Raw genomic sequence first — 57671 nt, forward strand, 5'->3', positions numbered from 1 at the left:
CCACGCCCGTCGGCGAGCTGCTCGATCAGCTCGACCGGACCGTCCCGGGCGCCGACGTCCGCGCCCACGTGACCGTCCACCACCCCCTGCAGTCGTTCGACGTGCGGTCCTTCACGCCCGGCGCCCTGCTGCCCGGCACGGCGTTCAGCTTCGACGCCGCCGCCTACGCCGGTGCCCGCGCCACCACCCGCGAGCCAGAGCCGGCAGCGCTCTTCCTGCCCGACAGCCTGCCCGAGCAGCGCGCCGACGTGGTCACCCTCGACCAGCTGCGCGAGCTCGTGCGACACCCCGTCAAGGCCTTCGTCACCGGGAGGCTCGACGTCCGCCTGCCCTACGAGGACGACCCGGTCGACGACGCGATCCCGCTCGACGTCGGCCACCTCGAGCAGTGGGGCGTCAGCCGACGGGTGCTCGAGGCCGTGCTGGCCGGCGCCCCGGGCGAGGAGGCCGAGGCCGACGAGCTGCGTCGCGGTCTGCTCCCTCCCGGACCGCTCGCCGCCGCCACCCTGCAGAAGAGCCGCAGGCTCGTGGGCGACCTCTTCGCCTTCGCCGCACCGCTGCGCACCGAGGCCGCCCACAGCGTCGACGTCGACGTCGAGCTGGCCGACGGGCGTCGCGTGGTCGGCACCGTCGCCGACGTGCACCCCGCGCACGCGCTGAGGGTCACGCCCTCGACCGTGCAGGGACGCCAGCTGGTGGAGGCCTGGGTCGACGTGCTCGCGCTCGCCGCCGCAGGCCAGGGGCTGCCGATGCACCTGGTCGGTCGGGTGTCGGCCGGACGCGGCAAGGCACCCGGTGTCGCCACCATCGCCCCGCCCACCGACGACGAAGCGGGCGCGATCCTCGCCGAGGTCCTCGACCTCCACACCCTCGGGACGAAGCGCCCGCTGCCGCTCCCGGTCAAGACGTCGCAGGCCTACGCCTCTGGCATCCGGCGTGGGAAGCCGCAGATCGCCGAGGTCTTCGCCGAGCGCGAGTGGGTCGGCAGCCGCGACATCCCCGGTGAGGACGCCGACGCCTACCACCGGCTGGTCTACGGGCCCTCACTTCCGTTCTCCGCGCTCGTCACGCGCGGGCTCGACCAGCACGCCGTCACCCTCTGGACGCCGCTGCTCGACCGGCTGGACGGTGCCTGATGAGCGAGCGCCGCCCTGCCGTCGTCGACGTCGCCGAGTTCGACATCACCGACCCGCTGCCCACCGGCACCACGCTGCTCGAGGCCAGCGCCGGCACCGGCAAGACCTGGGCCATCGCCGCGCTCGTCACCCGACTGGTCGCCGAAGGTCACGCCGAGCTCGACGACCTCCTGGTCGTCACCTTCGGCCGAGCCGCGAGTGTCGAGCTGAAGGACCGCGTGCGCGAGCGCCTCGTGGAGGCCGACACCACCCTCACCACGGGGAGCGCACCTGAGTCCGACGCGCTCCTGACCCTCCTGCTCGACGCACCCGAGGCCGAGCGTGCCCAGCGCCGACGTCGGCTCCGGCGCGCCGTCGCACGCTTCGACGAGGCCACCATCACCACCACCCACGGCTTCTGCCACGCCGTGCTGCGCAGCCTCGGCACCACCGGCGACGTCGAGCCCGGGTCGGCGCTCATCGAGGACGACACCGAGATCGTCGACCAGGTCGTCGCCGACCTCTACCTGCGCGCCGTCGGCATGGGCGCCACGCCGCCGTTCGACCACGCCGAGGCCGGGCAGCTCGGTCGTCGCGCCGTGGAGGACCCGTCCGCCCACCTGCTGCCCACCGACGCACCGCAGGGCTCGCCGCCCGACCTGCGTCGGCGCTTCGCCGGTGCCGTCCGCGACGAGTCGGCACGACGTCGGCTCGCCGCCCGCACCCTGTCCTACGACGACCTGCTGCAGCGACTCGCCGAGGCCCTGGAGCCCGAGGCGTCACCCGCCCGCACCGTCATGCGCGACCGCTGGCGGTTCGTGCTCGTCGACGAGTTCCAGGACACCGATCCGGTGCAGTGGCAGATCCTGGAGCGGGCCTTCCTTGGCCACGCCACGATGGTGCTCGTCGGCGACCCCAAGCAGGCCATCTACGGCTTCCGCGGCGGCGACGTCGACACCTACCTGCGCGCCGCCGCCCAGGCCGACACCCGCCGCACCCTCGTCGAGAACCACCGCAGCGACGCACCGCTCGTGGCCGCCGTCGACACCGTGCTCCGCGGAGCAGCGCTGGGCGACCCCGAGATCCTCGTGCGCCCCGCCCGCGCCGCGCTCACCGGCTCACGCCTGCACGACCCCGAGCACGAGGCGCCGTTCCGGCTCCGTGCCCTGCTGCGCAGCGACGCCCAGCACGAGTCCGACGCGCCCCTCAAGATCGGCGACGTGCGCCCGCGGGTCGCCGCCGACGTGGCCGGCGACATCGCCGCCCTCCTGCGCAGCGGCGCCACCTACGACCACGGTGCGGGTTCGGTCCCGCTCACCGCGGGCGACGTCGCGATCCTCGTCGAGCGTCACCTCGAGGCCGACCTGCTGCACGAGGCGCTCGCCCGACTGGGTGTGCCCGCCGTGCGCAGCGGTGGCCCCGACGTGCTGCAGAGCGACGCCGGGCTGCAGTGGGTCACGCTGCTCACGGCGCTGGAGTCCCCGCACCGCAGCGGCTACGTGCGCGCCGCGGCCCTCGGACCGTTCCTCGGGCTCACCGCCGCCGACCTCGCCACCGGGGGAGCGGACCCCGACGGCGACGGCCTCACCGACCGCGTCTCCGCCCAGCTGCGCGACCTCGCCGACCTGCAGCGCGAGCGTGGCACCGCCGGCATGGTCGAGGCGCTCACCGGCGACCCGGCGGTCGTGGAGCGGCTGCTGCGCCACGAGGGCGGCCGACGTCAGCTCACCGACCTCGAGCACGTGGGCCACGTGCTCGCCGGCGCATCTCGTGAGCACGGCCTAGGCCTCTCGGGCCTGCTGCGCTGGCTGCTCGACCGACGCTCCGAGAGCGCGCCGTCGGCCGACCGCACCCGTCGGCTCGACACCGACGCCGACGCCGTGCAGATCGTCACCACCTTCGTGAGCAAGGGGCTGCAGTACCCCGTCGTCTACGTGCCGTTCCTGTTCGACCGCTACGTCCCGACGCCCACGATGGTGCGCCTGCACGACGCCGACGGCCGCCGCTGCCTCGACGTCGGCGGCGACGGACCCTCGTGGCGCACCCATGCCGCCCGCTCCGACGCCGAGCGGGCCGGCGAGGCCCTCCGCCTGCTCTACGTCGCCATGACCCGCGCGCAGTCCCGTCTGGTCATGCACTGGGCGCCCACGTTCAACGGCAAGCACGCCGCCCTGCACCGGGCCCTGTTCCGTCCCGACCCCGACGACCCGGTCGTGCCCGACACGCAACCGGTCCCGTCCGACCACGACGCCGTCGCGCGGCTGCGCGCCTGGCAGGACCGCGGAGGTCCGGTCGTGGAGCAGATGGTCACCCAGACGCTGCCGCTCGACCCCGCACCCGCCGACGGCACCGAGCTCGTGCTCCGCCGGCTCGGGCGCGAGGTCGACACCACCTGGACGCGCACCTCCTACACGTCGCTCGTGCGCCGCGACGACGGACGGTCGGTGGCCAGCGAGCCCGAGACCGTCGGCCCCGACGACGAGGTCGACGTGGTCGCCGACGTCGGGGTCGCGTCCACGCTCGGCCCGTCGCCCTGGGCCGACCTCGTGGGAGGCGCTGCGCTCGGCACCCTCGTGCACGGGGTGCTCGAGGACGTCGACGCCGACGTCATGGCCACCAGCACCGATGCCATGGAGCGCGAGGTGAGGCTCCGAGTCGAGGAGCAGCTGGCCCGCCGACCGATCGCGGTCGACGTCGAGGCACTCGTGCCCGCCCTCGTCGGCGCGCTGCGCACCCCGCTCGGCGCGCTCGCGGACGACCTGACCCTCGCCGAGGCGCTCGCCCGACGCCCGTTCCGCGAGATGGACTTCGAGCTGCCGCTCGCCGGCGGTGACCGTCGCGGTCGGGTGGATCGACCCGGCACCCTCGCCGACGTCGCCGACCTGATGGAGCAGCATCTCGCGGCGGCCGACCCGCTGCGACCCTTCGCGGCCGAGCTGCGCGACGCGTCCTTGCGCGGCCGCACCCTGCGCGGCTACCTCACCGGGTCCATCGACCTGCTGCTGCGACTCGACGGCGACCGCTCGCTCGTGGTCGACCACAAGACCAACCGGCTCGAGGGCCCCGACCTCACCGAGGCCGGGGGAGGACTCGAGGCCTACGCCCCCGACCGTCTCGCCGGCGCGATGCTGCACACCACCTACCCGCTGCAGGCCCTGCTCTACGCCGTCGCGCAGCACCGGTTCCTGCGGTGGCGGCTGCGCGGGTACGACCCCGACGAGCACCTGGCGGGCGTCCTGTACCTCTTCGTGCGCGGCATGACCGGTCCCGACGTCCCGCGTGGCACCGACGGGGCGCCCTACGGCGTGTTCGCGTGGCGCCCGCCCACGTCGCTCGTGCTCGGGCTCAGCGACCTGCTCGACGGGAGGCTCGCACGATGAGCGAACAGCCGATCGCCGTGGGCGACGACACGCTCGACCCGTTCGACCGCCAAGTCGTCCAGACGTCCGACGACGGCGTCCTGGCAGTGCTCAACCGCGCCGGGCTGCTCGCGGCGGCCGACCTGCACGTGGCCCGCACCGTCGGCCGTCTCGGCAGCGAGGACGACGAGGCGGTGCTGCTGGCCGTCGCCCTGGCCGTGCGCGGCGTGCGTCTGGGGTCGTCGTGCATCGAGCTCGCGCCGGTGGTGGCCGACCTGCGGGTCGAGGCCCCCGACCTACCGTGGCCGTCCTTCGCCGACGACGTCCCCGCCTGGTGGGCGCGCATCGTGGCCAGTCCGCTGGCGACCGGCCGCGACCGGGTGCTCGTCGCGGAGGAGCCGCTGCTGCACCTCGCCCGCTACCACGCCCTCGAGGTCTCCCTCTGCGACCGGCTCGCCACCCGCCTGGCCCTGCCGGCTCCCGCCACGGACGACGAGGCGCTCGGCAGCGACCTCGACCGGTTGTTCGGTGAGCCCGGCTTCGACGAGCAGCGAGCGGCGGCCGAGCGCGCCGCACGCTCCTGGACCAGCATCCTCACCGGTGGTCCGGGCACGGGCAAGACCACCACGATCGCCCGGCTGCTGGCCGCGCTCGCGGCCCAGCACGCGTCGGCCGGGCACGCCCGACCCTTGAACGTCGGCCTCGCCGCGCCCACCGGCAAGGCTGCGGCCCGCATGCGCGAGGCCATCGTCGGCGCCGCCTCCGGCACCGTGTTCACGGCCGACGAACGCACCTGGCTGGAGTCGTTGCGCGCCGTCACGCTGCACCGGCTCCTCGGCGCCCGACCCGACCACCGCACCGCCTTCCGCCACCACGCGGGCCAGAAGCTGCCCTACGACGTGGTCGTCGTCGACGAGACCTCCATGGTCTCGCTGCTCATGATGGAGCGGCTGGTCCAGGCCGTGCCCCCCACCTGCCGCCTGGTGCTCGTCGGCGACTCCGAGCAGCTCGCCTCCGTCGAGGCCGGCGCGGTGCTGCGCGACGTCGTCGACGGACTGGGGGGTCCTGGCCACTCGGCCGTCACCCACCTGATGCAGGGGCACCGCTTCGACGGGGGCATCGGCGACCTGGCTGCGGCCGTGGTCGAGGGCGACGCCGACGCCGCCCTCCACGTGCTCACCGGGGGAGTCGAGGGGCTGACCCTGCGCGCTCCCGAGGAGATCGACGCCGTGGTGGCCGAACGACCGGCCGACCAGGCCCGCGTCGTCGCCCGGGCCGCGCTCGAGGGCGACGTCGACGGTGCCATCGCGGCCCTGGCCGAGCACCGGCTGCTGTGCGCCCACCGCGACGGCCCGTTCGGGGTGAGCCACTGGAACGAACGACTCGAGCGCGAGGTCCGCACCTTCCCCGACCCGTCGCGACCGTGGTTCGCCGGCCGTCCCGTTCTCGTCACGCGCAACGACCCCTCGCTGCGGGTCAACAACGGCGACGTCGGGGTGGTCGTCGACGACGGCCACCGGCTCGTCGTCCACCTCGACACGCAGGTCGAGGTGTCGTCGTCGCGGCTGTCGTCGGTGCAGAGCGCCTACGCGAGCACCGTCCACCGCAGCCAGGGCAGCGAGTTCGAGCACGTCACCCTCGTGCTCCCCGACGAGGACTCCCTCGTGCTCACCCGCGAGCTGCTCTACACGGCGGTCACCCGCGCCCGCACCAGCCTCACCGTCGTGGCCACGCCCGAGGTCGTGCGCGCGGCCGTCGAGCGCCGCACCGCGCGCGCCAGCGGCGTCGCCCGCCGGCTGGCTGCGCTCAGGAATTCTGGGTAGTTCGTCCGTTTCCACCCGTCCGCGCCGACGTTCGGGCACCCTCGTGCTGGGAGCACGAGGACGAGGGAGCGTTCGATGGGGAAGAAGACGTCGTACCCGAGGAAGCAGTACCGCCAGCTGTTGCGGAGATGGCTCATGCGGAACAAGCGCGCGGTGGCCACGGTGGCGGCGATCTTCGCCGGGGTCGTGGCACTCGAGCTTGCGCTGCTGGGCTTGCTGCCGTCGCACGACGACACGACGACAGCCCTATGGGCGCTCCTGCCGGCGACCTTCGTCGTGTTCTGCTGGATCGTCCACACCGCCTTCTTGACCCACGAGGGCGGCGCCATCCACCAGCTTCGCGGTGCGTGGGGCGAGGACAACACGAGCACCGAGCTGCAGGCCGCGAAGCGTCAGGGACTCATCTGGCGCTCCGTCGACAGCATCGCGCTCGAGAACGGTGACATCGACCACCTCGTCGTCACCCGTCGCGGCGGCATCGTCGTGATCGACTCCAAGTGGTGCAGCGGTCTCGACGACGAGAAGCGTGCGATCTTTTCCTTCACAGCACGTCGGGCAGCGAAGCGAGGTCAGGCTCTGGTCAACACCGTCACCCAGCGCAGCCACGGTCGGCACAGCGCCCCTCGCAAGGCCCTGACGGTGACGCCGGTCGTGGTCGTGTGGGGTGCCGCGCAGTCGTCGGTGCGCGACGACGAGGTCGTCGACGGCGTGGCCATCGTCCGCGGATCGGGCTTCCGCACCTGGCTCGCCCGCCTCGAGGCCGAGACCATCTCGCAGAAGACCGCCACGGAGCTCGTGGCACGCATCGAGGGGTTCGACGAGAACCGACGCGCGGTGGTCCGCGAGCGGGAGCGCGAGCGTCAGAGCGTCGCGCCGGTGCGTACCTAGACCGTCCTCGAAGATGCAGGGTGAGGGTGTCCCTGACAGGCTGGCCGGACCGATCAACGACCCGGGAGGACACCCCCATGAAGAAGCTCATCTACGCGACGGCCTTCGGCATCGGCTACGTGCTCGGCACCCGGGCCGGCCGTGAGCGGTACGAGCAGATCCGCCAGGCCGCCGAGAAGGTCCAGACCGACCCGCGCGTGCAGGACGCGGTCCGCAAGGCCGAGGGCATGGCGCAGGACGCGGTGACGCTGGCCCAGGACGACGAGCGCCTCGCCGACCTCGCGCACAGCGTGAAGGACTCGGCGCAGAAGGTGCGCGAGCAGGCCGTCGGCGTCGTCTCGTCGGTGCGCCAGAGCGTGGAGGACGACGACGTCGTGGGGGACGTCGTCGACACCGCCAAGGGTGCCGCGAAGGACGTCGCCGACAGCGCGAAGGACGCGGCCGACGGCGGCGGAGTGAAGGACGTCGTCGACACGGCCAAGCACGCGGCGAAGGACGTCGGCGAGAGCGTCAAGGATGCAGCCGACGACGGTGCGATCGAGGACGCGGTCGGCTCGGCCAAGGACGCAGCCGGTGGCGCGAAGAAGGTCGCCGAGGAGTCGGCCTCGGAGGCGACGCGGAAGATCAAGGCGGCGGCCGACGAGGCACGCGGCGAGTCCGGTGGCGCGGACGCCGACGGCGAGACCTGGCCCCCGCACCCCGACGAGCACATCGCCGAGCCCGAGGACGAGGTCGTCTTCACCACGGGACCCGACGACAAGAGCTGACGGCCGGCGTCGGCCCGGGTCACACGGACCCGGTCCGGCCCCGAGCCCCCATCGGTGGATCCTCAACCGCAGCGCGTCTGCTGCGGTTGAGGATCCACCGATGAGGGGGTTGTTCGACCACTGATGTCGAGGATCCACCGATGTGGGGGAGAAGCGGTCAGGCGCCGAGGCGGGAGCGGACCTGCTCGAGCACGCGCGGGGGGAACTCGTGGGTGCGTCGGCAGCGCTCCACCAGGTAGAGGATCTTGTTGAGCCGGGGGCCGGGAAGCTCCACTCCGCGGGCCTCCAGGGCCGGACGGAGCACGTTGCGGTCGAAGGCCCCGTCGCTGCGCTCGGGCTCGTCACGCCATCGCGCGAACGCCTCCTTCAGCTGGGCGTGCGCGACGACTCCGTTGTCGGGCGAGATCGCCACGGCGATCGCCGCCACGAGCCAGGCGTCGTCGTGCTGCAGGGCATCGACGTCGAGCTGCACCGTGCCGGTGCCCGACGGACGGAGCGTCGGGGGATCGAAGTCGACCACCAGCTCCAGGGTCTGGTCGGGGAAGCGCAGCGAGATGCGCGTGCCGGGGGCGGTGAGTGACATCCGCTGGCCGGGCACCGGCGTCGACGCGTCGCCGTCGGGAGTGACGACCTCCATGACCACGCCGTTCGCGCGCTGGCCGCGGTGGAGCACCGGATGGCCGGGCCCGGACTGCACCACCACGGCAGGGTCGCTCAGGTAGGGGAGTCGGACGAGCACGTACGCCGACCCCCCGATCTCCTCGACGGCCACCGGCCGCTGCTCCGGCAGCGTCATGCGCCGGGCGAGGACCAGCTTGCCGCCTGGCTCCACGACCGTGCTGCCGCCGACGTCGGGGCCGACGGACCAGGCGATGCGCAGCACGGGACGTCCTTCGCTGGGTCGATGGGTCTGAGTGGGTGAGGGGAGCGGCCGAGGAGGTCGGTCGAGGACGATCATGCCAAACCCGGAGGAGGACCCGACACGACCAAAGCATTGTGCACGATGTAATCGTGTGCAATGATCGACGAGGCGCGAGACGGCGCCGCACCCACGACTTCAGGAGGACGCATGGACGCGATCTACACGGCAGAGGCACTCGCCACCGGCGGAGGGCGCGACGGCGGTCACGTCGTCACCTCGGACGGCCAGCTCGACGTGCGCACGGCGCTGCCGAAGGCCATGGGCGGCAACGGCGAGGGCACCAACCCCGAGCAGCTGTTCGCCTCCGGCTACGCCGCCTGCTTCCACGGCGCCTTCCAGCTGGTCGCCCGCCAGGCCAAGGCCGACGTCACCGACTCCACCGTCGGCGCGAAGGTCGACATCGGGTCGAACGGCCAGGGCGGCTTCGACCTCGCCGTGACCCTCGAGGTCACCGTCCCGACCCTGCCGCACGACGAGGCCCAGGCCCTCGCCGACAAGGCCCACCAGGTGTGCCCGTACTCCAACGCGACGCGCGGCAACATCGAGGTCACGATCGTCGTCACCGACGACTGAGAGCCCGCAGGCCGCGCTGTCGCTGGTGCGCCCTGCCTTGGGAGGAGCCGCGGTGGAACATGTTCCACCGCGGCTCGACTCTTTCGTGCCTCCGCGACGACGATGGCGAGCATGACCACCCTCGGCTCGCTCACCACCAACCTGTTGATCCTCGCCGCCTTCGTCGGCGTCGTCGTGGTCGCCCTGCGGGTCGCGCAGAGCATCTTCGGCACCGGCTCGAAGAAGGCCGCCGCCACCGAGGCGGCCGCCCGTCTGGTCGCCTACCCGACCGGTTCGGCCGCGGTGCTGCGCCGTCGCTTCGTGAAGGCGCTCACCAGCCAGCACGTGGTCATGCCGAGCGGTGACCGCGTGGCCTTCAGCGAGCTGGTCGTGCGGATCGCGCCCGAGGACCTCGAGCGCCTCGATCCCGACGGCGACACCGATCGGCTGGGTGACGACGCTGCCAAGCTCTACCGCACGCACGCCGAGCGCGAAGGATGGGCCGTTCCCGACCAGGTCGACGTCGAGGTCGAGGTCGACCCCGGTCTGCGGTCCGGCTGGGTCCCGCCGGCCCGCGGTAGCCGCTCTGGGTCCTCCCTGCGCCGACCGCTCGAGCAGGCGCCGAGCGCCGGCGGCTCCGACCGCGAGGAGCCCGACACCGGACTCGACTGGGACGTGCTGGTCGACCCGGCCCGTACGGCGTCCGACGGCCGCGCCGGGGGCTCGGGCTCGCGGCCCTCCCACCCCGCCGTCGCGAGCCAGGAGACCATGGCCTTCCCGGTCCTCGTGCCGCACGACCCCATGCCCACGGTCAACGTGGCCGGCGACCTGTTCCTGCACCGCGGTGGCGAGACGGTGCGGGTGCCCCGTGACGGCGTGACGACGCTCGGACGCCTCCCCGACTCCCCGCTGCGCCTCGACGAGCCCGAGATCTCCTACCGTCACGCCGCCATCCGGCTCGACGGTGCCATCTGGCAGGTGATGGACGTGGGCAGCACGAACGGCACCACGGTCGACGGCGAACGCATCGGTGACACCTGGTCGCCGCTGCGGGACGGCGTGGTCCTGGCCCTGGCAGGCGTGCGCGTCACGGTCGGCTCGGACTCGCACGGGACCGTGGCGCTCGGTGGCGTTTCGCGGGCCACGTGACAATGGTGCCCATGGCTGATCAGCGGAGCCGTCGCCGACGGTGGACGAGCTGGTTCGTGCCGTCCGCCGAGGGGCACGCGCACGGGCACGTCCCGGGGCACGACCGCCCGCACGGGTCCAGCCACGGCCGCACGGTCCCGCGGGACGACGCCGTCACCGCCGAGGTCCCCGTCGTGGCGCCGGTGGTGCCGGCGCCGAACGGTCCCGTGTCGTCGTCACCGTCGTCGGGCACGGACGGCCGCGACACGGTGGAGCCCCAGGTGGACGCCGGCCGCTTCACGCTCCAGGGACGCATCGGGGCGGGGAACCACGGGGTCGTCTTCCGCGCCGTCGACCGCCACCTCGGCCGCCAGGTCGCGATCAAGCGGTTCTCGCACTTCCTCGCCGACGACCCCCGCGCCATGCGGCGCATCACCCGCGAGGTCGAGACGCTGGCGCGGGTGTCGCACCCGAACGTGGTCACCGTGCACGACCTGGTGCGCATGCCCGACGGCGACGGCGAGGTGGTCCCGCACCTGGTGATGGAGCTCGTCGAGGGCACCTCGCTGCGCGACCTCCTGGCCCAGCGCGGGCCGAGCCCGAGGTCCGTGGTCGTGGTCCTGGGCGTGCTCGACGGGCTCGCGGCCTGCCACCGAGCCGGCATCCTGCACCTCGACATCAAGCCGGCCAACGTGCTGGTCACCCCCGCCGGCGGCATCAAGATCGTCGACTTCGGCATCGCCCGCGCGGCCTCCGACGCGACGGCCACCGTCGCCGGCACGCCGCACTACATGGCGCCGGAGCAGTACGACGGCCGTGCGGACGAGCGCAGCGACGTCTACTCCGTCGGCTGCCTGCTGTTCGAGTGCCTGACGGGCCGGGCGCCGTTCGAGGGCACGATGGCCACCCAGCTGATGGCGCACCGCACGCAGGCCCGGCCCGACCCGCGTGCGAGTGCCCCCTGGGTGGGTGCCTCGCTGGCGGCGGTCGTCCAGAAGGCCATGGCGATCGACCCGGCCGACCGGTACGACGGGGTCGGTTCCATGGCGGCCGCGTTGTCGGCCGCGGCCGCGGACGTCGACACCGACGCAGCGGCTCGCTCCCTCGCCCAACCCGTGGCCCAGCCCGCCGCGGTGCTGCCCACCGGCCCGGCACCGCGACCCGCCGCGGACCCTGTGGCCGAGCCGATGATCCGACCGTTGTCGCGTCCGGGTGAGCTGGGAGACCGGCGGCGTCCTCCGGAGCAGGACGCCGCGCAGGAGGCGCTCGGGCACGCCGGACCGTCGGTCACGCGCTGGACCCGTCTCGTGTCGCTGCTGCTCGGTCTCGGCGCCAGTGCTGCGGTGCTGGCCGTGGTGCCGATGGTCGCGTGGGCGAGCCTCGACCTCGCCCCGTCGTCCACCCGGCCCCGCGCGATGGACGACCTCTCGGCCGACGCGTGGTGGATGATCTCGGTCGGCATCGCCCTCGTGCTCCTGGTCCTGAGGCGCAAGCGGTTCTTCCCCCGGCTGGCGGGCCCTCAGGTCGGAGCGCCGCTGCCCGACGGTCCACTCGCGCCGAGCGCTCGAGGTGGCATCGCGATGGCGTTCGGCGCGGCAGTGAAGGGCAGCCTCCCGCTGCTGCTTCCCTGGTACGTCCTCGGGCTGCTCGCCCTGCTGACCGCGAGCGGCTTCGGTGCCCCCGACGACCCCTACGCGGACGTCTGGACGACGCTGTGGGTGCTCGCGCCGCTCGTCGCGGTCGTGCTCGGGGTGCGCAGCGTCACGGGCATGCGGATGCGTCTGGGGGCCATCACGGTGTCGTTCCTGTGCCTGATGATCGCGGCCGGCGCGGCGGTCTACTTCGTGCTCGCCGCCACCTTCGTGGTCTGAGGGCTCGGACCTCAGCGTGCGAGCAGCCGGAGCGCGCCGGTGGCCCACCACCGGCCCGCGGTCGGGCCACCCTGGCACGTGCCGTCGGACTCGCCCGGCCGCTTCACCCACAGGTACGCGTCGAGTCCGGACCGGTTGACGACGGCCGGAGCCCGCCCGATCCGAGCAGCCCGGGGATTGCAGAAGTCCCATGCGTCAGGAGGCGTCGTGGCACCGTTGCGGGACGTGTCGAGGACGTAGCGCTTCCCGGTCACGCCGCGCTTGCGCAGCGCGGTCAGCACCTGGGAGGCGTACGCGGTCTCGTCCTTCGTCGGTCGGAAGTTCGACACGTTGACGGCGAGCCCGCGCGCGGTCCGGACACCGGAGGAGACGAGGCGGTCGGCCATCACGTCGGGGGACTGCCAGCTGCTGTGCCCGGCGTCGAGGTACACCCACGCGCCGGCCGACGTCAGTCTCGAGACGGCGTGGCGCAGGAGCGCGGCTCGGTCGCCCTGACCACCGCACGCGCCCATGAGCGCGACGGCGTCGGGCTCGAGCACGACCATGGCCTGGCGGCCCTTCAGGCCCGCCGCCACCTGCGTGACCCAGGCCTTGTAGCGCGCGGGGCTCAGGCCACCTGCCGAGTGCTGGCCGCAGTCGCGGCCGGGGATCGCGTAGACGGCCACGAGCGGGGTGCGGCGGGCCTTGACCGCGCGCTTCGCGTAGGCCTCGACCTTCGACCGCACGGTCGACGCGGAGTACCCGTCGGTGATCCAGAACGCCTGGGCCCGTGAGCCGATCTTCGCGAAGCGCCTGTCCTTCGCCGCCGCCTTCGCGGCCGCGCCCGTCGGGTCCACGTAGACCGGGCGGGTGAGGCGTGGGTCGGCCTTGGTCGCGGACGCCGGAGTCGCGGCGACGAGCGCGGCCAGGACGGCGCACAGCAGCACCGCGAGCAGCCCGGACCGGGCGGTCGCGGGCAGCCTGAGACGTCGCGTGGCTCCCTCCACGGGCGAGATCCTACGGGCGGGTGACGGTCGGCGTGGTCGCTTTCGTGCACGATCCGCCGTGAAAGGCTCGCTGGGCGAAGGCACCCGCGCCGGTCAGGTCGTCGTGACGTCGGCGACCTGGGCGTCGAGGGCGGTCACGAGCGCGTCGGCGTCGACCCAGACGCTCCACCCGTGCTCACCGGCGCCGAGGGCGATGCGCCGTCCGAGCACCGAGGCGTCGGCCACGACCGGCAGAGCGGAGGTGGTGCCGAGCGGCGTGATGGTCCCGCGTTCGTACCCGGTGGCGGCGAACGCGGCGTCGGCGTCGGGCATCCGCGCCCGGTTCACGCCGAGGGCGGTGCGCAGGAGCGGCCAGGAGATCTGTCGGTCGCCGGGCACGAGGACGAGCACGAACGCGTCGCCGTGCTGCACCACGAGCGTCTTGACGATGTCGCCGGGCGGCACACCGAGCAGGGCGGCGGCCTCCTCGAGGCTCCCGGCCGCAGGGCGCTCGACGAGCTCGACCTCCAGCCCACGGCGCTCCGCGTCGGCCAGCACCCGCTCTCGCCCCATGGGTTCATCGTGCCAGGGGCTTGCTAGCGTCGCGGCCGTGACCGAGCACGCCTATCCGGACCACGAGCGGGCGACCGTGCACCGGGTGATCGCCGAACGTCGCGACATGCGCCACTTCGCCGGAGGTGAGGTTCCTTCGGACGTGCTGGCCCGGCTGCTCGAGGCCGCGCACCGCGCTCCCAGCGTCGGCCTGATGCAGCCGTGGCGGTTCGTCCGGGTCACGGACCGCTCGTTGAGGCTGCGGCTGCACGCCCACGTCGAGACCGAGCGACGCCTCACCGCCGAGGCGATGGGGGAGCGCTCCGAGGAGTTCATGCGGCTCAAGGTCGAGGGCGTGCTCGACTGCGCGGAGCTGCTGGTGGTGGCCCTGACCGACGACCGTGACCGACACGTGTTCGGTCGACGCACGATGCCGCACATGGACCTCGCCTCCGCCTCCTGCGCGATCCAGAACCTCTGGCTGGCCGCGCGGGCCGAGGGCTACGGCATGGGCTGGGTCTCGCTGTTCGACCCGGAGGTCGTTGCCGCCGAGATCGGGATGCCCGTCGGTGCGGAGCCCATCGCGATCCTCTGCCTGGGCCCGGTCCAGGCCTTCTACGAGCGTCCGATGCTCGAGCAGGAGCACTGGACGTCGCCGCGGCCGCTCGCCGCGTTGCTCGGCGAGAACCGCTGGCCCACCGACGAGGCATCGACGCCCGTCAACCCTTGACCTGTCGTTGACCTTCGGTTCTGATGGAGGGACGCTCGGGCACCTCACCGCCCGGGCGATGGGAGAACGACCTTCTCTCGGGATGGACGACGGGGCCGGATCACTTCCCCTGGGCCGGCTCCGTCGTTCCCGTCCCGGCTACAGCGTGGTGCCGTCCTCGAGCCGCAGGAACTCCAGGTGTCCCTCGTAGGCGTCGAGCACGTCGTCGATCAGCTGACCGTGCGTGTACCCCATGACGTCGTATCCCTGGCCGCCGTGGCGCAGGTGCACCTCGAGCCGGGCGTAGTAGTCGTCGCCCTTCGGCACGAGCGAGGAGCTGTACACCGGGATGGGCACGTCGCGCCGGGTGACGCGGTAGCAGAACGGTGTCGTGCCGTCGGCCACCTCCGCGAGCAGCTCGACGCCGGGCCTGCCGTCCTCGTCGACGCAGCGTCGCGTGGAGGCGTTCGCCCCGGACGTCGTGAGCTCGCTCGCGACCTCCTCGAGCGCCGGGGCCACGACTCGGTCGAGGAACTCGTCTGCCTTCGTCGCGCTGGGGAACGACATCACCCGGCGCAGGCGCGCCTTCCAGTGACCGCCCTGCGACCGGTCCGAGCTGCCGCTGCGCCCGGAGAGCACCCCGTGGAGGGCGCCGTCGCGGGAGTCGACGATCCAGGCCTCGGCCTGCAGTGCTCGGTGCAGACCGACCATCACCGCCACCATGACGAGCGCGAACGGGATGCCCATGATGATCGTCGCCGACTGCAGGGTGGCGATGCCGCCGACCGCCAGCAGGGCGATGGTGAGCGCTCCTGTGGCCACGGCCCAGAAGATGCGCAGCGGCGCGCCGGCGTCGGCGTGGACGTCGCGCATCCGCGACGACAGGTTGGCCATGATGAGTGCGCCCGAGTCGGCCGACGTCACGTAGAACAGCAGGCCGGTGAACGTCGCGATCGAGGCGAGGAACGTGAAGCCGGGGTACTCGGCGAGCATCGTGTAGAAGCCCTGCTCCGGCGTGTTCATGGTCAGCTCGCCGAACGTCTGGTTCCCCTGCCGCACCAGGTCGATCGATGCGTTCCCGAAGATCGAGATCCACATGAGGATGTAGAGAAACGGGATGATGAGCGTGCCGAGCACGAACTGACGGATGGTGCGCCCACGCGAGATGCGCGCCAGGAATAGCCCCACGAACGACGCCCACGCGATCCACCACGCCCAGAAGAACAGCGTCCAGTCGGCCATCCACGACCCGGTGTCCTCGTGCGCGAAGGTCTGAAGGGTCATGTCGGGGAACAGGCGCACGAAGTCGCCCACGTTCAGCACGAGTGCGTTGAGGAGGTAGGCCGTGCGGCCGGTCACCAGGATCCACACGGCCAGGCCGACGGCGAGCAGGACGTTCGCCTGCGAGAGCCACTTGATGCCCTTGTCGACGCCCGAGACAGCCGACAGCGTCGCCATCGAGATCCCGACCACGATCAAGGTGATCTGCGCCGTGAGACCCATCGGCACGTCGAAGAGCATGTTCAGGCCGAAGTTCAGCTGCACGACCGCGATCCCGAGCGTGGTGGCGACGCCGAAGATCGTGCCGAGCACGGCGGCGAGGTCGACCGTGTCCCCCATCCAGCCCTCGGTGCGACGACCGATGAGCGGCTGCAGCGCCGAACGAACCGCGAGGGGCAGGTTCATCCGGTACGCGAAGTACCCGAGGGCCACGCCCATGAGGGCGTACATGCCCCAGCCGCTGATCCCGTAGTGGAAGAGCGTCCACACGGTGGCCTCGCGGGCGGCGTCGACGGTCTCGGGCTCGCCCGAGGGCGGCGCCAGGTACTGGGTGACCGGCTCGGCCACCGCGAAGAACATGAGGTCGGTCCCGATGCCGGCCGCGAACAGCATGGAGGCCCAGGCGAACGTGCTGAACTCCGGCTGCGCGTGCTCCGGTCCCAGCTTCGTGCGGCCGAACCGCGAGGTCGCGATGTAGACGACGAACACGAGGATGGCGGTGGCGAGCAGCACGTAGAACCAGCCGAACCAGTCAGTGGCCCACCCGACCAGGGTTGCGAGGCTTGCGTCAGCACTCGAGGGCGAGACGAGCGCCCATGCGGTGATGCCGACGATCACGACGGAGGCCCCGAGGAACACGGGCAGGTTGACGCGCGAGGCCGGCTCCTCTGTCGCACCGTCCGAGCCCGCGGTGCCGCGGTCCACGACGCTCATGCTGTCGCTCCGGCGTTGCGCCGCACCGTGCCGGGGGCGGCGTCGTTGCGCGGGTCGCCCTCGGGCCACAGGGGCATTCCGGTCCCGTGGCGGTAGAACGGCACGTCCTCGGGCGCCAGGGGCGTGTTACCCGTGATGAGGTCGGCGGCCTTCTCGGCCACCATCATCACCGGCGCGTAGATGTTGCCGTTCGTGACGTACGGGAAGACCGACGCGTCGACGACCCGCAGCCCCTCGGTGCCGTGCACCCGCATGGTGGCGGGATCGACGACGCTGAGGTCGTCGGTGCCCATCTTGGCCGTGCACGAGGGGTGCAGGGCGGTCTCGGCGTCCTTCGCGACCCAGTCGAGGATCTCCTGGTCGGTCTCCACGGACGGGCCCGGGGAGATCTCGCCGGCGCTGAAGGCCGAGAACGCGGGCTGCTCGAGGATGTCGCGCGCGGCGCGGATCATCTCGATCCACTCACGTCGGTCGTTCTCGGTCGACAGGTAGTTGAACCGCAGGGCGGGGTGCTCACGGGGATCTCGGCTCTTGATCTTGAGCGAGCCGCGCACGTCGGAGTACATGGGTCCGATGTGCACCTGGTACCCGTGCCCGCCGTGCTCCTCGCCGCCCGCGGGCTTGGACCCGTCGTACCGGATGGCGATGGGCAGGAAGTGGAACATCAGGTTCGGGTACTCGACCTGGTCGTTGCTGCGGACGAAGCCCCCCGCCTCGAAGTGGTTGGAGGCGCCGACGCCGCGGCGCAGGAACATCCACTCGGCGCCGATGCGCGGCTTGTGGCGGTGCTTGAGCCACGGCGCGATCGACACGGGCTGCTTGGAGGCGTGCTGGATGTAGACCTCGAGGTGGTCCTGCATGTTCTCGCCGACGCCGGGCAGGTCGACGACCGGGTCGATGCCCAGGGCGCGGAGCTCCTCGGCGTTGCCGATGCCGGCCAGCTGCAGCAGCTGGGGGGAGTTGAAGGCGCCGCCGCACAGGACGACCTCGCCGGCCTGCACCGAGCGCTCCAGCCGTCCGCCGCGCACGTAGTCGACACCCGTCACGCGGTTCCCCTGCATCCTCAGGCCCGTGACGAACGAGAGGGTGTGCACGGTCAGGTTCTTGCGGTGCTTGACCGGTGCCAGGTAGGCCTGGCTGGCGCTGAGTCGTCGTCCGCGGTGCACATTGCGGTCGAACTTGGCGAAGCCCTCCTGGCGGTAGCCGTTCACGTCGTCGGTGAGGGGGTGGCCCGCCTGCTGGACGGCCTCGAAGAACGCCCCGAAGAGCGGGGACGTGGCGGGACCGCGCTCCAGGACGAGGGGACCGGAACCGCCGCGCCACGCATCGGCACCGGCCAGGCAGGTCTCCATGCGCTTGAAGTACGGCAGGCAGTGGGCGTAGTCCCAGTGCTCGAGGCCTGGTTCACCGGCCCACCGCTCGTAGTCGAGCGGGTTGCCGCGCTGGAAGATCATGCCGTTGATGCTCGACGAGCCGCCGAGGACCTTGCCGCGGGCGTGGAAGACGCGGCGGCCACCCATGTGGGGCTCGGGCTCGGACTCGTAGCGCCAGTCGTAGAGCGGGTTCCCGATCGGGTACGGCAGGGCCGCAGGCATGTGGATGAACGGGTCCAGCTTGGTGTCGGGGCGCCCGGCCTCGAGCACCAGCACGCTCGTGGAGGGGTCGGCGCTCAGCCGGTTGGCCAGGGCAGAGCCCGCGGACCCGCCGCCGACGATGACGTAGTCGTAGCTCTTCACGCGTGCTCCTCGGTGCTGGGCTGGTCGGCGCTGGGCTGGTCGGTGCTGGGCTGGTCGCTGCTGGTCCCGTCGGACGGGGCGCCGAACCAGCCGGTCGGCGCAGGACGGGTGTTGTGCCAGACGTGCTTGGACTCTCGGTACTCGTCGAGCCCGGCGAGCCCCAGCTCGCGGCCGATGCCGCTCTGCTTGAAGCCGCCCCACTCGGCCTGGGGCACGTAGGGGTGGTAGTCGTTGATCCAGATGGTGCCGTGCCGCAGACGCGAGGCGACGCGCTCGGCGCGACCGGCGTCCTGGGTCCACACGGCCCCGGCCAGGCCGTAGATCGTGTCGTTCGCGATCGAGACCGCGGCCTCCTCGAGGCCGTCGGTGTCGGCGCCGGTGAACCGTTCCACCGTGAGGACGGGCCCGAAGCTCTCGTCCTGCACGCAGGACATGTCGGCCGAGCACTCGTCGAGGATGGTGGGGAGGTAGTAGAAGCCGTCGGCGAGCGCGGCGTCGTCGGGTCGGGCTCCGCCGACGCGCAGCACCGCACCCTCCTCGATGCCGGCGGCCACGTAGGCCTCGACCTTCTCGCGGTGCGCGGCGCTGATGAGCGGACCGGTCTCGGCCTGCTCGTCGTCGGGCCCACCGAGCCGGATGCGGGCCGCACGCTCGACGAGCTCGTCGACGAACGCGTCGTGGATCGAGTCCTCGACGACGAGCCGGGTACCGGCGGAGCAGACCTGCCCGGAGTCCAGGAACACCGCGGTGAGGGCGTTGTCGATCGCCGCGTCCCAGTCGGCGTCGGCGAAGACGATGTTGGGGTTCTTGCCCCCGAGCTCGAGGGCGATCTTCTTCACGGTCGGGGCGGCGGACGCCATGATGCGACGGCCGGTGGCCAGCCCCCCGGTGAACGAGACGAGGTCGACCGCACGCGGCTCGGTGAGGGCCGGGCCGACGCGGTCGCCCGCGCCGAGCACCAGGTTCGCGACACCGTCGGGCAGGCCGAGGTCGGCCAAGGTGCGCACCAGCCAGATCGCGGTCGAGGGGGTGAGCTCGCTCGGCTTGAGCACGAACGTGCACCCGGCGGCCAGTGCAGGGGCGACCTTCCACGACGTCTGCAGCAGCGGGAAGTTCCACGGCGTGATGAGGGAGCACACGCCCACCGGCTCGTGGACGATCCGGCTCCTCACGGCCGGCATGCCGGCATCGACGACGCGGCCGGCGTCGGCCTGGGCCAGCCCGGCGAAGTGACGGAAGACGCCGATCACGTCGTCCATGTCGATGCGGGCCTCGACCATGCGCTTGCCGGTGTCGAGGGCCTCCAGGCGCGCGACGGTCTCCTTCTCGGCCTCGAGCCGGTCGGCGAGGCGGTGCAGGAGCGCGGCGCGCTCGGGGGAGGGCGTGCGGGGCCAGGGGCCGTCGTCGAACGCGGTGCGAGCAGCGGCGACGGCGTCGCGGGCGTCGTCGGCGGTCGCCTCGGCGACCGTGGTGACGTGGTGGCCGTCGGCGGGGCAGCGGATCTGGCGGGTCTCGCCGTCGCTCGCGTCGCGCCACCGGCCGTCGATGAACAGGGTGGTCACTCGGTTCCTCCTCGGTCGGGCAGTCCTTCGACCCAACCGGACCACGTAGAGCACGTCAAACCACGGGTGCCGCCGCGGCGTCATCGGCCGGCGGCACCCGCGGTCCGTTCCGTCAGGCCGTGTGGTGGACCTCCTGCAGCCCGTGGACGGGGGTCGGGATGCCCTCGTAGCGGGCCTTCAGCTGCAGCGCCAGGTACAGCGAGTAGTGGCGCGACTGGTGCAGGTTGCCGCCGTGCATCCACAGGTTCTCGACCTGGGTGGGCTTCCACATGTTGCGCTGCTCGCCCTCCCACGGACCGGGGTCCTTGGTCGTCTCCGATCCGAGGCCCCAGCACTTGCCGACGCGGGCCGCGGTGTCCTGGTCGACGATGTCGGCCACCCAGCCGTTCATCGAGCCGTAGCCCGTGGCGTAGACCACGAGGTCGGCCTCGAGCTCGGTGCCGTCGGCCAGGACCACGGACGTCTCGGTCAGGTGGTCCACCTGGCCGTGCGCGAGCTTCACCCGCCCGTCCGCGACGAGCTCGGCCGCGCCGACGTCGATGTAGTAGCCCGACCCGCGGCGCAGGTACTTCATGAACAGGCCGGAGCCGTCGTCGCCCCAGTCGTGGTCGAAGCCCGCGGACTCCAGCCGCTGGTAGAAGTCCGCGTCCCGCTCGGCCATCTGCTCGTACAGCGGGATCTGGAACTCGTGCATGATCCGGTAGGGCAGCGAGGCGAAGATCATGTCGGCCTTCTCCGTGGTGACGCCTGCCTCGACGGCCCGCTCGGAGTAGAGATCGCCCAGGCCGATGTCCATGAGGGAGGCCGACTTCACGATGTGCGTGGAGGAGCGCTGCACCATCGTGACGTCCGCGTCGTTCTCCCACAGCGCCCCGCAGATGTCGAAGGCGGAGTTGTTCGAGCCGATCACCACGACCTTCTTGCCTGAGTAGGCCTCCGGGCCGGGGTGCTGGCTGGAGTGCTGCTGCTCGCCGGCGAAGACGTCCTGGCCCGGGAGCTCCGGGACGTTGGCCTTGCCCGACATGCCGGTCGCGAACACCAGCTGGGTGGGCCGCAGCTCGATGGACTCGCCGTCCCGCTCGACCGTCACGCTCCAGGTGCCGGCGGCCTCGTCGAACGTCGCCGACCTCACCGTGGAGCGCGACCAGTACGGCACCTCCATGACCCGGGTGTACATCTCGAGCCAGTCGCCCACCTTGTCCTTGGGTGCGAACACCGGCCAGTTCTTCGGGAACGGCAGGTAGGGCAGGTGGTCGTACCAGACCGGGTCGTGCAGGCAGAGGCTCTTGTAGCGCGAGCGCCACTGGTCGCCCGGCCGGTCGTGGCGGTCCACCACGAGGGCCGGGACACCGAGCTGGCGGAGCCGGGCGCCGAGTGCGATGCCGCCCTGTCCGCCGCCGATGACCAGCGCGTACGGCTGCGTGCCGTGCCCGAGGTCGGCCTCCTCGGCGTCCCGCTCCTCCTTCCAGGACGGCCTGCCCTTGGAGAGCTCGTGGCTGACGCCCTGGGGTCGGGTCTCGCCCTGGTTCTCCTCGTGGCCCTTCAGCTCGCGCAGCGACGTGAGCAGCGTCCACGCCCCCTCGTCGGTGAGGCGCAGGTGGCCCTTGCCGCGGCCGACGCCGGTCTCGAACGCGATCCAGGCCTCCACGACGCCGTCGGCCTCGGTGGCCGGCTCGGTGAGCGTGAAGGCGCTCGGGTCGACGCGGTCGAGCACGTCGTCAAGCAGCGTCTTGACGCCCGCCGGGTCCTCGACGGTGGTGATGTTCCAGGTGAAGGAGACGAGGTCGCGCCAGAAGCTGGTCGGCGCGAAGAGGGACGCCGCCCGCCCGGTGTCGCGTGCTGTCAGGGCGTCCTCGAAGTCGCGCAGCCAGGACTCGACGCGGGTCGAGGGGTCGGCGGGGTCGGTTGCGGTGGGCGGGTCCAGCAGCTCGGTCATGGTCTCTCCTCGGGTGTCCGTGGACCTGCAGGACACCGCCCCGCCGGGTGTCCCGGGAACCGTTGCACGATGTTGCAACGTGGCCGGGGTCACACTCGGGTCGGAGGTGGCGCCATGGCAGGCTTCGCGGCGGTCGGACCGGGGACCGACCTGGGTCGGCACGCGCAGGAGCTCGCCCGGGTCCGTGACGCCGTCCTCTCCGGGACGCGGTCGACGTCGCCCCTGCGTCCCGTGGTCGCACGGTCGTGGGCCCGCACCCTGAGCGCCGGCGTGCGGCCCGACGTCGCCAACGCCCGCGACCCGCTGAAGGTCGGCGAGGTGGAGCGCCGACGTCGGGACTCCCGCCTGCGTCTCGTCGTGGAGGAGCTGGCCTCGGTCGTCGAGCCCGTCGCGGAGGCCTCGCACTTCCTGCTCGTGCTCACGGACGCCGACGGCGTGATCCTGTGGCGGCGCGGTGCTGCTGCGGTGCGTCGCCAGGCCGACGCGCTCGGCTTCGAGGAGGGAGCGCTCTGGACGGAGGAGGTGGTCGGCACCAACGCGATCGGCACCGCGCTGGCGGAGCAGGCGCCGGTGCAGCTGTTCTCGGCAGAGCACTTCGAGCAGCACCAGCACCCGTGGTACTGCACCGCCTCGCCGATCCACGACCCGGTCACGGGAGATCTCCTCGGCGTGGTCGACGTGAGCGGTCCGGCGATGACCCTCCACCCGGCGGTCGTCGCGCTGGTCGGGACGGCAGTGCGCCTGGCCCAGCTGGAGCTGCGTCGTCAGCACGAGTCGAGCCTCGCCAGGCTCAGGGACGCGACCGAGCCGCTGCTCACGGCCGCGGCGGGACCCCACCTCCTGGTCGACGAGCACGGGTGGGTGGCGCGCGCCGTCGGTGTCCGGGCCCCCGAACGGGTGGCCGCTCCGTGCGCCGGTCTGTCGCAGCGTGTGCTGGGCCTGGGTCTCTGCGTGCCCGAACGGCTGGGTGACGGGTGGGTCCTGAGGGCCCGGCCCGACGACGCCGTGGTGCGAGCCCGGCTGGTCGGCGGGGACCGTCCACTGCTGACGCTCGACCACGCGGGAGAGCCCTGGAGCGTGGGGCTCTCGGCCCGGCACGCGGAGGTGCTCCGGATCGTGGCGGCCGCCGGTCCCGCCGGCATCACCGCGGCGGGACTCGGCCGCGCTCTCTTCGGCGACGACGGCCACGAGGTCACCGCTCGCGCGGAGGTCTCGCGCCTTCGCCGTGTCGTCGGTGCGCTCGTGGAGTCCTCGCCCTACCGGCTGAGCGACGGGGTGGAGCTGCTGCACGGGTGAGGGGCGAGCGCGAGCGGGACCCCGCGCTCGTGTCGAGAATCGTTCCCGTTACTGTTCATGGGAATCGTTCTCGACTAGGGGAGTACCCATGCACCTGTTCCACCGATCCCGGCTGCGCGCGGCCGCCGTCGTGTCCGCCCTCGCCCTGGGTGCCGCCGCATGTGGCGGCGGGGGAGGTGGCGACGACACCGCCGCCTCCGACGTCGGCCAGCAGCTCTCCGGCCCGCGCCTCGTCCTCACCACCGACGAGGGTCTGCTCGTGCTGGACCGCGACTCACTCGAGCCCGTGGCCACGCTCCCGTCCGAGGGCTTCGTGCGGGTGAACCCGGCAGGCGACGACCGGCACGTGTTCGTGTCCACCACCGAGGGCTTCCAGCTGCTCGACACCGGGGTCGAGGTCGAGGCGCACGGCGACCACTCGCACTACGCCGTGGCCGGCAAGCCGCGGCTCGGGGAGACCTTCGAGGCGCCCGAGCCCGGTCACGTGACGGTCCACGACGGCACCACTCTGCTCTTCAGCGACGGCGCCGGCACCATCCAGGAGCTCGACACCGACGACCCGACCACCGTCGTGGACACCGTGGAGCTGTCGTCTCCGCACCACGGTGTCGCCGTGAACCTGGACGGCGACCTCCTGCACACCGAAGGCACGGCCGACGAGCGCTCGACCGTGGTGCTCCGTGGGGCCGACGGCACCGAGAAGGCCCGCACCGACGACTGCACGGGCGTGCACGGCGAGGCCACGGCAGCGGACGGCGTCGCCGTCGTCGGCTGCGAGGACGGCGTCGTGGTCGTGCGCGACGGCGAGATGACGAAGATCGACAGCCCGGACGCCTACGGCCGCATCGGCAACCAGGCCGGCAGCAGCAGCTCGCGCGTCGTGCTCGGCGACTACAAGGTCGACGCGGACGCCGAGCTCGAGCGCCCCGAGCGCATCAGCCTCGTCGACACCGAGTCCGACGAGATCCGCCTCGTCGACCTCGGGACCAGCTACTCGTTCCGGTCCCTCGGGCGCGGGGCGGCGGGCGAGGCACTCGTCCTCGGGACCGACGGGGCGCTGCACGTGCTCGACGCCGAGTCCGGTGACAGGCTCGACACGATCGACGTGCTCGAGCCGTGGCGCGAGCCGCTCGACTGGCAGAAGCCCCGTCCGACGCTGCACGTCGACGGTGACACCGCCTGGGTGACCGACCCGAGCACCAGGACGCTGCACGAGATCGACGTCGCGTCGGGTGCTGTCGTCGACTCGGTGACGCTGCCCGCCGTGCCGAACGAGATCGTCTCGGCCGGCTGAGGTCGGCGCAGACGTGGGGAGCGGTGGACGTCCGTACGACGCCCACCGCTCCCGGCGGACCCACCCTTGACGCGTGACGCGCGTCACTGTCACGCTCACCCTGCGCGACCGAGGGTGTCGCGCGATGGGGGAGTCGCCGATGTCCACGTCCATGCCCACGTCCTCGCCCGAGACCCGCACCGGATCGCCGCGTCCGCGCCGGTCACGGCGGCTCAGGACACGCCTGGCCCTCGCCGCCGCCGCGGCCCTCGCGGGTGGGCTGGTCGCCGCGCCGCCGGCGTCCGCAGCCGACTTCTACACCCCGCCGGCCTCGGTGTCGGGCGCACCCGGCACGGTCGTGCGCAGCGAGCCGTCGCAGTTCTACCTCGACCCGTTGAAGCTGCTGAAGGCCCCGGCCGACGTCACCCGCGTCATGTACGTGAGCGGCAACGCCGACGGACCCACGGTGGTCACCGGCACGGTCCTGCAGCCGCGCACCCGCTGGATCGGACGAGGCGAGCGGCCGGTCGTGGCCTATGCCGTGGGCACCCAGGGCATGGCCGACCGCTGCGCGCCGTCCCGGCAGCTGGCAGCCGGCACCGAGTACGAGGGTGCCTTCATCAAGGGCCTGCTCGCGCGTGGCTACACGGTCGCGGTCACCGACTACGAGGGTCTCGGCACGCCCGGTGTCCACCCCTACGTCGACCCGCGGTCCTTGGGGCGCAACGTCCTCGACTCGGTCCGCGCCGCGCAGAGGCTCGGCATCGTCACCTCCACCGCACCGGTGCTGGTCTCCGGCTACTCCGAGGGCGGCAACGCGGCCGCGGGCGCGCTGGAGCTCGCGGCCGGGTACGCGCCGGAGCTGAGGCTCAAGGGCGGCTACGCCGGGGCGGTCCCCGCCGACCTCGCCCGGGTGGCTCCGAAGCTCGACGGCTCGCCGTACGCGGCGTTCCTCGGCTACGCCGTCGCGGCGCTCGACGACGCCGAGCCGCAGCTGGGCATCCGCGACCTGCTCAACGCGCGCGGCCAGGACTTCCTCGACCGCGTGCAGGACAGCTGCACCATCGACGGGGTCGCCTCGTTCGCCTTCACCCGCACGAGCGACCTCACGGTCGACGGTCGACCGATTTCGGCGTTCCTGAGCCGTCCGGACATCGCCGCGGCCCTGGCCGAGCGACGTCTCGGCTCGGCGCGGCCCACGGTGCCGAGCCTCGTCGCGCACTCGGGCCTCGACGACGTCGTCGACTACGCGCAGGGCCGCGACATGGCGCGCTCCTGGTGCTCCAAGGGCGCGAAGGTGCGGTTCCAGACGCTCGTGACGCCGACGCACGTCGGGGGAGCGGTCGCCGGGTTCCCGAACGCCTTCGCGTTCCTCGAGGGTCGGGTGGCGGGGACGCCGTTCCTGTCCACGTGCGGCCTCTTCTAGCGAAGACCTCGCACGGCCTCGACGCCCCGGTCGACCACCAGGTCGAGCGGGGCGTCGACGTCGATGGCCACGCCCGGCTCGTCGGGCTCCAGCGGCTCGAGCGTGTCGAGCTGGCTGCGCAGGAGGGTCGCCGGCATGAAGTGCTCCCGACGGCGCATCCGGGCGTCGAGCACGTCCACGTCGGCCACGAGGTGCAGGAACGCCACGGAGCCGGGCGGCTGGTCACCACGCAGCAGGTCGCGGTAGGTCCGCCGCAGCGCCGAGCAGCCGAGCACCGTGGGGATCCCTCGTGCGGCGTGGTCGGCGAGGATGCCCGCCAGCTCCTCGAGCCACGGCCGCCGGTCGTCGTCCGTGAGGGGCGTGCCCGCCGACATCTTCGCGATGTTGGCGGCCGGGTGGTGGGCGTCGCCCTCGACGTAGGTCATGGAGAGCCGGTCGGCGACGCGGCTGCCCACCTCGCTCTTGCCGGTGCCGGAGACCCCCATCACGACCACCTGCAGTGCGCCGGTCATCGAGCTCCCTCCCACGCTCTAGAGTCAGCGCCATGGTGACGGCACACTCCGAGGTCCTGGCCGACCTGGGTCCGCGCGTCGTCGACGGCCGCCTGGCGCCCGGTGAGTCCCTGACCCTCGACTCGATCAGTGCCGACTACGCGGTCTCGCGCACCGTGGCCCGCGAGGTCGTGCAGGTGCTGGCGTCGATGGGCCTGGTGGAGAGCCGGCGTCGGACCGGGGTGACCGTGCTCCCGGAGGACCGCTGGGACCACTACGCGCCCGCGGTGCTCCGCTGGCGGCTGGCCGGACCGGGACGTGCCCACCTCCTGCGACAGCTGTCGCAGCTGCGCGCGGCCGTGGAGCCGCCGAGCGCCGAGCTCGCCGCGCACCACGCTTCCGACGAGGTGCGGTCGCAGCTGCTCGACCTGGCCGACGACCTCGAGCGCACCGGCGCCGGTGGCGATCTCCGGTCGTTCCTCGAGCTCGACGTGACGTTCCACCGGCTGCTGCTCCAGGCGTCCGGCAACGTGATGTTCCAGGCCCTCGGGGGCGTGGTCGAGGAGGTGCTCCGCGGGCGGACCGACCACCACCTCATGCCGTCCGAGCCCAAGCCCGAGGCGCGTCGCCTGCACGCGGCCGTCGCGCGTGCCGTCGCCGAGCGTGACGGCGAGGCGGCCCGATCGGCCATGCACGCGATCTGCGCCGAGGTCGTCGCCCAGATGCGCGACGACTGACCGCAGGTCGCTGTCGGACGTGGTCATCCGACAAGGGGGTAGAGGGCCGCGGCGACCGCGAAGGCCGACACGCCCAGCGTCGTCTCCATCACCGTCCACGTGCGCAGCGTCGTCTTCTCGTCCATGCCGAAGAACCGGCTGACCAGCCAGAAGCCCGAGTCGTTGACGTGCGAGAGCACGGTCGCGCCGGCTGCCACCGCGGTGACCAGGAGCGCCACCTGCACGTCGGACAGGTCCGTGGTCTGCGAGGCGATGAGTCCGGACGCCGTGGTCAGCGCGACCGTGGCCGAGCCCTGGGCGACGCGCAGCGCCGTCGCTAGCAGGAACGCCTGCAGCAGGAGCGGGATGCCGAGGTCGCCGAGCGAGTCGGTGAGCGCGTCGCCGATGCCGCTCGTGCGCAGCACGCCGCCGAGCATGCCGCCCGCACCCGTGATGAGGATGACCGAGCAGACCGGCCCGAGCGAGGCGTCCAGCAGGCCCTGGGTCTCGGACAGCGTGCGACCGCGTCGGCCGATGGTCGCGATCGCGAGCATCAGCGTCAGGAGCAGGGCGACGGGCGTGTTGCCCAGCAGCACGAGGGTCTCGACCAAGGCGTTGCCCTCGGCCACCGTGCCGTTCGTGACGAGCGTCGTGAGCACCGTGTTGAGCCCGATGAGCACGAGCGGTACGAGCAGGATCGACAGCACGAGCGAGAACGGGGGCGGTGGGGCGGTGGATCCGGATCCGTCGTTCTGCTCGCCCATGAGGATGGTCGAGACCTCGACGTGGACGCGCTTGCCGACGTACCGGGAGAAGAGGTAGACGCCCACGTACCAGGCGACGATCGCGATCGGCAGGTTCACCAGCAGCACGACGCCGAGGTCGCCGCCCATGACCGTGCCGGCGGCGACGGGTCCCGGGTGCGGCGGCAGCAGGGCGTGCGTAGCGGCGAACGCGCCTGCAGCAGGGAGGGCGTACAGCAGGACGGAGCCACCGAAGCGACGCGCGACGGTCAGGATGATCGGGAGGAACACGACCAGGCCGGCGTCGAAGAAGATCGGCAGGCCGAAGAGGAACGCGGCGACGCCGAGCGCGAACGGGGCGCGCGCCTCGCCGAAGCGGGTGACCAGCGTGTCCGCGAGCACCTGGGCGCCTCCGGACGCCTCGAGCAGTCGGCCGATCATCACGCCGAAGCCGACGAGCAGAGCCACCGAGGCGAGCGTGGAGCCGAAGCCCGAGGTGAGCGCGAGAGGTACGTCGGCCAGCGGGATGCCGGCGGCCACGGCCGTCAGGAGGCTGACGAGCACCAGTGCGATGAACGCGTGCAGGCGCACGACGATGATGAGCACGAGGAGCACGGCGACCGCGACGGCCGCGATGAGCAGCAGGACGCCGGTGCTGTGCACGGGGGTGATGGGATCCATGAGGGTCTCCGAGGTCGGGAGCGGGGCGACCGGCGTGAGCCAGGTCACCCGAGTGTGCCGCAATGGTAGTACCAATGCAACGTCTCAGCCTCCACGCGCTCCGTCGCAGGCCCGTCCACGGGGACGAGGCAGGTGCTGTCGCCCTCAGCGGCGCAGGCGCACCAGGTCCCCGAGCTCGGCGTCCGTCAGCTCCGTGAGCGCGCCCTCGCCGGCGTTCACCACAGCGTCGGCCAGGGCCCGCTTGGAGGCGATGAGCTCGGCCACCGACTCCTCGATGGTTCCCTCGGCGATGATCCGGTGCACCTGGACCGGCTTGGTCTGACCGATGCGGTGCGCGCGGTCCGTGGCCTGGTCCTCGACGGCCGGGTTCCACCAGCGGTCGTAGTGGATCACGTGGTCGGCCCGTGTGAGGTTGAGCCCGGTGCCGCCGGCCTTGAGCGACAGCACGAAAACCGGCACCTCGCCCGCCTGGAAGCGGGTGACCATCTGCTCGCGGACCGGGACCGGGGTGCCGCCGTGCAGGAACTGGGCGTCGATGCGACGTTCGGCGAGGTGTCGGGTGAGCAGGTGGCCCATCTGGGCGTACTGCGTGAACACCAGGACCGCGCCGTCCTCGGCGATGATCTCGTCGACCAGCTCGTCGAGCATCTCCAGCTTTCCGGAGCGGCCCGAGAGCGTGCTCCTCGGCTCGCGCAGCAGCTGGGCCGGGTGGTTGCACACCTGCTTGAGCTGGGTCAGCAGCCGCACGACCAGCCCGCGGCGCTGCATGCCGTCGCTCGCCTCGATCTGCGCCATCGCCTCGCGGACGATCGCCTCGTAGAGCCCGACCTGCTCGCGGGTCAGGTGCACCCGGTAGTCCGTCTCGGTCTTCGGCGGGAGCTCGGGAGCGATGCCGGGATCGCTCTTGCGGCGCCGCAGCACGAAGGGACGCACGAGCCTGGACAGCTCGCCCGCGCGGTCGCGGTCCTGCCCTCGCTCGATGGGCCGCGACCAGCGACGACGGAACTCCTCGAGCCCGCCCAGCAGCCCGGGCGTGGTCCAGTCGAGGATCGACCAGAGCTCGGTCAGCCCGTTCTCGACCGGGGTGCCCGTGAGAGCCAGGCGCACGGGTGAGGGGATCGCTCGCAGCGCCTTCGCGCCGGCCGAGCGCTGGTTCTTGACGTACTGGGCCTCGTCGGCGACCACGACGCCCCAGCCGCGCTCGAACGTGGCCAGCAGGCGGGCGTCGCGTCGCAGGGTGGCGTAGGTGGTGACCACGAAGCCGTTCTCCACGCCGTCGAGGCTGCGTCCGGCGCCGTGGTGCCGGCGGACCTCGACGCCGGGGGCGAAGCGTCGGATCTCGCGCTCCCAGTTGCCCACGACGGACGCCGGGCAGATGACGAGGGTGGGGGCGGGCTCGTCGCCGGCCTCGCGGGCGAGGTCCTCCAGGTGCAGGTGCAGCGCGATGAGCATGACCGTCTTGCCCAGGCCCATGTCGTCGGCGAGGATGCCGCCGAGCCCGAGGTCGACCAGCTGGGCCATCCACCGCAGCCCGTCGCGCTGGTACTCACGCAGGGTCCCTGCGAGCCGGGGCGACGGCTCGACCGGGTCGCGCGACCCCTGGTGCGCGAGGCGCTGACGTACGTCGTCCAGCCAGCCCTCGGTGTCGACCTGGGTGCGGACGTCGTCGACCTCGACCTCGCCCGTGACCGCGGCCCGCAGCGCCTCCAGTGCCGTGATCTCCTGGCTGCGGTGCTCGAGCATCGCCCGGGTGCGGGCAGGGTCGACGAGGACCCAGCGGTCGCGGAGCTGGACGAGCCCGTGCTGGGACTCGGCCAGCAGGTCGAGCTCGGCGGAGGTCAGCGTCTCGTCCCCGAGGGCGAGGTTCCAGTCGAAGCGGAAGACCTGCGCCCGGGCGAACGCCCGCGGGCGGTCGTGAGGCATCGCCTCGCCGACGCGGCGCACGGTGGGGCGGGCGTCGAGCTCGCGCACGAGGCCGTCGGGCCAGAGCACCTCCATGCGGTAGGCGCGCAGCAGGCTCGAGACACGGGTGCGTCCGAGCTCGCCGATCTCGGCCGCGGTCACGGGGACGGAGCCGGTGTCCAGACGGCCGAGCAGGCGCGTGAGGACCGGCCACGCCGCGGCCGCCGTGGTGATCAGGGTGCGCACGCCGGGCCGGGACCCCGGTCCGAAGTGGTGGTCCTCCTTGCGCCAGATCTCCGCCACGTCGACCGCGGCCCAGGCGGCGTCGAGCGGCTTGACGCGCAGTCGCACGTCCGCGACGGGTCGATCGGGATCGTCGGAGTCCTCGGCCGCACGGAAGGTCACGACGAGCTGGCCGCTGAAGTGGCGCGGCCGCACGGGCGCGCGCTCCACCAGGGGCGGAGGCGCGACGCCGTCGCGCGAGGTCGCCGAGGCGGAGCTCCCGGGGCGTCCGGGAGTGCCGGCACCGAGATCCTGCGGCTGGGTCGCGACGGCGGGCGCATCGACCGCCAGGGCGGACAGGAAGCCCCGCACCTTGGCCTGCGCCGAGGCCGGGTCGGGGCCGATCGCGCGGGCTGCGTCCTGCAGCTGGGAGGCCGCGGTCGAGTCGGGAGCGGCCAGCCGGCCGGAGGCCATGAGACGCAGGGCGAGGATGGCCGGCGTGGCCCAGGCGCGCACCGAGGCGTCCGCGTTCATGGTCCGGATGCCCTGACTGAGCGCGCCGATGGCCTCGGTCGCCGTGGCCCGCTGCTCGCCGTCCGGAGCCCGGAACACGAAGCGCGAGTCGGCCGGGTCCTCGGCGACCTCGAAGTCGACCGGATGCCTCAGCAGCAGCCTGAGGTCGGTGGTCGTGGGCATCCGACCATTGTCCCTCACGGCCCCAGCGCGTCGTGCAGGGCGTCCATGGTGACCGTCGGGTCAGTCGATCTGCAGCTCGCCCATCGGTCCCCATCCGTCGACCGGGACCTGGTGGCTGATGATCTGGGGCGTCGAGACCAGCAGGGGGCGCATGGCCTCCAGGCCGGCCGCGAAGTGGTCGCTCGACACGTGCGCCTCGGCGGCGTCGTCCTCGAACCCCTCGACCAGCACGTAGGTGTGCTCGTCCTCGAGGCTGCGGGACCACTCGAAGAAGAGGTTCCCCGACTCGGCGCGTGTGGCCTCGGTGAACGGTCCGACCGCCTCGGGGAACGTCTCGGCGTGCTCGGGTCGCACGGCGAACTTCACGACGATGAGGATCATGGGGGTCCTTTCGGAGGAGGTGGGTCCGGATCGACCCTAGGTCGCGTCGGCGAGGTCCGCAGCCTGCGCGCTCCCGGGGTGCGGTGAGACAGTGGTCGAGTGCGCGCTGCCCTCGTCCTGCTCTCGTTGCTCGCGCTCGCGGGTGCCTGCACGACCGCGCCCGGCGACGACGACCGCCCGAGCGGGGGTACCTTGGGTGGCTCGCTGCCCACCCTCGCGCCGCCTCCCGAGGTCTGGCCCGCGGGGGAGTGGGACCGCGACGAGGCCGGCCGGTGGGACGAGCTCGACGACGCCGCGGCATCGACCGGCAGCACCTGTGTCGCCGTGGTCGAGGACGGCACGCTCGTCCACCGGTGGACGGCGCCTGGCGCGACGGCGCGCACCGCTGGTCCGGTCTACTCGGTCACCAAGTCCGTCACGGCCCTGCTCGTCGGCATCGCCGTCGACGACGGGCTCCTCTCGCTCGACGACCGAGTGGCCGAGCACGTGCCGCAGTGGGAGGACGGGCCCTCTGCCGACGTGACGGTCGAGCAGCTGCTGTCCATGACGTCGGGGCGGCGATGGAGCTACGACGTCGACTACGGGCGGATGATCCGTCGCGAGCCCGACAAGACGGCGTTCTCGCTCGGTGTCGGTCAGGAGTACCCGCCGGGTGAGCACTGGGAGTACGACAACATGGCCGTCCAGGTGCTGGCGGCGGTCCTGTCCTCGGCCAAGGGCGGCGACGTCGAGGGCTTCGCGCGGGAGCGACTGCTCGACCCGCTCGGGCTGCGCGACACGACGTGGGACCGCGACCCGTCGGGCGCCACCACCACGTACTCCGGCATCCGCTCGTCCTGCGACGACCTGGCGCGGATCGGCCTGCTCGTGGCCCGTGACGGCCGCTGGGACGGCGGACGGATCGTCTCGGCCGACCTGGTGCAGCGGCTGACGGGCACGTCCTCCAGCGACCTCAACGCCGCGTACGGCGGCCTGTGGTGGATCAACGCCGAGGGCCGGGTGCAGACGATCGAGCGGGCCGCCGGCTTCGGCGCCGACCGGCCGCCCACCACGGGCCGCCTGGCGCCGGACGTGCCGGCCGATGCCCGGTGGGCGATCGGCTACGGCAACCAGATCCTCGCCGTGGTGCCCTCGCGCGACGTCGTCGCGGTGCGCATCGGCGCCCGCCCGTCCTCGCCGGACGACCTCGGTGCAGCCGACCTCACGTCGCGGGTGCTGGCAGGTCTGGCGTGACCAGCCGGACGGGACTCAGTCCCGCAGCTCCTCGGGGACCTCGGGCTCCGCGGCCTGCGCCTCGGCGACCTGACGGTGCACGTCGTCCATGTCGAGGTCGCGCACGGCCTGGATCACCTGGTCCAGCGCGGGCGCCGGCAGGGCACCGGGCTGGCTGAAGACGAGGACGCCGTCGCGGAACGCCATGAGGGTGGGGATCGACGTGATGCCGGCGGCACCGGCGAGCTCCTGCTCGGCCTCGGTGTCGATCTTGCCGAACGTGACGTCCGGGTGCTGGTCGCTGGCGGCGTCGTAGACGGGAGCGAACTGGCGGCACGGGCCACACCAGGAGGCCCACCAGTCCACGAGGGTGATGCCGTCGGTCGTGACGGTCTCCTCGAAGCTCTTGGCGGTGAGGTCGACGGTCGTCATGGTGATCCTCTCGAAGGGTGCGGTACGTCGGTGTCAACAGCCGTGCCCGGGACGACATTCCCTGTGATCCTCGTCCTGTTGCGTCATGAACCTCCCGAAGGGTGCTCTCCCCACCTGTCGCCGCCAGCGGCGGACCAGAGAGGACCGTGGGGGACCAGTGAAGTACGACCGGCCGGTGTGGCAGCTCATGTACGAGTGCGCTGCCGCCATGCCCGATCCCTTCCGCTACGAGGACGTCCATCGCTGGTTCGCTCGTACCTACCCCGAGATCGGGCAGGCGACGATCCGCGCGCACCTGGTCGGCCTGTGCGAGGGGGGACGGCCCAAGCAGGCGCAGTTCGCGAGCCGGGCGCCGATCTTCCGCCGCGTGTCCCGGGGCATGTACGAGGTGATCCCGGAGGGTGAGCGCAAGATCGACCCCGACCTGCCGGCCGACGGCGATCCGACGGGCGTGGCCCCGGGGCCGTCGGACGACACGTCGAGCGGGACGGACGATCCCGTGCACGACCGGTTCGTCGCCTCGGCCTTCGACGACGCGACCGTCGTGCGCGCCCCCCGCCCCGGGTCCGACGCGGAGCCTCCGGCCGACCGAGACACCGAGCCGGTCGGCCGAGCCGTCGGCTCGACCTTCGAGGACCTCATCGAGCGCTCAGGCCTGGCCGGTGAGCTGCAGGTGGTGCCCGACCCCACCGCCGAGTCGGCCGACGTGCTCCTGATCGCGAGCGACGGCGAGCGTGTCCTGGTGCCGGCGCCGTCACGCGAGATCTTCCGTTCCGAGGACTTCCAGTCCGCGCGTCTGCGGGCCCAGGCTCGCGGAGCGAGGTGGTACGTGCTGTCGGCCGAGCACGGGCTCCTGGACCCCGCGGAGTGGGTGTCGCCGGACTCACGGGCCCTCGGGGACCTGAGCCCGCAGTTCCGTCAGGTGTGGGCGGAGTGGGTGCTCGTCCGCCTCGAGTCGCTGGAGGGGGCGGTGGACGGACGACGGGTGCACGTCATCGCTCCGCACGCCTACGTCGGGCCCCTCGCGGCCGTGCTGCAGGACGCGGGCGCGGAGGTCAGCGTCGGTGGCCCGGAGCGCTCGGACGACCTGACCGCCGTCCGCGACCGTCCCCGCCCGCCGCTGGCGTCCCAGCCCGATCCGGTGCCGCAGCGAGCACGCGGCGGCTCCGACGCGATGCGTGTCCCCTCGACGACGGACGAGCCGGTTCGCGCGGAGCCGGTGCCGCTCGTGTCGGCAGCCGTCCCCGCCGACCAGGACGACCCACTGTTCGACGACGACGAGGTCTCCGTCGTCGTGCGGCACCTGGGCGACGGCGCCGGCGCCGTGGCGCCCGACCGCCTCGACGCCATCCAGGAGGTGCCGGGTCTCTTCGCCTGGCACGTCGACGCGGACGGGGCGCGGATGTTGAACCGCAGCCTCATGCTCCCGGTCGGTGCCGGCGTCCTGCACGTGGGACACGCGGGCGCGCTCGGGCGCTGGCCCGACGCGGTCCACAGCCTGCGGCACCTGGTCCAGGACGTCCAGCTGCAGGGGCGGTCGCGGAGCTCGATGTTCCGCGCCGGTCTGGCGATCGTCCTGAGCGAGCCCCTGGCGATGAGCTCGCTCGACGACCCGGCCCTCACCGACTGGATGCGTCGGCACCTGCGTGTGGTCACGTGGCCCACGGCCGAGCGCGACAGCATCCACGCCCTCGCGCACCGGGTGGTCGCCGCGCTCGAGCCGCCGCTCAACGTCGACCACCTGCGAGCGGGTGAGATGAGGCGCCGCCTCGCCGAGCTGCGCCGCCGGCACGGCTGAGTCAGTCGCGCGGGGTCCACGTCCGACCGTCGTCGAGCCGCCGAACACTACCTCTCGGTAGGGGTGCTGCTCGCGCAAACATGAGGATACCCTCATGAGATGGACGACACGATCTTCGACTACGAGACCACGGACGTCGCGGCCGGTCGCGCCCGCTTCCCGCGCCGACCCCTGCGCGCCACCACGGCCCACGACCGTCTCGACCTCGGCACGCGGGTGCGCCGCGACGCGACGGACTTCGCCTGCCACGCCTGGGACGAGTCCGGCCGACTCTGAGCACCGCCCCCGTCGAGGGGCCCCGGACGTGACACGGCCCCGCCGAGCCTTCGCTCGACGGGGCCGTGATGCGCCGTGATCAGTCCAGCGGGCGGATGTTGGCCGCCTGCAGACCCTTCTGGCCCTGCTCGACGTCGAACTCGACCTTCTGGTTCTCGTTGAGCGAGCGGTAGCCGCTCGTCTGGATCGCGCTGAAGTGTGCGAACACGTCCTCGCTGCCGTCGTCGGGGGCGATGAAGCCGAAGCCCTTGTCGGCGTTGAACCACTTGACCGTTCCTGTTGCCATTCTTCAACTACTCCTTCGGGTGCGTCCGCGACCGTCGCGGGCGCGTCGTCCGTCGTCTCACCCGCTGGGAGCAGCCCAGGGCACGAGGACCCCGAGGTGCCGGCACGGCCGGATCCAACGACAACGCATCCAGCCTAGGTCACGGAGCAGGGCGCGGCGAGGGTCCGTGTCGGCGCGTCGGTCAGCGGGGATTGCCGTACAGCGCGACGGCGTAGTAGCGATCGTCGGCGTCCCGATAGGCGCCGATGCCGACGTAGCGGTGCCCTGACCCGATCTGGTTGCGCTGGTGGCCGGAGGAGCGGACCCAGGCGTTGACGGTGGCGGTGCCGGTCGGGTAGTTGCGCGCCAGGTTCTCGCCGATGCCGTCGAGGTTGCAGCGCTTCATGATCGTCGTGAGCTGCGACGAGGGCCGGTGTTGGAGGCTCTTCTTCTGGGTGGCCAGGTACTTCGCCCACGAGTTGGCGTAGGTGTCGAGGCAGGTCTGGAGCTTCAGGGCGACCCGGCCGTTGTCGGCGCGCACGGCGTTGGTGCGGTCGAGGACCTGCTTCTGGTAGGTCGGTGACCCGATGTACGCGTGGGCCGCGACGGTGGTGACGGCGAGCAGGACGGCCGTGAGGCCGCCCACGAGCAACGTGCGCATGCAAGGTTCCTGTCGGTCATGCCCCTGGAGACGGCGCGTCCGGCCGCACCCGCGCCACTCTGCCAGGTCCTTCGGACGCGTGTGCCCCTGTCTCACGGAGTGGCCCGAAAGAACTAGTTCGTTAGTACTAGGCGTCTCGAAAGTCAAGACTGCCGTTGCTCTCAGCAACCGCTTAGGTTGGTCGGCATCGTGCCTCGCCCGACCCATCCGGTCGGCGGGGCCTGTGGGCGGTCGATCGACTGCCCTCACCACACCATGTCCTAGGGGGGACCACGTGAAGCGTGTCACGTCAGGCATTCTGGGCCTCGGACTCGCGGCATCGCTCGGACTCACGTTCGCGGCGCCGACGAATGCGGCCCAAGCACCACCGACGGGGGGAGCGGACCGGATCCAGAAGGATCACGACCTGCCCAACCCCATCGAGGACAAGCGCCGCGAGCTGCGTGAGCAGGCCGTCAAGGCCGTGATCAACGGCGACGCCGAGCCCGTGGAGAAGAACGGCAGCACGGTCGTCAAGGTCGGCAAGGCCGCCAGCCCGGCCGACGCGGCCGCCATGAGGAACAAGAAGGCCTCGGCCAGGACCAAGGCGAAGGCGGCGAAGGGCAAGCAGAAGGACCAGTACGTCGAGCTCTCCCAGGAGCGCGCCGACAAGGTCTTCGTCATCCTCGCCGAGTTCGGCGACGAGCGTCACCCCGACTACCCCGACGGCGACACGGACCCGGACACCGCTGGTCCGGAGAAGTTCGACGGCCCCCTGCACAACCAGATCGAGGAGCCGGACCGCACGAAGGACAACTCGTCGGTCTGGCAGGAGGACTACGACCGCAAGCACTACCAGGACCTCTACTTCAAGACCGGGAAGAACGTCGAGTCGGTCAAGACGTACTACGAGAAGCAGTCCTCGGGTCGCTACACGGTCGACGGGACCGTCTCGGACTGGGTGAAGGTGAAGTACAACACCGCTCGCTACGGTCGCGACGACGCCTCGACGTGGAACCTCATCCAGGACGCGACGACCCAGTGGGTCGCCGACCAGAAGAAGGCCGGCAAGACCTCCGCGCAGATCAAGAAGCAGCTGGCGCAGTACGACGTCTACGACCGCTACGACTTCGACGGCGACGGCGACTTCAACGAGCCCGACGGCTACATCGACCACTTCCAGATCGTGCACGCGGGTGCAGGCGAGGAGGACGGCGACTCCACGCACGGCGAGGACGCGATCTGGTCGCACCGTTGGTACGCGTTCCTCACCGACCAGGGCGTCACCGGCCCGTCGCAGAACCAGCTCGGTGGAACCCAGATCGCCGACACCGGCCTCTGGATCGGTGACTACACCGTCCAGCCCGAGAACGGCGGGCTCTCGGTCTTCGTCCACGAGTACGGCCACGACCTGGGCCTGCCGGACGCCTACAGCACGGCCGGCGGCGACAACAGCAACGAGTTCTGGACGCTCATGGCTCAGTCCCGGCTCAACGCCAAGGGTGAGGCCCTCGGCGAGCGTGCCGGTGACCTCGGTGCGTGGGAGAAGCTGCAGCTCGGCTGGCTCGACCACGAGGTGATCGCCACCAAGGAGAAGCGCACGCTGGAGCTCGGGCCGCAGGAGTACAACTCGGCGAAGCCTCAGGGTGCCGTGGTGGTCCTGCCCAAGAAGGAGGTCACGCGCGAGCTCGGCGCACCGGCCTCGGGCTCGAAGCAGTTCTACTCCGGTTCCGGCGACGACCTGGCGAACGCGATGAGCACGGAGGTCTCCATCCCCGCCGGCAGCAGCAGTGCCGCGCTGAAGGCGAAGGTGCGCTACGAGATCGAGGAGGGCTACGACTACGCCTACGTGCAGGCCTCCACCGACGGTGGCTCCACCTGGACGGCTCTCGACGGCACCATCGGCGGGGCCCCGATCGGGGACGACACCTCCGGACGTCCCGGGATCGACGGGAAGCAGGAGAGCTGGGCCGACCTCGTCGTCCCGCTCGACGCCTACGTCGGCAAGACCGTGCAGCTGCGCGTGTTCTACAAGACGGACGGCGGCCTGGCGCTGCCCGGCCTGTTCGTCGACGACGTGTCGGTCACGGCCGGTGGCACCGAGCTGCTGAGCGACGACGCCGAGGACGGCGGCGAGGCCTGGACGTTCGACGGCTTCTCGATCGTGGGCGCCTCCACGACCGACGAGTACGACAACTACTACGTCATGGGCCACCGATCGTACGTCTCGTACGACCGGTACCTCAAGACGGGGCCGTACAACTTCGGCTTCGCCACGACGAAGCCCGACTGGGTGGAGCACTACGCCTACCAGACGGGTCTGCTGATCTCGTACTGGGACACGTCGCAGGCCGACAACAACACCATCACCCACCCGGGTGAGGGGCGGAACCTGCCGATCGACGCGCGACCGCGCCCGATCACCGACATGTCCACCGGCAAGCCGTGGCGCGCCCGCGTCCAGGTCTACGACGCGCCGTTCTCGACGCGCAAGGCCGACTCCATGACCCTGCACACGAACGGCAAGCCCAGCTACATCCGTGGCCAGGCGGCGGCACCGCTGTTCGACGACACCAAGAAGTACTTCTACGAGGAGGCTCCGCAGCACGGCGTCAAGCTGCCGGCTGCTGGTGTCAAGGTGCGGGTGCTGTCCGAGAAGGGCACGTCCATGAAGGTCCGGTTCAACTGACGCGGCGCGTCAGCTGAGAGGTCGGAGCTTCCCCTGATCGGAAGGGGCGCGTACCAGGGGGGTGCGCGCCCCTTCCTCATGTCCGCAGGCGGTTGGGTCCTGCCTCCCGGGGATCACCTGGACCGCAGGACATCGTCCACGGCGCCGGGCGCTCCGCCGAACTCGTCGGCGACCTCTCCGGCGACCTCCTCGGGGTCGCCGGCCGGGTGGCCGTCCTCGTCGAGTCCGGCGTCGGCGTCGCGCAGGGCACGATGCGCGGTGGAGAGGACCAGGGCCGCGGCGAGCACGGCCACGGCGGCCACTGCGAACGGCACGTGCACCGAGGTGGCCGCGACGAGTCGGCCTGCGGCGAAGGGAGCGAGACCGCCGCCGATGAAGCGGACGAAGCCGTAGGCGGCGGAGGCCACCGGCCGCTCGACCGGCGAGATCGTCATGACGGCCTGCGTCATCAGGGTGTTGTTGATGCCGATGAAGATGCCCGCCGCCACCACGCAGCCGACCATGAGTCTCTGGTCGGTGGGGTCGACCGCCATCAGGGCCAGGTCGACCGCGAACAGCGTGAACGCCACGTAGAGCGAGACGGACGTGCCGAGGTGACGCTGCAGCCACGGCGCCCCGACCACCGAGAAGAAGGCCACCAGCACGCCCCAGGCGAAGAACACCCATCCGAGCTGGGTGATCGAGAGTGCCATCGGGAAGGGGGCGTACCCGAGCATCGTGAAGAAGCCCCAGTTGTAGAGCAGGGCCGCGACGCTCATCGTGGCCAGCCCGCGGTGACGCAACGCCCTCAGCGGGGCCGATAGAGGTGTCGTGTGGTCGGGCCTGGGGGTGGAGGGCAGGAGCACGACGGTCGCGACGAGGGCGATCGACATGAGGACGGCCACGCCGTAGAACGGACCGCGCCAGCTGATGTTGCCGAGCGTCCCGCCGACGAGGGGGCCCGCGGCGATGCCGAGACCGAGCGCCGCCTCGTACAGGATGATCGCGCCGGCGAACCCACCCCGGGCACTCGAGACGATCGCGGCGAGCGACGTCGCGATGAAGAGCGCGTTGCCCAGGCCCCAACCGGCGCGGAAGGCGACGATGCCCTCGATGCTGCCGCTGGACCCCGCGAGGGCGGCGAACACGACGATGATGGCCAGGCCGACGACGAGCGTCCGCTTGGCGCCGAAGCGGCTCGACACGGCGTTCGTGACGAGCATGGCGACGGCGGTCACGACGAGGTAGCTGGTGAACAGGAGCGTCACCTGGCTCTCCGTGGCGTCGAGCTGCTCCTTGAGCGCGGGCAGGATGGGGTCCACCAGGCCGATCCCCATGAAGGAGATCACGCAGGCGAAGGCGACGGCGTACACCGCCTTCGGCTGGCCGAGCAGGCTCGATCGGGCTCCGTCGTGTCCGCTGGTGTCGGTGGTGCGGTCAGTGGGGCTGTTCATGGTCCTCCTGGGTGAGCTCGACGATCGCGTCGACGGCGGCATCGAGCGCCGCGAGCTGGTCGGGTGGGAGACGGGCGACCCGGGCGGCGACGATCGCGTCCTGCTGTCGACGGCGCTCCGCCAGGGCGTCACGCCCGGCGTCGGTGACCGCCACGAGCGTCGCTCGGCGGTCGCTGGGGTCGGACGTGCGGCTGACGAGGCCCGAGGCCTCGAGACGCTGGACGAGCCCGGTCATCGCCGGCTGGCCGACGGCCTCGAGCCGGGTCAGGTCCGAGATGCGGGACGGTCCGCGCCGTTCGAGCGCGGAGAGCGTCCCGGCGGCCGTGCGGCTGAGGCGGTGGGAGGCGGTCTCGCGGGAGACCACCGAGACCAGCTCGCGCAGGGCCTGGGCCAGTCGCGGGACATCCGGTTGCATCATGCAACCAAATGTATCAGGACCTGATATTCATCGCTGGTGGGAGGTCATCGCCGCGTCACGCGTCCGGCGAGCAGGCCGACGAGCACCACAGCGAGGGTCCACAGGACCCCGGCGAGCGGCAGGGCCAGCACCAGCAGCAGGCACCCTGCGGCCCCGAGCCGCGCCAGCATCCGCAGGGCTGCGCGGCGTCGACGGCCGGGCGCTCCGGCCGGGAGCCCGTGACCGTCCAGGGTGAGGGCCGAGGCGTTGGTGAGCGCGTAGTAGACGAGCACGCACCCGCTCGAGGCGGCGACGGCCTCGACCGCACCGACGAACGGCAGCGCCGCCACGACGACGAGGCTCACCGCGACCTGGGCCGAGGCAGGGACGCCACGGGAGGACTCGCGCGCCAGACGCGCCGGTAGGTGGCGGTCGCGGGACATCGCGAGCACGGTCCGACTGACCCCGCCCAGCAGGGAGAGCAGGGCCCCGCCCGCGGCCACCACGGCGGTCGCGGCCACGACGGTGGAGAGCGCAGGATGGCCGAGCGTGTCGACGGCGTCGGCGAGGGCACGGTCGCTCGCGGAGGCGACGTCGGCGGGCAGCGTGCGCGAGACGGCCAGGGCGACGAGCAGGTAGAGCGCCGTGACCAGGACGAACGAGACCGCCACGGCGCGCGGGATGGTGCGCTCGGGGTCGCGGACCTCCTCGCCGAGGGTGGCCAGCCGGGCGTAGCCGGCGAAGGCGAAGAACAGCAGGGCGGCGGCCTGGACCACGTCGAGCCCGTCGGTGGGCGGGGCCGGCGCGACGACGGCGCCTCGTTCGAGGAGCAGCAGGACCAAGCCGCCGACCACGATCACGACCAGCGCCGCCGAGGCGGTCAGCGCGTCGGCGGACCGCCGGGCGCCGGCGAGGTCGACGAGCGTGAGGATCACGACGGCGAGGATCGCCGCCGACGTGGCGTGACCGGGCCAGAGGTGCGCGCCGACCGCCAGAGCCATGGCCGCGCACGAGGCGGTCTTGCCGACCACGAAGACCCAGCCGGCCAGGTGCCCCCAGGTGGGGCCGAGGCACTCACGGGCGAACACGTAGGTGCCGCCGGCGGCGGGCATGCGCCGAGCCAACCTGGCCGACGCGGTGGCGTTGAGCCCGGCCACCATCGCCGCGAGCAGCACGGCCGGCACGGCGGCGTCGCCCGCGCGCCCCACGACGGGTCCGACGGCCACGAAGATGCCGGCGCCCAGCATGGAGCCGGCACCGAGGCCGGTCGCCCGGACAGGGCCGAGGACCCGCGCCAGCGCCACGGCTCAGACGTCGTAGTCGACGACGAGCGGCGCGTGGTCGGAGAACCGCTCCGCGTAGGTGGGGGCCCGGTCGACCCGGGCGGCGACCGCGGTGGCGGCCAGCTCGGGCGTGGCCAGCTGGTAGTCGATGCGCCAGCCGGTGTCGTTGTCGAAGGCCTGGCCCCGCCACGACCACCAGGTGTACGGGCCGTCCACGTCGCCGGCGTGGGCGCGCGCCACGTCGACCCACCCGAGGTCGTCACGGACGCGGTCCAGGTAGGCGCGCTCCTCGGGCAGGAAGCCGGCCTTCTTGAGGTTGCCGCGCCAGTTCTTGATGTCCCGCTCCGTGTGCCCGACGTTGAAGTCGCCCGTCACGACCGCGTGGTCGGCGTGCTCGCGCAGCTCGGCGAGGCGCACCAGCAGCTGGTCGAGGAAGCGGTACTTGTCGTCCTGGCTCGGGGTGCCCACGCCACCGGAGTGCACGTAGGCCGAGACCACGGTGAGCAGGCTGCCGTCGTCGAGGACCACGTCGGACTCGATCCAGCGTCCGGCGTCGTCGAAGGACGGGTCGCCGTGCCCCACGCGGTGCGCCTTCGGCTCGGTGCGGCTGAGCACGGCCACGCCGGCGCGGCCCTTCGCGGCAGCCTCGGCGTGCACGACGTGGAAGCCGCTGTCGGCCATCAGGTCGTGGACGAGGGCGTCGGGCGCGCGGACCTCCTGCAGCGTGACGACGTCGGCCTCGACGGCGTCGAGCCAGGGACCCATGCCCCGGCGGAGAGCGGCACGGATGCCGTTGACGTTGACGGTGGCGATGCGGAGCACGCGAGCCACCCTACGAGTGGCCTCCGACGTCGGCGGAAGCCGGTGGAGTGCCGGTGCCGACGGGTGCGGTGGGCTCGTGCGGGGCGTCGACGGCGTCGATGATCCAGGCCAGCTCCCACGCACGCTCGTGCCACGCGGCGTAGCGTCCGCTCACCCCGCCGTGACCGGCGTGCATCTCGGTCTTGAGCAGGGGCGGCGTGCTGCCGGTGGAGAGCTCGCGCAGCCGCGCCACCCACTTGGCCGGCTCGACGTAGAGCACGCGGGTGTCGTTGAGGCTCGTGACCGCGAGGACCGGGGGATAGTCGGCGGCGCGCACGTTCTCGTAGGGCGAGTAGGACTTCATGTACGCGTACACGTCGGGGTCGTGCAGGGGATTGCCCCACTCGTCCCACTCGATCACGGTCAGCGGCAGGCTGGGGTCGAGGATGGTGGTGAGGGCGTCGACGAACGGCACCTCCGCGACGACCGCACCGAACGCGTCGGGTGCGAGGTTGAGCGCGGCGCCGACGAGCAGGCCACCGGCGCTGCCTCCTTCGGCCACGAGACGCTCGGCGCTGGTCCACCCCTCGGACACGAGGTGGCGCGCCGCGGCGACGAAGTCGGAGAACGTGTTCTTCTTGTGCACCAGCTTGCCCTGGTCGTACCAGGCGCGGCCGAGCTCGCCGCCCCCGCGCACGTGCGCGATGGCGAAGACGAAGCCACGGTCGAGCAGCGACAGACGAGGGATCGACAGCCCCGGATCCATGCTGATCTCGTACGAGCCGTAGCCGTAGAGGAGGGCGGGCGCCGACCCGTCGCGAGGGGTGTCGGCCCGGGCCACGAGCGAGATCGGCACGCGCGTGCCGTCGTCGGCGACGGCCCAGGTGCGGTGCTGCACGTAGTCGGCCGGGTCGTAGCCCCCGAGGACGGTCTGCTGCTTGCGGACCACGAGCTCCCCGGTGTCGACCACGTAGTCGAGCACCGTGCTGGGGGTGACCAACGAGCCCATGCCCAACCGGATCACGGGCTGGTCCCACTCGGCGTTCCCGCCGACGCCGGCGGTGAACAGCTCCTCGCCGAAGTCGATCTCGGTGAGCTCCCCGACGCCGTCGGCACCGAGGGGGGCGACCGCCACGCGCGTCATGGCGGCGCGTCGGTAGGAGAGCACGAGGGTCTTCGCGAACACGTCGACCGCCTCGAGCCGGGTCCCCGGCGTGTGGGGGACGACCACGTCGGGCCGGCTCGTCGGGGCGTCGACGGGCACGGAGCCCAGCTCGAAGTCCTCGGCGTCGTCGTTGTGCAGCACGAGGAAGACGTCGTGGTCGCCCAGCACCGCGTGCTCGAGGGAGTACTCGACGCCGTCGCGGCGGGGGATCACCACGCGGAACTCGCCCGTGGGGTCGTCGGCCTCGAGCACGAGCACCTCGCTCGTGATCTTCGACGAGGCACCGATGACCAGGTAGCGCTCGGACTGCGTGCGTCCGACGCCGGTGAAGAACCGCTCGTCGGTCTCCTCGTGCACGAGCACGTCGGAGGCGTCGGTGCCGAGCCGGTGCCGCCACACCCGGTGGGGGCGCCACGCGTCGTCCACGGTCGTGTAGAAGAGGTGGCTCCCGTCGGCCGACCAGGTGACCCCGCCGCTCGTCCCGGGGATCTCGTCGGGCAGGACCTCACCGGTGCGCAGGTCCTTGACGCGGATCGTGTAGCGCTCGTCGCCGACCACGTCGACCGACCACGCGAGGAGGTTCTCGTCGTCGCTGAGCGAGAACCCGCCGAGGGAGAAGAACTCGTGCCCCTCCGCCTCGACGTTGGAGTCGAGCAGGACCTCCTCGCCCGGGACGGGGACCCCGGGGTCCAGGACCGGCGGGTCCCAGTCGTCGGGGGACTCCACCCGGGTGCGGCAGCGGATCGCGTACTGGCTGCCCTCGGAGGTGCGTGAGTAGTACCACCACTGACCGTGCCGCACGGGCACCGAGAGGTCGGTCTCGAGGGTGCGGGTGCGGATCTCCTCGAACAGCCGCGCGCGCAGGTCGGCGAGGTGGGCCGTGCGAGCCTCGGCGTAGTCGTTCTCGGCCTCGAGGTGCGCGATCGTGCGCGGATCGTCCTTGTCGCGCAACCACTCGTAGTCGTCCTCGACGGAGTCGCCGTGGTGGCTGCGGGTGATCGGGTGCTTCGCGGCGACCGGGGGATGGGACGAGGAGGTCATGCGGTGACGCTATCGCCCGGTTCCACGGGAGGCACGGAGACGTGGTCGGGCAGGTCCGCCGCGACCTCCGCGTCCGCGAGCTCGTCGGGGCGACGCGGGCGGGTCGGCCCCTCGTGCCCGGGGGAGAGGTCGGGATCGTCGGCCGCGAAGGTGTGCACCGGCCCCGGTCCGGTGAGCCGGGTCTCGAACCGGACGGTGACCCGGCCCAGCCCGCCACCCCAGACCCATCCGTCGCCGTGGGTGCGGTGGTGGACGTCGTTGCCGGGGCTCCAGCTGACCGGTGGAGGCGGCGCGACGTCGGCGGCGTCGGGCTGCTCGGAGGGAGGGAGGTCGATCGGCTCGTCCTCCTCGAAGAGGTCGTCCTGCACCCAGTCGGCGAGGCCACTGATGCCGACGCCGACGAGCCGCAGCCCGCCGGAGAGGTCGGTGCTGGCGAGCAGTGCCAGTGCGCTGCGGGCCAGCAGGCCGGGGGAGTCGGTGGGCCCGGGAAGCGTCGTGGACCGGGTGTGGGTCTCGAAGTCGTGGTAGCGGATCTTGAGGGTGACGGTGCGCCCCGACAGGTGTCCGCGGCGGAGGCGGTCGGCCACGCGACGGGCCATCGTCTCGACGACACGTTCCAGCCGGGCGCGATCGGTGACGTCGTCGGGGAAGGTGTCCTCCACGCTGATCGACTTGGCCTCCCGCTCGGCCACCACGGGGCGGTCGTCGTCGGCCCACGAGAGTCGTGCGAGCGAGCGCCCCGAGGCCGAGCCGAGCAGACGGACCAGCTCGTCCTCGTCGCGCGACCGGAGCTCGTCGACCGTGGAGACGCCGGTGCGCCGCAGCCGCTCGGCGGTGGCCGGTCCGACGCCGGGGATGGCGGTGACCTGCATGGGTCCCAGCAGCTCCAGCTCGGTCCCCGGCGCCACGACGAAGAGGCCGTCGGGCTTGCGGATCTCGCTCGCGATCTTGGCCATCAGCTTCGAGGAGGCGACGCCCACCGAGGCGGTGAGCCCGTGCGTGAGGTCCTCGATGTCGGCCCGGAGCGCCTCGACCCGGGCGAGCAGGGCGTCGGGGTCGGGGTCGTGGTCGGGCCCGGCGGCGAGGTCGACGAAGGCCTCGTCGAGCGACAGCGGCTCGACGAGGGGCGACTCCTGCCGTAGGCGGGCCATGACGAGGGCGCTCGCCTCGCGGTAGGCGTCGAAGCGGCCGCTGAGGAAGGCTGCGTGCGGACAGCGCGACCGGGCCTCGGCCATGCGCATCGCCGACCGCACGCCGTGCACGCGCGCCTCGTAGGAGGCGGTCGAGACGACGCCCCGGTGCCCGATGCCGCCCACGATGACCGGCTTGCCGCGCAGCGACGGCTTGTCGCGCTGCTCCACCGAGGCGAAGAACGCGTCGAGGTCGAGGTGGAGCACCGAGGCCGTGGACCGCATCGGCCCATTGTGCGTGCCTTCGCCGACGGTCCGCGCGTCCACAGCCCGCGGCCCCGCCGGCGGCGGCTGTCCACAGGTCCGCCGCAGGCTCTGTCGGGCCGCGCGACGGAGCGTGAGTGTGGAGACATGACGACTGCACCCGTGTTCACGGCCCACGACGTGGGCGACCTGTTCAACCTGCTGCCGACCGTGTTCGGCTTCATGCCCGAGGAGTCGATCTGCGCGATCGCCACGTCCGGGCCACGCGAGCGGTTCGGCTTCCGCATGCGCGTCGACCTGCCCCACGACGCGGAGCACGTCCCCCAGCTGGCCCGCTTCGTGGCGGGCCACCTGCGCAACAACGGTGCCGAGGGCGCCATCGTGCTCGTCGTCTCGGGTCGACGCGAGGCCGCCGGCGAGGCGGCGTGGGCGGTCGAGCGGGCTCTCGGGACGGTTCGCCCCGTCGTCACGGCCTGGACCGACACGCAGCGGTACTGGACGACCTTCGACGACGATCCGAGGGAGGGGACCCCTCTGGAGCTGAGCGACCACCACCCGGGTGTCGTCAGTGCCGTCTTCGCGGGTCAGGAGATCCTTCCGGACCGGGCCACGCTGGAGCGGCGGTGGCTTCCCGCCGACGGGCCGCGGTGCGGTTGGCTGGCCTCGCAGGTGCTGGAGGTGGAACGCGACATCGTCCGGCAGTCGTGGACGCGCTCCGGGGCGCAGGTCGGCGACGCCGGCATCGACGAGGTCCTCCAGGTCGTCGGCCTCCTCGAGGACGGTGCGCGACCCGACGACCTGGCCCTCCTGCGCTCCTGCGTCTGGCTCACCCACCACGCGGTGCGCGACCGGCTCTGGCCGCTGTACTCCCGGGACGAGGCGGAACGGGTCCTGCCGGCGTGGCGTGAGCTCGCGCGCCAGGCGCCGTCGGCGTACGCCGCGGTGCCGTACACGGTGGCCGCCTACCTCGCCTACCTGGTGGGCGACGGCGCCCAGGCCATGATGGGCCTCGAGCACGCGCGCGCCGCCGGCCCCTGCTTCGACATGGCCGAGAGCCTCCAGCGCGCCCTCGTCGCGGGCCTGCACCCGGACCGGTTGCACCACCTGGTGAGCGGTGCGGCCCTGGCCGAGCTGGCCGAGACGACACGTCCGCGGCCCGACGCGACCTGACCGTCGACCTCGCGACACCGGGACGGACATGTCCGCCTGGAGCGGCGTGCGTTCGGTGAGGCGCGCGACCTCCGCGACCCCTAGGGTTGCCCCATGGGGCAGGACGTCGACGACAGGTCCTTCACGCGCGAGGACCGGACCCGCTATCGGGCGAAGGTCCGTCGATGTCTCGACGTCTTCGCGCGCATGCTCTCCGAGCGAGACTTCTCGGTGGGGGAGCCGCAGATCGGTGTGGAGATCGAGTTCAACCTCGTCGACGAGGTGGGCGATCCCGCGATGAAGAACGCCGAGGCGCTCGAGGCGATCGCCGACGAGGCGTTCCAGACCGAGCTCGGGCTGTTCAACATCGAGATCAACGTCCCGCCGCAGCCGGCGAGCGGCGCGGGCTTCCGGACGCTGGAGGACACGGTCCGCCGTGACCTCAACGAGGCGCAGTCGAAGGCGGAGCGGGCGGGGGCGGGGCTGCTGATGGTGGGCGTGCTGCCCACGTTGCGCGAGCAGCACCTCGGCGCCGACTCGCTCTCGCCCAACCCGCGCTACCACCTGTTGTCGGACCAGATCCTGTCGGCGCGCGGCGAGGACATCGAGATCGTCATCGACGGTGTCGACCGGCTCGCCACGACGGCCGACACGATCATCCCCGAGGCCGCGTGCACGAGCACCCAGCTGCACCTGCAGGTCGAGCCCGACGAGTTCGCGGCGACCTGGAACGCAGCCCAGGCCGTTGCCGGGGTCCAGGTCGCGGTGGGCGCCAACTCGCCGTTCCTGCTCGGCCGACAGCTGTGGCACGAGACGCGCATCCCGCTCTTCGAGCAGGCCACCGACACCCGCAGCGAGGAGCTCAAGACCCAGGGGGTCCGCCCCCGGGTGTTCTTCGGGGAGCGCTGGATCACGTCGGTCTTCGACCTGTTCGAGGAGAACGTGCGCTTCTTCCCGGCGCTGCTGCCGATCGTGGAGGACGAGGACCCGCTCGCGGAGCTCGAGGCGGGGCGCGTGCCGTCGCTCGCCGAGCTGCGACTGCACAACGGCACCGTCTACCGCTGGAACCGGCCGATCTACGACGTGGCCGACGGACGTCCGCACCTGAGGGTCGAGAACCGGCTGCTGCCGGCCGGGCCGACCGTGGTCGACACCCTCGCGAACGCGGCCCTCTTCTACGGCCTGGTGCACGTGATGCGCCAGAGCGAGCGCCCGGTCTGGTCGCAGCTGTCGTTCAAGGCCGCCGAGGACAACTTCCACCAGGCGGCCCGGGTCGGCATCGAGACGGACCAGTACTGGCCGTCGGTCGGCACCGTGTCGGCGCGCGAGCTGGTGCTGCGCCACCTGCTCCCCCTGGCCCACGAGGGCCTCGCGCAGATGGGCGTCGACGAGCCGGTGGCCGGACGCCTGCTCGACGTCATCGAGCAGCGCTGCATCCGAGGCGTCAACGGGGCGACCTGGCTCATCGGCAGCTTCGAGCGCGAGCTCACGCGCGGCGGTGATCGGGTGAAGGCGCTGCAGGCCGTCACGCGGCGCTACGCCGAGCTCATGCACGCGAACGAGCCGGTCCACAGCTGGCCGACGGACTGAGTCCGGAGGGGTCGGGCGCCGGCATCCGTGGGGCGTGCGCCCCCGTCGGTGGGGGCTTGGGCGTGCGTGGCAGACTGGACCACGCAGAGGTTGACCGCAGGCCTCTTTGTTGCGCCCTCATACCGGTCAAGGAGGAGGTTTGTTCGTGAGTTCCGTGCCCGGAGCGCGACCCCGTGTCGCACGTTCGGCCGCGCGAGTGGACTCGCCGAGCAGGTCTTGCCCCACGACCCGGCGCGAGCAGTACCGCCCAGCCCACCCGCGAGATCAGAAGAGCCCGTGACGAAGACTTCCAAGAAGCCCGCAGCCTCCTCGACCGCGAAGAAGGCTCCCGCCAAGAAGGCCCCGGCCAGCAAGGCCGCGCCCTCCACGCAGGCGAAGAAGGCGCCCGCCAAGAAGGCTCCGGCCAAGAAGACCGCCGCCAAGAAGACGGCCGAGAAGCCGGTCGACATCGCCGAGGTCCTCGAGGTGCCCGCCGCAGGCGAGGCCGCCAAGGTCGACGCCCAGGGCAAGAAGATCCTGCCGGACATCCCCGACGAGGAGTTCGTCAAGGATCTCAAGAACGACCCGACGCTGAAGGAGGACGAGGAGTCCAGCTTCACGCTGTCGGCGGCCGACGAGTCCGACGAGCCCGTCCAGCAGGTCATGGTCGCCGGCGCCACGGCCGACCCGGTCAAGGACTACCTCAAGCAGATCGGCAAGGTCTCGCTGCTCACCGCCGGTGAGGAGGTCGAGCTCGCCAAGCGCATCGAGGCCGGCCTGTTCGCCGAGGAGAAGCTCGCCAAGGGCGGTCGCATCTCCGAGAAGGTCCGTGAGGAGCTCGACTGGATCGTCGTCGACGGTCGCCGGGCCAAGAACCACCTGCTCGAGGCCAACCTGCGCCTCGTGGTCTCGCTGGCCAAGCGCTACACCGGCCGCGGCATGCTCTTCCTCGACCTGATCCAGGAGGGCAACCTCGGTCTCATCCGTGCGGTCGAGAAGTTCGACTACACCAAGGGCTTCAAGTTCTCGACCTACGCCACCTGGTGGATCCGTCAGGCCATCACGCGCGCCATGGCCGACCAGGCCCGCACCATCCGCATCCCGGTGCACATGGTCGAGGTCATCAACAAGCTGGCTCGCGTGCAGCGTCAGATGCTCCAGGACCTGGGCCGCGAGCCCACCCCGGAGGAGCTGGCGCTCGAGCTGGACATGACACCCGAGAAGGTCGTCGAGGTCCAGAAGTACGGTCGCGAGCCCATCAGCCTCCACACGCCCCTCGGCGAGGACGGCGACAGCGAGTTCGGCGACCTCATCGAGGACTCCGAGGCCATCGTCCCGGCCGACGCCGTGTCGTTCACGCTCCTGCAGGAGCAGCTGCACGCCGTCCTCGACACGCTCAGCGAGCGCGAGTCCGGCGTGGTCTCCATGCGCTTCGGCCTGACAGACGGCCAGCCGAAGACGCTCGACGAGATCGGCAAGGTCTACGGCGTCACGCGTGAGCGCATCCGCCAGATCGAGTCCAAGACGATGAGCAAGCTGCGCCACCCGTCCCGCTCGCAGGTCCTGCGCGACTACCTCGACTGAGTCGTGCCGCCCACGCGCTCGGATCTGACTGGAATCCCAGGAAGAATCGGAACGCGTGGGCGACGCGCCGGCACCGCGCGGCGCTCCTGGTCCAGATCAGTTCGAAGGCGGCGCCGAGACGGGCCCGGCCTACCGGGTCCACCGGCCTCGTCGCCGAGCGTGTGGCCATCGCGCCACACGGTGCGTGGGCGGGCAGCCTGTCGGCGGACTTCAGAGGGGCACCGCCAACCCTCCGCATCCCAGGCGCGTCAACCCTCGGCGTCGCAGGCGCGGCGTGCCTCCGACTCGAGCTGGTCGGTCGTGATCGCTCGAAGCGTCGCCGTGTCGGGCGACGGGTCAGCCATCACGTAGACGACACCCGGGCGCAGCTTCCCGGACCACCCCGGCGTGAGCCACACGGACATGGTCAACCGATCGTCACTCGACAGATCGATGAGGTAGCCGGCCCCGTCCTCGAGGTCGAGATCGGGCTGAGGGCCCCACTCGCCTCCTGGCTCACCGAGCCTGATGGTCACCAACCCTGTCACGGGGCCGTCGTGGGTCGACAGGGCCTGGACCGGGTTCTCCTCCTCGTCGTCGAGTCCTTCGCGGTCGGAGACCACGCTCAACGTGTCGACGTCCGGTGCGCAGACGTACGAGACGATCTCGACCTCGTCGTCGGCCGTGAGGCGAACCCCGGTGATCCCGGCAGGCGGTGGGATGTAGCCGACGAGATTCCCGCATCCGGAGGAAGCAGCGGACACCGCCAACGCCAGGCCTGCCGCGAAAGTGGCTCTCACTGACGAATCGTCCCATGGCATCGAGCGACACGGCTCTTCCCGAGGTGTTTTCGACGTCGAGATCACCGAGGCCGGATCGTGACCATCTGTCCCCCCGCGACTCGTCGCGGGGGATGGTGCTTGTGGATGCGCCGCAGCGCTCGCCGTCCAGGCGTCGATACGCTTCGAGCGTGTCGGGAGCTTCCGAGAGCGCGGTGCGGCGATCGCTCCTGCGTGCGGAGATCTCGATTCCGCGTCTGTGGACCTACGCCCTCGTCCTGTACGTCCTGGCACTGATCGGCTGGGGACTCCTGCATCTCGCCGGGGTCGACACCCGCGGGTTCGACGGCCACCTCATCGGCGCCACGTTGATCGTGTGCATGGTCCTCGCAGCGACAAGGCTGTTGGTGCAGTTCCTCCTCGGCCTGACGGACCGCACGTGATCCTCGAGCCGAGCGAGGTCGGGCAGCTCCGGACGTCGTCAGCGGAGCTCACGTTCCGCCGGGCGCGCCGGCGCCTCGCGTCCGACTGATCTCACCTGCGAGACCGCACAGTCGGACGGCTCCCACCCGGGTCCAGACATGACGACGGGCCGGGACGATCTCGAGGATCGTCCCGGCCCGTGTCGTGGTGCGTCGCGAGTGCCGATGCGCGGCTCAGCGCGGCGGGGGGACTTCCCCGCGACGGTCGCGGCTGCGGCCGCTCAGGATCAGGGACACGATGAGACCCAGTGCCCCGACGGCGATGAGGATGTAGCCGACCATGGTGAGGTCGACCCCGTTGACGGCGTCCTGGACGGCGAACGCCAGGATGGCGCCTGCTGCCAGCAGGAAGAGCGAGCTGCCGATCTGCATGATGTCTCCTCGGTTCGACGTCGACCGTGGTGGCCGACTTCGCCGAGCGTGGCACGGACCGCCCCGGCCCGCACCTCGGCGCGCAGGACCTGGAAAGACGTCTTGCCCAGACGCGGGGTGACTCTGAGTTAGACTGTCGCGACCCACACGTCGATCTCGGGAGACACAGCGGTGCGTAGCTACGACCGAACGGGCCGACTCGTGCGTCGACTGGGGGTTGGCCTGCTCGGCTCGGCCGTCCTGGTCGGTGTCTTGAGCGCAGCCCCCACCTCCGCGGTGGAGACCCCCTCGCCCTCGCCGACCGCGGACGCGGCCGAGCCCACCAACGTCACGCCCGACCCGACCCCGGCACCCACCTCTGGCGACGTCAGCCCCCAGGCGGCGGAGACCACGGCCGCGCAGAGCCGCCCGTACGGCCCGGACTACGAGGTCAAGGTCGAGCCGAACTTCTCCCGGCCCAACGGCAGCTACATGAAGGCCAGCGACTACACGCTGCTCAACGACCTCGAGCGGCTGATCCGCGGCTCCTACGAGGACCCGAACACCGGCAAGCTGCGCTCGTCGGCCGTCCGCAGCGCCAACTACGTCTACATCTCGGTCTCGCGCATGGAGAACTCCAAGCGCGTCGGACGCGAGCTCATCAAGGCCGCGAAGGCCGGCGTCGACGTCTACATGATCCACGGCAAGGCCTCGCAGTCCAAGGAGTCGCGCGCGCTGCAGAAGAGCCTGACGTCGCTCAAGCACGGCCACTTCAAGATCTGCGCGAAGGGCAAGAGCCTCGCCTGTCTGTCCACTCTCAACGGCGCCATCATGCACTCGAAGGTGCTGCTGGTCGCCAACACCTTCGACCGCGACAAGAAGCAGGCATGGGGCGCCTCCTGGTCCGGTTCGGCCAACCTCGGCGGGCCGAGCGGTGAGTACACCTTCAACAACGGGTGGACCACCTACAACGACAAGAAGATCTTCCTGCAGATGCGCGAGTTCTTCCAGGACATGTGGGCCGAGCGCAACATCGGCAAGACCTACAACTACGACTACCCGCGCTACATCGCCAAGAACTCGTCGCGGTACGGCTACAGCGGCGCCACGAGCGACGGCTACCGCACGGCGTTCGCGGTCAACGGGATGTTCTACTCCGAGCTCTCGAACACCACCTACTACCCGACGCCGATCTCGGCGTCGCCGGCCAACGGCCGCGACCCCGTGATCAACCTGCTCAACCGGGTCGTCCCCGACTCCACGTGCAAGATCCGCCTGCAGCACAACCGCTTCAAGTACCGCCGCATCGCGGTGGCGCAGAAGCTGACGCGGCTCACCGAGCGCGGTTGCCTCGTCGAGGCGATCTCGTTCCGCGACGAGATCAAGGCCAACCGGACGGCGCACTGCCAGCAGTACATCCGCATCTGCAAGCCGATCCTCGACGTGTTCCGCACCTCGGTCACGCGCATCCCGGCCGCCTACGCCAAGCCCCACGACAAGACGATGCTCGTGGAGGCGAAGCTGAAGTCGAACCCGTGGAACAAGGAGGAGCTGCTCCCCAACGGCGAGAACTTCTCCAAGTACCCGGACGGCACCTTCGTGCGCGTCGTCCAGGCCGGGTCCGCCGCCCTCACCGGGTCCAACCTCGTGGTGAGCGACGAGATCACGACCGAGACGACCGACCCGTCGGTCTACAAGGAGTACCTCGAGCACTGGTACGCCATCTGGCGCAGCTCCGGCGCTCGGAACTGGTCGTACTGACCGGCGCCCTCGTGGCACCACGAGAAGGGCCCCTCACCGCTCAGCGGTGAGGGGCCCTTCTCGTACGTTCGTGTTCGGTCAGACCTCGGGGTTCGAGGCCGCGGTGGGCTCGGATCCGAGGCGGCCGGTCTCGTCGTGGATCGACACGGCGACCTCACGCAGCTTGTCCTCGTGCTCACGGGCGTGGTGCGCGCAGAAGAGCAGCTCGGCACCGCCGGCCAGCTCGACGCGGACGTACGCCTGCGCACCGCAACGGTCACAGCGGTCGGTCGCGTTCAGACCGGGAAGCTCGGCGACTGCAGCCATCATGTTCTCTCTTCCTCAGCGTCGTCGTTCAGCGGGTACGTCTGACTCAACATCCAACCACGGGCTGTTGTTCCGCGCCGGAGTTGGTGACATACGACATAGATACTGCCGACCGTCGCCAAACCTGCGGAGGTGGGTCGGCGCGCCGCGTGTCAGACCGGTCACCGGGGACCTTCTGACTAGGCTGGCGAGGGGGTCGGCGATCGCCTGCACGCACGGTGTCCGACGCCGTCCGACCCGACGCGAAACCACCCGGTGGAGGCCACTGAGTTGTCGACCTACGACGCACGCAACCTGCTCGTCCTCGAAGGACTCGAGGCGGTCCGCAAGCGCCCCGGCATGTACATCGGCTCCACGGACACCCGTGGTCTCATGCACTGCCTGTGGGAGATCATCGACAACTCCGTCGACGAGGCGCTGGACGGCCACTGCGACCGCATCGACGTGGTGCTCCACGCCGACGGCTCGGTCGAGGTGCGCGACAACGGCCGCGGCGTCCCGGTGGACATCGAGCCCAAGACCGGGCTCACCGGCGTCGAGGTCGTGTACACGAAGCTCCACGCCGGCGGAAAGTTCGGCGGCGGCTCCTACAACGCCACCGGCGGCCTGCACGGCGTCGGCGCGTCGGTCGTCAACGCGCTGTCCTCCCGCCTCGACGTGCAGGTCGACAAGTCCGGTGCGACGTGGTCGATGTCGTTCCGGCGGGGTGAGCCGGGCGTCTTCGCCGGCGACGGACCCACCGCGGACTTCACCACCGACAACACCCTGCACAAGGGCGGCCGGGTCAAGAAGACGGTCACCGGCACGCGGGTGCGCTACTGGGCCGACCCGCAGATCTTCATCAGGACCGCCACGTTCTCCTACGAGGAGCTCGTCACCCGCGCGCGGCAGACGTCGTTCCTCGTGCCAGGACTCGAGATCGTCATCCGCGACGAGCGCGGCGACGAGCCGGTCGAGGAGTCGTTCAAGCACGACGGCGGCATCACCGAGTACTGCGACTTCCTCGCCGCCGACGAGCCGGTGAGCGAGGTGCTGCGCCTGCAGGGCCACGGCGCCTTCACCGAGACCGTCCCGGTGCTCGACTCCAAGGGCCACATGACGCCCCAGGAGGTCGAGCGCGACCTCGGCGTCGACGTGGCGCTGCGCTGGGGCACCGGGTACGAGACCCAGGTCCGGTCCTTCGTCAACATCATCGCCACGCCCAAGGGCGGCACCCACGTCCAGGGCTTCGAGCGCGGCCTCACCAAGACCTTCAACGACACGCTGCGCACCACCCGGCTGCTCAAGTCCGGCGACGTCGACGTCATCAAGGACGACGTCCTCGAGGGCATGACCGCCGTGGTCACGGTGCGCCTCGCCGAGCCCCAGTTCGAGGGCCAGACGAAGGAGGTGCTCGGCACCCCGGCCGTCACCAAGATCGTCAACCAGGTCGTCTCGCGCGAGCTCAAGGCGTTCCTGACGTCCACCAAGACGGCGCAGAAGGCCAAGGCGCGCCTCGTCATGGAGAAGGTCGTCGCCGCGTCGCGCACCCGGCTCATGGCCCGCCAGCAGCGCGACAACCAGCGCCGCAAGAACGCCCTGGAGTCCAGCGCCCTGCCCGCCAAGCTGGCCGACTGCCGCGCCGCTGACGCCGACCGCACGGAGCTGTTCATCGTCGAGGGCGACTCCGCGCTCGGCACCGCGAAGTCCGCGCGCGACTCGGAGTTCCAGGCGCTGCTGCCCATCCGCGGCAAGATCCTGAACGTCCAGAAGGCCAGCGTCGGCGACATGCTCAAGAACCTGGAGTGCTCGTCGATCATCCAGGTCGTCGGCGCCGGCTCGGGCCGCACCTTCGACCTGGACCAGACGCGGTACGGCCGGATCATCTTCATGGCCGACGCCGACTCCGACGGCGCCCACATCCGGTGCCTGCTGGCCACGCTGTTCTTCCGGTACATGCGCCCACTGGTGGAGGAGGGCCGCGTGTACACGGCCGTGCCACCCCTGCACCGCATCGAGCTGGTCAACCCCAAGAAGGGGCAGGAGAAGTACCAGTACACCTACTCCGATGCCGAGCTGCAGCGCACCCTGGCCGACCTCAAGCGCCGCAACGTGCGCTGGAAGGACCCCATCCAGCGCTACAAGGGCCTGGGCGAGATGGACGCCGACCAGCTGGCCGAGACCACGATGGACCCCCGCCACCGCACGCTGCGCCGGCTCACGGTCGACGACGCCGAGCGCGCCGCCGGTGTGTTCGAGCTGCTGATGGGCAACGAGGTCGCTCCGCGCAAGGAGTTCATCGTGCAGAGCGCCTACGAGGTCGACTCCGACCTGATCGACGCGTAGCACTTTCCCGAACTCAAAGTTCGCCCTTCTCGGACCCGAAGTTCGCCCCCGAAATTGGCCTTCTGACCTGCGCTTTCGCCCTTGAGAGCACGATTGAATCTCGTGCGGGACAGGCTGTCGAGATCTCGTTTTCGTTTGGACAAGATGTTGCGAACGAGTCGAGTAGCCGGTGGTTGGCATGACTGTGCATCCCCACTCCGAAGTGGTTGCGATGGTCGACGACGCGGCCCGATCCGCAGGCTTGTCAGGCGGAGCTGAAGTGGCGTTCCGTGCGATCGCGGCAACCGTCGCCGACCGATACTCGTCCCGGTACGCGGAGGACTCGATGGCCGCTTGGCGAGCATGGGAGCTATTCGCCGACCATCACGACGTTGATCCCTTCTGTCCGCGACCGGCCGACCTTGTCGCGTTTGTACACGCGCGGGCAATCCTGGGCATCAGCTACATGTACCTGTTGGCGACACTCGCGGCGGTCGACAAGGCGTTGGTCGCCGACGGCACTCGACGGGGAGGAGTTCAACCTCCTGCCCCGGCTCAGGCTGAGACGGTCGTCGCGCCTGCGCGACGGTTTCTGAATGACCTGTGGAGCGACGGCGTGTTCGCCCCTGCGCAGAACGCGCCCGCGATGACGCTT

Annotated in this window: 46 protein-coding genes (1 of these 46 only partly in view); 23 read left to right on the top strand and 23 right to left on the bottom strand. The window is 71.6% G+C overall.

Going from position 1 to position 57671, the window contains the following annotated elements; genetic code table 11:
* The 5 genes from recC to ASF38_RS18505 all read left to right on the top strand — a co-directional run.
* On the top strand, positions 1-1136 hold the 3' portion of the coding sequence (gene recC / locus ASF38_RS15025; RefSeq protein WP_082480787.1) for an exodeoxyribonuclease V subunit gamma. 2239 nt of this gene lie to the left of the window's left edge; 1136 of the gene's 3375 nt are visible here — the last part of the coding sequence; its start codon lies beyond the left edge, outside the window; its stop codon occupies positions 1134-1136.
* Entirely contained in the window at positions 1136-4495 is a 3360-nt protein-coding gene (locus ASF38_RS15030; RefSeq protein WP_056577051.1) for a UvrD-helicase domain-containing protein, read from the top strand. The genes recC and ASF38_RS15030 overlap by 1 nt, the downstream gene beginning before the upstream one ends.
* Positions 4492-6297 (top strand): exodeoxyribonuclease V subunit alpha, encoded by a 1806-nt coding sequence (gene recD, locus ASF38_RS15035; protein WP_200914539.1) that lies wholly within the window; start codon positions 4492-4494, stop codon positions 6295-6297. The genes ASF38_RS15030 and recD overlap by 4 nt, the downstream gene beginning before the upstream one ends.
* 75 nt (positions 6298-6372) lie before the next feature.
* Positions 6373-7185 (top strand): nuclease-related domain-containing protein, encoded by an 813-nt coding sequence (locus tag ASF38_RS15040; protein ID WP_056577054.1) that lies wholly within the window; start codon positions 6373-6375, stop codon positions 7183-7185.
* A 77-nt stretch (positions 7186-7262) separates the two neighbouring features.
* Positions 7263-7952, top strand: coding sequence for a hypothetical protein (locus ASF38_RS18505; protein ID WP_056577058.1), 690 nt, complete (start codon positions 7263-7265; stop codon positions 7950-7952).
* 157 nt (positions 7953-8109) lie between these two features.
* On the opposite strand, the gene ASF38_RS15050 is transcribed toward ASF38_RS18505, so the two are convergent.
* The gene (locus tag ASF38_RS15050) at positions 8110-8835 is read right to left on the bottom strand and encodes a hypothetical protein (RefSeq protein ID WP_055967725.1); all 726 of its coding nucleotides are present in this window, start codon (positions 8833-8835) and stop codon (positions 8110-8112) included.
* Positions 8836-9021: 186 nt separating this feature from the next.
* Between ASF38_RS15050 and ASF38_RS15055 the strand changes: the two genes are divergently transcribed.
* The 3 genes from ASF38_RS15055 to ASF38_RS15065 all read left to right on the top strand — a co-directional run bounded on the left by ASF38_RS15055 (position 9022) and on the right by ASF38_RS15065 (position 12425).
* Entirely contained in the window at positions 9022-9447 is a 426-nt protein-coding gene (locus ASF38_RS15055) for an organic hydroperoxide resistance protein (RefSeq protein ID WP_056577060.1), read from the top strand.
* Positions 9448-9558: 111 nt separating this feature from the next.
* Entirely contained in the window at positions 9559-10575 is a 1017-nt protein-coding gene (locus ASF38_RS15060; RefSeq protein WP_162237365.1) for an FhaA domain-containing protein, read from the top strand.
* A gap of 11 nt (positions 10576-10586) precedes the next feature.
* Positions 10587-12425 carry a serine/threonine-protein kinase gene (locus tag ASF38_RS15065; protein WP_162237366.1) on the top strand — a complete coding sequence of 613 codons (1839 nt, stop codon included), beginning with the start codon at positions 10587-10589 and terminating at the stop codon, positions 12423-12425.
* A gap of 11 nt (positions 12426-12436) precedes the next feature.
* Here the strand turns inward: ASF38_RS15065 and ASF38_RS15070 are convergent, their stop codons facing one another.
* Together ASF38_RS15070 and ASF38_RS15075 are read right to left on the bottom strand one after the other, a co-directional pair.
* Entirely contained in the window at positions 12437-13411 is a 975-nt protein-coding gene (locus ASF38_RS15070; protein WP_056577069.1) for a glycoside hydrolase family 6 protein, read from the bottom strand.
* A gap of 93 nt (positions 13412-13504) precedes the next feature.
* A complete protein-coding gene (locus ASF38_RS15075) occupies positions 13505-13963 on the bottom strand; it encodes an aminoacyl-tRNA deacylase (RefSeq protein ID WP_056577072.1) in 459 nt (152 codons plus the stop codon).
* Positions 13964-14000: 37 nt separating this feature from the next.
* On the opposite strand from ASF38_RS15075, the gene bluB reads away from it, so the two are divergent.
* Positions 14001-14672: a 5,6-dimethylbenzimidazole synthase gene (bluB, locus tag ASF38_RS15080; RefSeq protein WP_055967740.1), complete on the top strand. Its 672-nt coding sequence runs from the start codon at positions 14001-14003 to the stop codon at positions 14670-14672.
* A gap of 138 nt (positions 14673-14810) precedes the next feature.
* On the opposite strand, the gene betT is transcribed toward bluB, so the two are convergent.
* From betT to ASF38_RS15100, 4 genes are all read right to left on the bottom strand, one after another.
* Positions 14811-16865, bottom strand: a complete 2055-nt coding sequence (betT, locus tag ASF38_RS15085; RefSeq protein ID WP_056577075.1) for a choline BCCT transporter BetT — start codon at positions 16863-16865, stop codon at positions 14811-14813.
* Positions 16862-18601 carry a choline dehydrogenase gene (gene betA / locus ASF38_RS15090; protein WP_056577078.1) on the bottom strand — a complete coding sequence of 580 codons (1740 nt, stop codon included), beginning with the start codon at positions 18599-18601 and terminating at the stop codon, positions 16862-16864. Before betA ends, betT begins: the two co-directional genes overlap by 4 nt.
* Complete coding sequence (locus ASF38_RS15095; protein ID WP_056577081.1) at positions 18598-20163, bottom strand: aldehyde dehydrogenase family protein; 1566 nt, start codon at positions 20161-20163, stop codon at positions 18598-18600. Before ASF38_RS15095 ends, betA begins: the two co-directional genes overlap by 4 nt.
* A gap of 112 nt (positions 20164-20275) precedes the next feature.
* Positions 20276-22099, bottom strand: a complete 1824-nt coding sequence (locus ASF38_RS15100) for an NAD(P)/FAD-dependent oxidoreductase (protein WP_056554421.1) — start codon at positions 22097-22099, stop codon at positions 20276-20278.
* Positions 22100-22213: 114 nt separating this feature from the next.
* On the opposite strand from ASF38_RS15100, the gene ASF38_RS15105 reads away from it, so the two are divergent.
* The 3 genes from ASF38_RS15105 (at position 22214) to ASF38_RS15115 (ending at position 26094) form a co-directional block, all read left to right on the top strand.
* Positions 22214-23395 (top strand): GAF domain-containing protein, encoded by a 1182-nt coding sequence (locus tag ASF38_RS15105; protein WP_055967757.1) that lies wholly within the window; start codon positions 22214-22216, stop codon positions 23393-23395.
* Between the two features lie 88 nt (positions 23396-23483).
* Complete coding sequence (locus ASF38_RS15110) at positions 23484-24689, top strand: hypothetical protein (RefSeq protein ID WP_056577084.1); 1206 nt, start codon at positions 23484-23486, stop codon at positions 24687-24689.
* Positions 24690-24762: 73 nt separating this feature from the next.
* Positions 24763-26094: a lipase family protein gene (locus tag ASF38_RS15115; protein WP_200914540.1), complete on the top strand. Its 1332-nt coding sequence runs from the start codon at positions 24763-24765 to the stop codon at positions 26092-26094.
* Here the strand turns inward: ASF38_RS15115 and ASF38_RS15120 are convergent.
* Complete coding sequence (locus ASF38_RS15120; RefSeq protein WP_055967763.1) at positions 26091-26606, bottom strand: gluconokinase; 516 nt, start codon at positions 26604-26606, stop codon at positions 26091-26093. The genes ASF38_RS15115 and ASF38_RS15120 overlap by 4 nt on opposite strands.
* 32 nt (positions 26607-26638) lie before the next feature.
* Between ASF38_RS15120 and ASF38_RS15125 the strand changes: the two genes are divergently transcribed.
* On the top strand, positions 26639-27322 hold the full coding sequence (locus ASF38_RS15125) for a FadR/GntR family transcriptional regulator (protein ID WP_055967765.1): 684 nt from the start codon (positions 26639-26641) through the stop codon (positions 27320-27322).
* A gap of 23 nt (positions 27323-27345) precedes the next feature.
* On the opposite strand, the gene ASF38_RS15130 is transcribed toward ASF38_RS15125, so the two are convergent.
* The 3 genes from ASF38_RS15130 to ASF38_RS15140 form a co-directional block, all read right to left on the bottom strand.
* Positions 27346-28725: a GntP family permease gene (locus ASF38_RS15130; RefSeq protein WP_055968568.1), complete on the bottom strand. Its 1380-nt coding sequence runs from the start codon at positions 28723-28725 to the stop codon at positions 27346-27348.
* A 144-nt stretch (positions 28726-28869) separates the two neighbouring features.
* On the bottom strand, positions 28870-31545 hold the full coding sequence (locus ASF38_RS15135; RefSeq protein WP_082480790.1) for a DEAD/DEAH box helicase: 2676 nt from the start codon (positions 31543-31545) through the stop codon (positions 28870-28872).
* A gap of 60 nt (positions 31546-31605) precedes the next feature.
* Positions 31606-31926 carry a putative quinol monooxygenase gene (locus tag ASF38_RS15140; RefSeq protein WP_055967767.1) on the bottom strand — a complete coding sequence of 107 codons (321 nt, stop codon included), beginning with the start codon at positions 31924-31926 and terminating at the stop codon, positions 31606-31608.
* A gap of 99 nt (positions 31927-32025) precedes the next feature.
* Here ASF38_RS15140 and ASF38_RS15145 point away from each other — a divergent pair, with 99 nt between their 5' ends.
* Positions 32026-33159, top strand: coding sequence for a serine hydrolase (locus ASF38_RS15145; protein ID WP_056577087.1), 1134 nt, complete (start codon positions 32026-32028; stop codon positions 33157-33159).
* A gap of 15 nt (positions 33160-33174) precedes the next feature.
* Here ASF38_RS15145 and ASF38_RS15150 read toward each other — a convergent pair whose 3' ends face one another.
* A complete protein-coding gene (locus ASF38_RS15150) occupies positions 33175-33570 on the bottom strand; it encodes a co-chaperone YbbN (RefSeq protein WP_056577090.1) in 396 nt (131 codons plus the stop codon).
* A 208-nt stretch (positions 33571-33778) separates the two neighbouring features.
* Here ASF38_RS15150 and ASF38_RS15155 point away from each other — a divergent pair, with 208 nt between their 5' ends.
* Both ASF38_RS15155 and ASF38_RS17675 read left to right on the top strand, forming a co-directional pair.
* Positions 33779-35368 carry a DUF6884 domain-containing protein gene (locus ASF38_RS15155; RefSeq protein WP_156366943.1) on the top strand — a complete coding sequence of 530 codons (1590 nt, stop codon included), beginning with the start codon at positions 33779-33781 and terminating at the stop codon, positions 35366-35368.
* A 99-nt stretch (positions 35369-35467) separates the two neighbouring features.
* A complete protein-coding gene (locus ASF38_RS17675) occupies positions 35468-35644 on the top strand; it encodes a hypothetical protein (protein ID WP_156364778.1) in 177 nt (58 codons plus the stop codon).
* Positions 35645-35723: 79 nt separating this feature from the next.
* Here ASF38_RS17675 and ASF38_RS15160 read toward each other — a convergent pair whose 3' ends face one another.
* Together ASF38_RS15160 and ASF38_RS18135 are read right to left on the bottom strand one after the other, a co-directional pair.
* On the bottom strand, positions 35724-35930 hold the full coding sequence (locus ASF38_RS15160; RefSeq protein WP_055967782.1) for a cold-shock protein: 207 nt from the start codon (positions 35928-35930) through the stop codon (positions 35724-35726).
* Between the two features lie 181 nt (positions 35931-36111).
* Entirely contained in the window at positions 36112-36570 is a 459-nt protein-coding gene (locus ASF38_RS18135) for a CAP domain-containing protein (RefSeq protein ID WP_055967785.1), read from the bottom strand.
* Positions 36571-36844: 274 nt separating this feature from the next.
* On the opposite strand from ASF38_RS18135, the gene ASF38_RS15170 reads away from it, so the two are divergent.
* On the top strand, positions 36845-39238 hold the full coding sequence (locus ASF38_RS15170; RefSeq protein WP_056577096.1) for an immune inhibitor A domain-containing protein: 2394 nt from the start codon (positions 36845-36847) through the stop codon (positions 39236-39238).
* Positions 39239-39351: 113 nt separating this feature from the next.
* Here the strand turns inward: ASF38_RS15170 and ASF38_RS15175 are convergent, their stop codons facing one another.
* Genes ASF38_RS15175 through ASF38_RS15200 form a run of 6 tightly spaced genes read right to left on the bottom strand, consistent with a single transcriptional unit; the run spans position 39352 to position 46773 of the window.
* The gene (locus ASF38_RS15175; protein WP_056577100.1) at positions 39352-40671 is read right to left on the bottom strand and encodes an MFS transporter; all 1320 of its coding nucleotides are present in this window, start codon (positions 40669-40671) and stop codon (positions 39352-39354) included.
* A complete protein-coding gene (locus ASF38_RS15180) occupies positions 40655-41089 on the bottom strand; it encodes a MarR family winged helix-turn-helix transcriptional regulator (RefSeq protein ID WP_055967794.1) in 435 nt (144 codons plus the stop codon). Before ASF38_RS15180 ends, ASF38_RS15175 begins: the two co-directional genes overlap by 17 nt.
* A gap of 44 nt (positions 41090-41133) precedes the next feature.
* Positions 41134-42372 (bottom strand): APC family permease, encoded by a 1239-nt coding sequence (locus tag ASF38_RS15185; RefSeq protein ID WP_235497758.1) that lies wholly within the window; start codon positions 42370-42372, stop codon positions 41134-41136.
* 3 nt (positions 42373-42375) lie between these two features.
* On the bottom strand, positions 42376-43173 hold the full coding sequence (locus ASF38_RS15190; RefSeq protein ID WP_200914541.1) for an exodeoxyribonuclease III: 798 nt from the start codon (positions 43171-43173) through the stop codon (positions 42376-42378).
* Positions 43174-43183: 10 nt separating this feature from the next.
* Positions 43184-45358 (bottom strand): S9 family peptidase, encoded by a 2175-nt coding sequence (locus ASF38_RS15195; RefSeq protein ID WP_082480793.1) that lies wholly within the window; start codon positions 45356-45358, stop codon positions 43184-43186.
* The gene (locus ASF38_RS15200; protein ID WP_082480813.1) at positions 45355-46773 is read right to left on the bottom strand and encodes a DNA polymerase IV; all 1419 of its coding nucleotides are present in this window, start codon (positions 46771-46773) and stop codon (positions 45355-45357) included. Before ASF38_RS15200 ends, ASF38_RS15195 begins: the two co-directional genes overlap by 4 nt.
* A gap of 126 nt (positions 46774-46899) precedes the next feature.
* Here ASF38_RS15200 and ASF38_RS15205 point away from each other — a divergent pair, with 126 nt between their 5' ends.
* The 3 genes from ASF38_RS15205 to ASF38_RS15215 all read left to right on the top strand — a co-directional run bounded on the left by ASF38_RS15205 (position 46900) and on the right by ASF38_RS15215 (position 51054).
* Positions 46900-47922, top strand: a complete 1023-nt coding sequence (locus tag ASF38_RS15205; protein ID WP_082480794.1) for a DUF4192 domain-containing protein — start codon at positions 46900-46902, stop codon at positions 47920-47922.
* Positions 47923-48015: 93 nt separating this feature from the next.
* On the top strand, positions 48016-49491 hold the full coding sequence (locus ASF38_RS15210) for a hypothetical protein (RefSeq protein ID WP_055967803.1): 1476 nt from the start codon (positions 48016-48018) through the stop codon (positions 49489-49491).
* Positions 49492-49707: 216 nt separating this feature from the next.
* Positions 49708-51054: an RNA polymerase sigma factor gene (locus ASF38_RS15215; protein ID WP_082480795.1), complete on the top strand. Its 1347-nt coding sequence runs from the start codon at positions 49708-49710 to the stop codon at positions 51052-51054.
* A gap of 248 nt (positions 51055-51302) precedes the next feature.
* On the opposite strand, the gene ASF38_RS15220 is transcribed toward ASF38_RS15215, so the two are convergent.
* Complete coding sequence (locus ASF38_RS15220) at positions 51303-51899, bottom strand: hypothetical protein (protein ID WP_156366944.1); 597 nt, start codon at positions 51897-51899, stop codon at positions 51303-51305.
* A 104-nt stretch (positions 51900-52003) separates the two neighbouring features.
* On the opposite strand from ASF38_RS15220, the gene ASF38_RS15225 reads away from it, so the two are divergent.
* A complete protein-coding gene (locus ASF38_RS15225; protein ID WP_056577107.1) occupies positions 52004-52255 on the top strand; it encodes a hypothetical protein in 252 nt (83 codons plus the stop codon).
* Between the two features lie 213 nt (positions 52256-52468).
* On the opposite strand, the gene ASF38_RS15230 is transcribed toward ASF38_RS15225, so the two are convergent.
* Positions 52469-52666, bottom strand: a complete 198-nt coding sequence (locus ASF38_RS15230; RefSeq protein ID WP_056554445.1) for a DUF6458 family protein — start codon at positions 52664-52666, stop codon at positions 52469-52471.
* 252 nt (positions 52667-52918) lie between these two features.
* On the opposite strand from ASF38_RS15230, the gene ASF38_RS15235 reads away from it, so the two are divergent.
* Complete coding sequence (locus ASF38_RS15235) at positions 52919-54406, top strand: phospholipase D-like domain-containing protein (RefSeq protein WP_156364780.1); 1488 nt, start codon at positions 52919-52921, stop codon at positions 54404-54406.
* Positions 54407-54484: 78 nt separating this feature from the next.
* Here ASF38_RS15235 and ASF38_RS15240 read toward each other — a convergent pair whose 3' ends face one another.
* Positions 54485-54715, bottom strand: coding sequence for a hypothetical protein (locus tag ASF38_RS15240; RefSeq protein WP_055967819.1), 231 nt, complete (start codon positions 54713-54715; stop codon positions 54485-54487).
* Positions 54716-54982: 267 nt separating this feature from the next.
* Between ASF38_RS15240 and ASF38_RS15245 the strand changes: the two genes are divergently transcribed.
* A complete protein-coding gene (locus ASF38_RS15245; RefSeq protein WP_369815205.1) occupies positions 54983-57037 on the top strand; it encodes a type IIA DNA topoisomerase subunit B in 2055 nt (684 codons plus the stop codon).
* The last annotated feature ends 634 nt before the right edge of the window (positions 57038-57671 follow it).

Source organism: Aeromicrobium sp. Leaf272, from assembly GCF_001422865.1.
Taxonomy (GTDB): Bacteria; Actinomycetota; Actinomycetes; order Propionibacteriales; family Nocardioidaceae; genus Aeromicrobium.

Coding starts and splice junctions, on each gene's coding strand:
- recD (WP_200914539.1), top strand. CDS start 4,492: ATGAGCGAACAGCCGATCGCCGTGGGCGACGACACGCTCGACCCGTTC.
- ASF38_RS17675 (WP_156364778.1), top strand. CDS start 35,468: ATGGACGACACGATCTTCGACTACGAGACCACGGACGTCGCGGCCGGT.
- ASF38_RS15105 (WP_055967757.1), top strand. CDS start 22,214: ATGGCAGGCTTCGCGGCGGTCGGACCGGGGACCGACCTGGGTCGGCAC.
- ASF38_RS15180 (WP_055967794.1), bottom strand. CDS start 41,089: ATGATGCAACCGGATGTCCCGCGACTGGCCCAGGCCCTGCGCGAGCTG.
- ASF38_RS15135 (WP_082480790.1), bottom strand. CDS start 31,545: ATGCCCACGACCACCGACCTCAGGCTGCTGCTGAGGCATCCGGTCGAC.
- betT (WP_056577075.1), bottom strand. CDS start 16,865: ATGAGCGTCGTGGACCGCGGCACCGCGGGCTCGGACGGTGCGACAGAG.
- ASF38_RS15065 (WP_162237366.1), top strand. CDS start 10,587: ATGGCTGATCAGCGGAGCCGTCGCCGACGGTGGACGAGCTGGTTCGTG.
- ASF38_RS15130 (WP_055968568.1), bottom strand. CDS start 28,725: ATGGATCCCATCACCCCCGTGCACAGCACCGGCGTCCTGCTGCTCATC.
- ASF38_RS15040 (WP_056577054.1), top strand. CDS start 6,373: ATGGGGAAGAAGACGTCGTACCCGAGGAAGCAGTACCGCCAGCTGTTG.
- ASF38_RS15205 (WP_082480794.1), top strand. CDS start 46,900: ATGACGACTGCACCCGTGTTCACGGCCCACGACGTGGGCGACCTGTTC.
- ASF38_RS15160 (WP_055967782.1), bottom strand. CDS start 35,930: ATGGCAACAGGAACGGTCAAGTGGTTCAACGCCGACAAGGGCTTCGGC.
- ASF38_RS15175 (WP_056577100.1), bottom strand. CDS start 40,671: ATGAACAGCCCCACTGACCGCACCACCGACACCAGCGGACACGACGGA.
- ASF38_RS15060 (WP_162237365.1), top strand. CDS start 9,559: ATGACCACCCTCGGCTCGCTCACCACCAACCTGTTGATCCTCGCCGCC.
- ASF38_RS15195 (WP_082480793.1), bottom strand. CDS start 45,358: ATGACCTCCTCGTCCCATCCCCCGGTCGCCGCGAAGCACCCGATCACC.
- ASF38_RS15240 (WP_055967819.1), bottom strand. CDS start 54,715: ATGATGGCTGCAGTCGCCGAGCTTCCCGGTCTGAACGCGACCGACCGC.
- ASF38_RS18135 (WP_055967785.1), bottom strand. CDS start 36,570: ATGCGCACGTTGCTCGTGGGCGGCCTCACGGCCGTCCTGCTCGCCGTC.
- ASF38_RS15100 (WP_056554421.1), bottom strand. CDS start 22,099: ATGACCGAGCTGCTGGACCCGCCCACCGCAACCGACCCCGCCGACCCC.
- ASF38_RS15120 (WP_055967763.1), bottom strand. CDS start 26,606: ATGACCGGCGCACTGCAGGTGGTCGTGATGGGGGTCTCCGGCACCGGC.
- ASF38_RS15150 (WP_056577090.1), bottom strand. CDS start 33,570: ATGACGACCGTCGACCTCACCGCCAAGAGCTTCGAGGAGACCGTCACG.
- ASF38_RS15230 (WP_056554445.1), bottom strand. CDS start 52,666: ATGCAGATCGGCAGCTCGCTCTTCCTGCTGGCAGCAGGCGCCATCCTG.
- ASF38_RS18505 (WP_056577058.1), top strand. CDS start 7,263: ATGAAGAAGCTCATCTACGCGACGGCCTTCGGCATCGGCTACGTGCTC.
- ASF38_RS15075 (WP_056577072.1), bottom strand. CDS start 13,963: ATGGGGCGAGAGCGGGTGCTGGCCGACGCGGAGCGCCGTGGGCTGGAG.
- ASF38_RS15200 (WP_082480813.1), bottom strand. CDS start 46,773: ATGCGGTCCACGGCCTCGGTGCTCCACCTCGACCTCGACGCGTTCTTC.
- ASF38_RS15140 (WP_055967767.1), bottom strand. CDS start 31,926: ATGATCCTCATCGTCGTGAAGTTCGCCGTGCGACCCGAGCACGCCGAG.
- ASF38_RS15055 (WP_056577060.1), top strand. CDS start 9,022: ATGGACGCGATCTACACGGCAGAGGCACTCGCCACCGGCGGAGGGCGC.
- ASF38_RS15110 (WP_056577084.1), top strand. CDS start 23,484: ATGCACCTGTTCCACCGATCCCGGCTGCGCGCGGCCGCCGTCGTGTCC.
- ASF38_RS15125 (WP_055967765.1), top strand. CDS start 26,639: ATGGTGACGGCACACTCCGAGGTCCTGGCCGACCTGGGTCCGCGCGTC.
- ASF38_RS15155 (WP_156366943.1), top strand. CDS start 33,779: ATGCCCGATCCCTTCCGCTACGAGGACGTCCATCGCTGGTTCGCTCGT.
- ASF38_RS15210 (WP_055967803.1), top strand. CDS start 48,016: ATGGGGCAGGACGTCGACGACAGGTCCTTCACGCGCGAGGACCGGACC.
- ASF38_RS15030 (WP_056577051.1), top strand. CDS start 1,136: ATGAGCGAGCGCCGCCCTGCCGTCGTCGACGTCGCCGAGTTCGACATC.